Annotated in this window: 49 protein-coding genes and 1 tRNA gene (2 of these 50 only partly in view); 22 read left to right on the top strand and 28 right to left on the bottom strand. The window is 69.3% G+C overall.

Translation table 11 applies throughout. The features are described 5' to 3' along the window. The 9 genes from NUG20_RS09005 to NUG20_RS08965 all read right to left on the bottom strand — a co-directional run. Window positions 1–2299: the 5' portion of a discoidin domain-containing protein gene (locus NUG20_RS09005; protein ID WP_263398003.1), read on the bottom strand. 845 nt of this gene lie to the left of the window's left edge; 2299 of the gene's 3144 nt are visible here — the first part of the coding sequence; it begins with the start codon at window positions 2297–2299; its stop codon lies beyond the left edge, outside the window. 509 nt (window positions 2300–2808) lie between these two features. Next, a complete protein-coding gene (locus NUG20_RS09000; protein WP_184411024.1) occupies window positions 2809–3645 on the bottom strand; it encodes a carbohydrate ABC transporter permease in 837 nt (278 codons plus the stop codon). After that, window positions 3642–4523, bottom strand: coding sequence for a carbohydrate ABC transporter permease (locus NUG20_RS08995; RefSeq protein WP_263109714.1), 882 nt, complete (start codon window positions 4521–4523; stop codon window positions 3642–3644). Before NUG20_RS08995 ends, NUG20_RS09000 begins: the two co-directional genes overlap by 4 nt. Then, window positions 4520–5785, bottom strand: coding sequence for a sugar ABC transporter substrate-binding protein (locus tag NUG20_RS08990; RefSeq protein WP_263398431.1), 1266 nt, complete (start codon window positions 5783–5785; stop codon window positions 4520–4522). The genes NUG20_RS08995 and NUG20_RS08990 overlap by 4 nt, the downstream gene beginning before the upstream one ends. A gap of 44 nt (window positions 5786–5829) precedes the next feature. Beyond that, a complete protein-coding gene (locus NUG20_RS08985; protein ID WP_317852746.1) occupies window positions 5830–7410 on the bottom strand; it encodes a glucoamylase family protein in 1581 nt (526 codons plus the stop codon). A 145-nt stretch (window positions 7411–7555) separates the two neighbouring features. Continuing rightward, on the bottom strand, window positions 7556–10519 hold the full coding sequence (locus tag NUG20_RS08980) for a TonB-dependent receptor (protein WP_263398001.1): 2964 nt from the start codon (window positions 10517–10519) through the stop codon (window positions 7556–7558). Window positions 10520–10637: 118 nt separating this feature from the next. After that, entirely contained in the window at window positions 10638–11657 is a 1020-nt protein-coding gene (locus tag NUG20_RS08975) for a LacI family DNA-binding transcriptional regulator (RefSeq protein WP_263398000.1), read from the bottom strand. 248 nt (window positions 11658–11905) lie between these two features. Further along, on the bottom strand, window positions 11906–12205 hold the full coding sequence (locus tag NUG20_RS08970) for a BolA family protein (protein ID WP_263397999.1): 300 nt from the start codon (window positions 12203–12205) through the stop codon (window positions 11906–11908). Beyond that, a complete protein-coding gene (locus tag NUG20_RS08965; protein WP_263397998.1) occupies window positions 12202–12501 on the bottom strand; it encodes a YciI family protein in 300 nt (99 codons plus the stop codon). Before NUG20_RS08965 ends, NUG20_RS08970 begins: the two co-directional genes overlap by 4 nt. Window positions 12502–12864: 363 nt before the next feature. Here NUG20_RS08965 and NUG20_RS08960 point away from each other — a divergent pair, with 363 nt between their 5' ends. The 4 genes from NUG20_RS08960 to NUG20_RS08945 all read left to right on the top strand — a co-directional run bounded on the left by NUG20_RS08960 (window position 12865) and on the right by NUG20_RS08945 (window position 17710). Beyond that, complete coding sequence (locus NUG20_RS08960; RefSeq protein ID WP_263397997.1) at window positions 12865–13803, top strand: segregation and condensation protein A; 939 nt, start codon at window positions 12865–12867, stop codon at window positions 13801–13803. Window positions 13804–13825: 22 nt separating this feature from the next. Further along, window positions 13826–14845 carry an SMC-Scp complex subunit ScpB gene (scpB, locus tag NUG20_RS08955; RefSeq protein ID WP_263397996.1) on the top strand — a complete coding sequence of 340 codons (1020 nt, stop codon included), beginning with the start codon at window positions 13826–13828 and terminating at the stop codon, window positions 14843–14845. Then, a complete protein-coding gene (locus tag NUG20_RS08950; protein ID WP_263397995.1) occupies window positions 14838–16400 on the top strand; it encodes a pseudouridine synthase in 1563 nt (520 codons plus the stop codon). Before scpB ends, NUG20_RS08950 begins: the two co-directional genes overlap by 8 nt. A 617-nt stretch (window positions 16401–17017) precedes the next feature. After that, window positions 17018–17710, top strand: a complete 693-nt coding sequence (locus tag NUG20_RS08945; RefSeq protein WP_263397994.1) for a hypothetical protein — start codon at window positions 17018–17020, stop codon at window positions 17708–17710. 83 nt (window positions 17711–17793) lie between these two features. Here the strand turns inward: NUG20_RS08945 and NUG20_RS08940 are convergent, their stop codons facing one another. The 4 genes from NUG20_RS08940 to NUG20_RS08925 all read right to left on the bottom strand — a co-directional run bounded on the left by NUG20_RS08940 (window position 17794) and on the right by NUG20_RS08925 (window position 20733). Beyond that, window positions 17794–18228, bottom strand: a complete 435-nt coding sequence (locus NUG20_RS08940) for a hypothetical protein (RefSeq protein WP_263397993.1) — start codon at window positions 18226–18228, stop codon at window positions 17794–17796. A 90-nt stretch (window positions 18229–18318) separates the two neighbouring features. Further along, complete coding sequence (locus NUG20_RS08935) at window positions 18319–19161, bottom strand: amidohydrolase (RefSeq protein WP_263397992.1); 843 nt, start codon at window positions 19159–19161, stop codon at window positions 18319–18321. Beyond that, the gene (locus NUG20_RS08930) at window positions 19158–19466 is read right to left on the bottom strand and encodes a hypothetical protein (RefSeq protein ID WP_263397991.1); all 309 of its coding nucleotides are present in this window, start codon (window positions 19464–19466) and stop codon (window positions 19158–19160) included. Before NUG20_RS08930 ends, NUG20_RS08935 begins: the two co-directional genes overlap by 4 nt. 118 nt (window positions 19467–19584) lie before the next feature. Next, window positions 19585–20733: a pyridoxal phosphate-dependent aminotransferase gene (locus tag NUG20_RS08925; protein ID WP_263397990.1), complete on the bottom strand. Its 1149-nt coding sequence runs from the start codon at window positions 20731–20733 to the stop codon at window positions 19585–19587. A gap of 230 nt (window positions 20734–20963) precedes the next feature. Between NUG20_RS08925 and ccmA the strand changes: the two genes are divergently transcribed. The 10 genes from ccmA (at window position 20964) to NUG20_RS08875 (ending at window position 29529) form a co-directional block, all read left to right on the top strand. Further along, a complete protein-coding gene (ccmA, locus tag NUG20_RS08920) occupies window positions 20964–21611 on the top strand; it encodes a heme ABC exporter ATP-binding protein CcmA (protein ID WP_263397989.1) in 648 nt (215 codons plus the stop codon). Further along, window positions 21608–22303, top strand: coding sequence for a heme exporter protein CcmB (gene ccmB, locus NUG20_RS08915; RefSeq protein ID WP_179563973.1), 696 nt, complete (start codon window positions 21608–21610; stop codon window positions 22301–22303). Before ccmA ends, ccmB begins: the two co-directional genes overlap by 4 nt. A gap of 115 nt (window positions 22304–22418) precedes the next feature. Then, the gene (gene ccmC / locus NUG20_RS08910) at window positions 22419–23168 is read left to right on the top strand and encodes a heme ABC transporter permease CcmC (protein ID WP_263397988.1); all 750 of its coding nucleotides are present in this window, start codon (window positions 22419–22421) and stop codon (window positions 23166–23168) included. After that, window positions 23165–23338, top strand: coding sequence for a heme exporter protein CcmD (locus NUG20_RS08905; protein ID WP_263397987.1), 174 nt, complete (start codon window positions 23165–23167; stop codon window positions 23336–23338). Before ccmC ends, NUG20_RS08905 begins: the two co-directional genes overlap by 4 nt. Continuing rightward, complete coding sequence (gene ccmE, locus NUG20_RS08900) at window positions 23335–23787, top strand: cytochrome c maturation protein CcmE (protein WP_263397986.1); 453 nt, start codon at window positions 23335–23337, stop codon at window positions 23785–23787. The genes NUG20_RS08905 and ccmE overlap by 4 nt, the downstream gene beginning before the upstream one ends. Before the next feature lie 120 nt (window positions 23788–23907). Next, window positions 23908–25842, top strand: a complete 1935-nt coding sequence (locus NUG20_RS08895) for a heme lyase CcmF/NrfE family subunit (protein ID WP_263397985.1) — start codon at window positions 23908–23910, stop codon at window positions 25840–25842. Further along, on the top strand, window positions 25839–26447 hold the full coding sequence (locus tag NUG20_RS08890) for a DsbE family thiol:disulfide interchange protein (protein ID WP_263398430.1): 609 nt from the start codon (window positions 25839–25841) through the stop codon (window positions 26445–26447). The genes NUG20_RS08895 and NUG20_RS08890 overlap by 4 nt, the downstream gene beginning before the upstream one ends. Beyond that, complete coding sequence (locus NUG20_RS08885) at window positions 26444–26887, top strand: cytochrome c-type biogenesis protein (protein ID WP_263397984.1); 444 nt, start codon at window positions 26444–26446, stop codon at window positions 26885–26887. Before NUG20_RS08890 ends, NUG20_RS08885 begins: the two co-directional genes overlap by 4 nt. A gap of 4 nt (window positions 26888–26891) precedes the next feature. Then, window positions 26892–27968: a tetratricopeptide repeat protein gene (locus tag NUG20_RS08880; protein WP_263397983.1), complete on the top strand. Its 1077-nt coding sequence runs from the start codon at window positions 26892–26894 to the stop codon at window positions 27966–27968. Window positions 27969–28416: 448 nt separating this feature from the next. Further along, window positions 28417–29529, top strand: coding sequence for a homoserine O-acetyltransferase MetX (locus NUG20_RS08875; RefSeq protein WP_263397982.1), 1113 nt, complete (start codon window positions 28417–28419; stop codon window positions 29527–29529). 727 nt (window positions 29530–30256) lie between these two features. On the opposite strand, the gene cydC is transcribed toward NUG20_RS08875, so the two are convergent. Both cydC and NUG20_RS08865 read right to left on the bottom strand, forming a co-directional pair. After that, window positions 30257–31933 (bottom strand): thiol reductant ABC exporter subunit CydC, encoded by a 1677-nt coding sequence (cydC, locus tag NUG20_RS08870; protein ID WP_263397981.1) that lies wholly within the window; start codon window positions 31931–31933, stop codon window positions 30257–30259. Further along, entirely contained in the window at window positions 31930–33897 is a 1968-nt protein-coding gene (locus tag NUG20_RS08865) for an ABC transporter ATP-binding protein/permease (RefSeq protein WP_263397980.1), read from the bottom strand. The genes cydC and NUG20_RS08865 overlap by 4 nt, the downstream gene beginning before the upstream one ends. A gap of 201 nt (window positions 33898–34098) precedes the next feature. On the opposite strand from NUG20_RS08865, the gene NUG20_RS08860 reads away from it, so the two are divergent. From NUG20_RS08860 to NUG20_RS08845, 4 genes are all read left to right on the top strand, one after another. Beyond that, window positions 34099–35688 carry a cytochrome ubiquinol oxidase subunit I gene (locus NUG20_RS08860; RefSeq protein WP_263397979.1) on the top strand — a complete coding sequence of 530 codons (1590 nt, stop codon included), beginning with the start codon at window positions 34099–34101 and terminating at the stop codon, window positions 35686–35688. Between the two features lie 19 nt (window positions 35689–35707). After that, window positions 35708–36859 carry a cytochrome d ubiquinol oxidase subunit II gene (gene cydB / locus NUG20_RS08855; RefSeq protein WP_263397978.1) on the top strand — a complete coding sequence of 384 codons (1152 nt, stop codon included), beginning with the start codon at window positions 35708–35710 and terminating at the stop codon, window positions 36857–36859. A 34-nt stretch (window positions 36860–36893) separates the two neighbouring features. Further along, the gene (cydX, locus tag NUG20_RS08850) at window positions 36894–37004 is read left to right on the top strand and encodes a cytochrome bd-I oxidase subunit CydX (protein WP_263397977.1); all 111 of its coding nucleotides are present in this window, start codon (window positions 36894–36896) and stop codon (window positions 37002–37004) included. Window positions 37005–37064: 60 nt separating this feature from the next. Further along, window positions 37065–37141, top strand: a tRNA-Pro gene (locus tag NUG20_RS08845). 368 nt (window positions 37142–37509) lie between these two features. Here the strand turns inward: NUG20_RS08845 and NUG20_RS08840 are convergent. Continuing rightward, complete coding sequence (locus tag NUG20_RS08840) at window positions 37510–39426, bottom strand: CocE/NonD family hydrolase (RefSeq protein WP_263397976.1); 1917 nt, start codon at window positions 39424–39426, stop codon at window positions 37510–37512. 170 nt (window positions 39427–39596) lie between these two features. On the opposite strand from NUG20_RS08840, the gene NUG20_RS08835 reads away from it, so the two are divergent. Further along, window positions 39597–40817, top strand: a complete 1221-nt coding sequence (locus tag NUG20_RS08835; protein ID WP_263397975.1) for a GGDEF domain-containing protein — start codon at window positions 39597–39599, stop codon at window positions 40815–40817. 51 nt (window positions 40818–40868) lie between these two features. On the opposite strand, the gene NUG20_RS08830 is transcribed toward NUG20_RS08835, so the two are convergent. The 12 genes from NUG20_RS08830 to NUG20_RS08775 form a co-directional block, all read right to left on the bottom strand. Then, window positions 40869–42116 (bottom strand): glutamate-5-semialdehyde dehydrogenase, encoded by a 1248-nt coding sequence (locus tag NUG20_RS08830; protein WP_263397974.1) that lies wholly within the window; start codon window positions 42114–42116, stop codon window positions 40869–40871. Between the two features lie 165 nt (window positions 42117–42281). Next, complete coding sequence (proB, locus tag NUG20_RS08825) at window positions 42282–43466, bottom strand: glutamate 5-kinase (RefSeq protein ID WP_263397973.1); 1185 nt, start codon at window positions 43464–43466, stop codon at window positions 42282–42284. Window positions 43467–43470: 4 nt separating this feature from the next. Then, window positions 43471–43728 carry a YciI family protein gene (locus NUG20_RS08820; protein ID WP_263397972.1) on the bottom strand — a complete coding sequence of 86 codons (258 nt, stop codon included), beginning with the start codon at window positions 43726–43728 and terminating at the stop codon, window positions 43471–43473. Window positions 43729–43868: 140 nt separating this feature from the next. Continuing rightward, window positions 43869–45167 carry an argininosuccinate lyase gene (gene argH, locus NUG20_RS08815; protein ID WP_263397971.1) on the bottom strand — a complete coding sequence of 433 codons (1299 nt, stop codon included), beginning with the start codon at window positions 45165–45167 and terminating at the stop codon, window positions 43869–43871. Between the two features lie 107 nt (window positions 45168–45274). Beyond that, window positions 45275–46246, bottom strand: a complete 972-nt coding sequence (gene argC, locus NUG20_RS08810) for an N-acetyl-gamma-glutamyl-phosphate reductase (protein WP_263397970.1) — start codon at window positions 46244–46246, stop codon at window positions 45275–45277. Next, entirely contained in the window at window positions 46243–46854 is a 612-nt protein-coding gene (locus tag NUG20_RS08805; protein WP_263397969.1) for a GNAT family N-acetyltransferase, read from the bottom strand. The genes argC and NUG20_RS08805 overlap by 4 nt, the downstream gene beginning before the upstream one ends. A gap of 5 nt (window positions 46855–46859) precedes the next feature. Beyond that, window positions 46860–48176: an acetylglutamate kinase gene (locus NUG20_RS08800; RefSeq protein ID WP_263397968.1), complete on the bottom strand. Its 1317-nt coding sequence runs from the start codon at window positions 48174–48176 to the stop codon at window positions 46860–46862. 85 nt (window positions 48177–48261) lie between these two features. Next, on the bottom strand, window positions 48262–49359 hold the full coding sequence (locus tag NUG20_RS08795) for an acetylornithine deacetylase (RefSeq protein WP_263397967.1): 1098 nt from the start codon (window positions 49357–49359) through the stop codon (window positions 48262–48264). Window positions 49360–49364: 5 nt separating this feature from the next. Then, window positions 49365–49808, bottom strand: a complete 444-nt coding sequence (locus tag NUG20_RS08790; RefSeq protein WP_263397966.1) for a GNAT family N-acetyltransferase — start codon at window positions 49806–49808, stop codon at window positions 49365–49367. 250 nt (window positions 49809–50058) lie between these two features. Further along, complete coding sequence (locus NUG20_RS08785; RefSeq protein ID WP_263397965.1) at window positions 50059–51300, bottom strand: argininosuccinate synthase; 1242 nt, start codon at window positions 51298–51300, stop codon at window positions 50059–50061. A 73-nt stretch (window positions 51301–51373) separates the two neighbouring features. After that, on the bottom strand, window positions 51374–52399 hold the full coding sequence (locus NUG20_RS08780) for an N-acetylornithine carbamoyltransferase (RefSeq protein ID WP_263397964.1): 1026 nt from the start codon (window positions 52397–52399) through the stop codon (window positions 51374–51376). A 296-nt stretch (window positions 52400–52695) separates the two neighbouring features. Next, on the bottom strand, window positions 52696–53232 hold the full coding sequence (locus tag NUG20_RS08775) for a hypothetical protein (RefSeq protein ID WP_263398429.1): 537 nt from the start codon (window positions 53230–53232) through the stop codon (window positions 52696–52698). Between the two features lie 389 nt (window positions 53233–53621). Here NUG20_RS08775 and cysS point away from each other — a divergent pair, with 389 nt between their 5' ends. The 3 genes from cysS to NUG20_RS08760 all read left to right on the top strand — a co-directional run. Further along, window positions 53622–55031 carry a cysteine--tRNA ligase gene (cysS, locus tag NUG20_RS08770; protein WP_263397963.1) on the top strand — a complete coding sequence of 470 codons (1410 nt, stop codon included), beginning with the start codon at window positions 53622–53624 and terminating at the stop codon, window positions 55029–55031. Window positions 55032–55452: 421 nt separating this feature from the next. Continuing rightward, complete coding sequence (locus NUG20_RS08765) at window positions 55453–55890, top strand: SufE family protein (RefSeq protein WP_263397962.1); 438 nt, start codon at window positions 55453–55455, stop codon at window positions 55888–55890. Further along, window positions 55887–56326, top strand: the 5' portion of a protein-coding gene (locus NUG20_RS08760; protein WP_263397961.1) for an MFS transporter. It continues 808 nt past the right edge of the window; 440 of the gene's 1248 nt are visible here — the first part of the coding sequence; the start codon lies at window positions 55887–55889; its stop codon lies off the right edge, out of view. The genes NUG20_RS08765 and NUG20_RS08760 overlap by 4 nt, the downstream gene beginning before the upstream one ends.

Below are 56326 nucleotides of genomic sequence, written 5' to 3'. Positions count from 1 at the left end.
AGCCGCGCAATGCCCAGAAGTTGTCCCAGTACGAATGCATCGGCTTGGCCGAATAGCCTTCGTGGCTGATCGACACCGGCATCATTCCGTAGAACGCCGGGTTGCGCGAGCGGTTCTCCTCGGTGCGCTCGCTCAGCCGCAACTGCTCCATGTACTCGTACGCGGCCAGCACGTGCGGCCACATCTTCTCCAGGAATGCGCGGTCGCCGCTGTAGCGGTAGTAGTCGGCGACGCCGAAGATCAGTTCGCCGTGGCTGTCGTTCTCCGGCACCGGGTCGCTGCCGCGGTCGTCCACGCAGCACGGCACCATGCCGTTGGCGAACTGGTACGGCGCGTACCACTCCAGGTATTCGCGCGCCACGTCGGCGCGGCCCAGGCGCAGCAGGCCTTCGGAAATCATCGCGCCGTCGCGGATCCAGCTGCGCGAATACGAGCGCGTGCCCGGCTGCAGGCGCGGCCCGATCCGCGAGATCAGCATGTGCGCCAGCGCGGTGCGCAGCGTGTCGGCCAGCGCCTTGCCCTCGGCCGGCACGTGCAGTTGCACCCGGTCCAGCTTCTCGCGCCATTGCGCGGCGACCTGCTGCTGCGCCTTGGCCGGGTCGAAACCGGCCGGCAACGCCTGCGCGCCGGTCTGTGGGATCAGCAACGCCACCTCGCGCACTTCACCCGGGGCCAGGCGCCCGCGGTACAGCAGCGCGCCCGAGGCCAGGCCGTCGGCGTCGGACGCCTGCTGCGGCAGCGCGGCGCCATCGGCAGACAAGCGCTCCACGTCGATGCCGGCGTCGAACGCCGTGGCATAGGCCGCATCGGGCTTCTGTACCGCGAACACCCGCGGCTCGCCGTTGACCTGCACCTGGCCGCCGTCGAACGCCAGCAGATGGATCGGGCTGACCCCGCCGACGGTGTTGAGGAACTGGCTGGGCGGGTTCACCTGGAACGGCCGCACCGCCAGCGCCAGGGTGTAGTCGTGCGGCTGCTTGCTCGGGTTGCTGAGCCGGTAGCGCGCCACCAGCTGCGCCTGCTCCGGGGTGCCCTGGACGAAGGCGGTGATGCGCAGGCCGGCGTTGTCGTGGCTCCAGTCCACGCTCGGGATCGGCAGGTAGTCGTCCTGCAGGCTCTGTGCGGTCTTCACGTCGGCCCAGCTCAGGCGCTTGCCGTCCAGCAGCAGGAACGGCTCGATGCTGAAGCCGCCCTTGCCCACTTCGATCGCGCCGTCCTCGCCGACCAGGCCCTGCTCGCGGCCGCCGTCCAGGCCGACGATGGTCCAGTATGGCTGCTCGCCGCTGAAGCCGCGCGGGAACCAGCCGCGGGTGGAATCGGCCGCCACCGACTTGACGAAGTCGTTCGGGGTGGCGGCGAAGGCCAGCGGCTGCAGCGCGATGTCGGCGATGCCGTAGCGGAAGCTGGGGCCGTCCTCCAGGTCGATGCGCACGTAGCGCGCCTCGGTCTCGGGCATCGGCAGCCAGTCGGTGCCGCCGTTGCCGGCAGTGACGTTGCGCAGTTCGCGCCAGCTGCGGCCGTCGGCCGAGCCCTGCAGCCGGTAGCGCGAGGCGTACACGCCCGGCGCCCACTGCAGCTTGGCGCCGCCGAACTCGCGCACCTTGCCCAGGTCCAGCATCACCGTCTGGGTCTTGGCGTTGCCGCTGTACCACACCGTGTCCGCCTTGCCGTCGGCGATGCGCTGCTCCAGCGCCGGCGCGGTGTCGGCGCTGACCTTCACCGCCAGCGGCGAGGTGTCCTGCGGCGGCAGCGGGGTCAGCGCCAGCTGGTCGAAGCACACCGTGCCCTTGCCGCCGACCTGGTTGTAGATGGTGAACTCGATCTGCGCGCTGCGCTTGAGTTCCTTGTCCGGGCTCGGCCCCCAGGCCTTGTCGATCTGCCGCTTCTTGAAGGCGAGCGTGGTCCATTGCTTGGGAAAGTCGTAGCGCGGCCGGTTGACCCACCACACGTTGTCGCCGCTGGCGTCGACCAGCTTGAACTGCAGGTCGTTGCTCGGCGAATCGCCGCGCAGCTGGAACGAGAGCTGGTAGTTGTCCGGGTACTCGACCGGCAGCGCGCGGCGGATGCCGGCGTAGCCGGAGACGCCGTTGAAGTCGTAGTCCAGGCAGATCGCCTTGGCGCGGCCGCCGCTGGCGGCCTGCACCAGCCGGGTCGAGGCGGTGACCTGGTTGGAGACGACGATCTGCCAGTTGTCCAGGTTGTTGAAGCCGTCCAGCGCCAGCGGCGCGGTCGGCGCCGCGGCGAAGGCCTGCGCCGCCGCCAGTCCCAGCACCGCCACCAGCCACCGTCCACTCGTCATCGCCGCACCGTCCGTCATAGACCTCGTCCTGCTCGTCGTTGGTTTTTGCAGGAGGGGCGTCGGCCCTGGCTCTACCAGCAAGGCGTCGGGGCCGACGCCCCTCCTGCACGTACGTCCATCATGGCCTGCAGTTCAGCGCGAAGCGATGCAGGCGCGTTCCCACACTCGCCCGGTTCCGATGCCGTCCATGGCGCAACCGATCGGCTCCGGACAAACCGGCCCGGCCATCCGTGGCCGGGCGTTCGGCGCAACGCGCGCCAGTGGCGCTCCATGATCGGCAAAACTGCTGCCATCCATGGCGCAACACTCGTGCACCAGAACGTCCGGCCTGGCCATCCCTGGCCAGGCGTTCGCGGACGCGCGAGCCAGTGGCTCGCAAGCGCGTCGCCGCACTCGCATCTTTCCCATGCCATCCCTGGCGCAACCGATCGGCTCCGGACAAACCGGCCCGGCCATCCGTGGCCGGGCGTTCGGCGCAACGCGCGCCAGTGGCGCGCAAGCGTTGCGCCTCACCCCTTCACGCTACCCAGCAGCAAGCCCTGGATGTAGTAGCGCTGCAGCGCCAGGAACAGCGCCAGCACCGGGATCACCGTCACCACCGCGCCGGCCATCATCATTTCCACGTCCATGATGTGCTCGCGCGACAGCGCCGCCAGCGCCACCGGCAAGGTGTAGTGCTCCTGGTCGGTCAGCACGATCAACGGCCACATGAAGTCGTTCCACGCGGCCATGAAGGTGAAGATGGTCAGCGTCACCAGCACCGGCTTGAGCATCGGCAACACGATCTGGAAGAAGATGCGCAGTTCGCCGGCGCCGTCGATGCGCGCCGCCTCCAGCAGTTCGTCCGGGATCGAGCGCGCGTACTGCCGCACCAGGAAGATGCCGAACACCGTCGCCAGCGCCGGCACCACCACCCCGCCGAAGTTGTTGACCAGGTGCAGCTGCTTCATCAGCAGGAACAGCGGCAGCATCGCCACCTGCGCCGGGATCACCAGCGCCGCCAGCAGGATCTGGAAGATCCGCTCCTTGCCGACGAAGCGAAGCTTGGCGAAGGCGTAGCCGGCCATGGTGTTGATCAGCAGCGAGCCGAAGGTGATCGCGCACGACACCAGCAGGCTGTTGGCGAAGTTGCGGGCCATGCCGGTGCGCGAGAACAGCTCGCCGTAGTTGGCCAGGGTCGGGCCGGTCGGCAGCATCGGCGGCGGGAAGCGGCTGGCCTGCCCGGCCGGCATGAACGACACCGACACCATCCACAGCAGCGGCGCCAGGCTGACCAGCGCCAACACCAGCAGCCCGCCGTTGACCAGCAGCGTGTTCCAGCGCGAAGCGCCGATCTCGCGGCTCATACCAGGTCCTTCTTGCGGCCGAAGCGCAGCATCACGGAGGTCACTCCCAGGATGATCAGGAACAGCAGGAACGCCACCGCCGACGCGCGGCCGAGGTTCCACCACTTGAAGCCTTCCTCGAACATGAAGTACAGCACGCTGACCGTGCTCTGCAGCGGGTCGCCGCGGGTCATCACGTAGGGTTCGGCGAACAGCTGGAAGTAGCCGGACACGGTGATCACCCCGACCACCAGCAGCACCGGCCCCAGCATCGGCAGGGTGATGTGCAGGAACTGCCGCCATTTCGATGCGCCGTCGATGCGCGCGGCTTCGTACAGGTCCTGCGGGATGCCCTGCAGGCCGGCCAGGAAGATCACCATGTTGTAGCCGAAGTTCTTCCACACCGCGAACAGCATGATCGTCGGCATCGCCCAATGCGGGTCGCCGAGCCAGTCGACCGGGCCGATGCCCAGGTGGCTCAGGCCGTAGTTGACCAGGCCGTAGCTGGTATGGAACAGGTAGCGCCAGATCACCGCCACCGCCACCAGCGTGGTCACCACCGGCGCGAACAGTGCGGTGCGGAACAGCGGCTTGAACCGCGCCACCGGCGCGTTGAGCAGCAGCGCCGCGCCCAGCGAGGCGCCGATCGACAGCGGCACGCCGACGATGACGAAGTAGGTGGTGTTCCACAGCGACTTCCAGAACATCTGCGTCTGCAGCAGTTCGATGTAGTTGCCGAAGCCGACGAAGCGCAGGTGGTTGCTGTCGGCCAGCGCGTACAGGTCGAAGTCGGTGACGCTCAGCGCCAGCGCCGACAGCACCGGCAGTCCGAAGAACACGCCGATCACGATCAGCGCCGGGCCGGCGAACAGCCAGCCGGCCAGGGACCCGCGCTTCATGGCGTCGCTCCTGCGGCCGGCGCCGCCGCTGCCTGCGGATGCTGCTGCTGATAGATCCAGCGCCGCTTCTCCAGGATCTCGTCCACGCGCTTGTCCAGGTCCTGCACCGCTTTCTCCTGGCTTTCGCCGCCGCGCACCACGCGCTCGGTGACCAGCCGCATTTCCTGCACGATGCGCTCCCATTCCAGCACCTTCGGCGCCGGCTTGACCCGCTCCAGCTGGTCGCGGAACGCATGCGCCAGCGGATCGTTGGCCAGCGACGGGTACTCCCAGGTGCTGCGCCGCGGCGGCATGTCGCCGATCAGCGCGTGGAAGCGCGCCTGGGTCTGCGGCCGCGACAGGAACTCGATCAGCTTCCACGCCGCGTCCTTCTGCTGCGACTTGCGGAAGATCACCAGGCTGGTGCCGCCGGCGATGCCGGCTCCCGGACCGTCCGGACCCGGCAGCGGCATCGTGCCCCACTGCCCTTTCAGCGCCGCCGGTTCCAGCTTGCGGAACTCGCGGATATTCCATGGCCCGGAGATGTAGAAGGCGTAGAAGCCGTTGAAGAACTCGTCCCACACGTTGGAGATCTGGGTCTCGGACATCTTCGGCGCCCAGTCCTGCTCGAACATGTTGGCGTAGAAGCCCAGCGCCTTGCGGAAGCCGGGGCTGCGGAAGTTGCCGTAGTTGTTGTGATCGCGCAGCAGCGGATCGTCCAGCTGCAGGCCCAGCGACAACTGCTGCTCGAATTCGTTGATCGGCATCAGGATCGCGTAGCGCTTGGGCCCCACGTGCTTCTTCACCGCGGCCATGGCCTGTTCCCACTCGGCCCAGGTCTGCGGCAGCGTCTCCACGCCGGCGTCGCGGAGCATGTCCTTGCGGTAGAACAGCAGGCGCGTGTCCACGTACCACGGCACCCCGTACAGCTGGCCGTCGATGACGCTGGTGTCCCAGATGCCGGCGAAGTAGTCCTTCGGGTCGACCACCTTGGAGCTGTCCACGTAGGGCTGCAGCGGCTGCAGCGTGTCCAGCGCGGCGAACTCGGGGATCCAGGTGTTGCCGAGCTGGCACACGTCCGGCAGCCCGTCGGCGGCGAACGCGGTCAGCAGCTTCTCGTGCGCGGCGGTCCACGGGATGTTCTGGATGTCCACGCGGATGCCGGGATTCTCCTTCTCGAATTCCGGGATCAGCTCGGCCACCACCTCGGCCTCGCGGCCCATCGCCCAGAACCGCACCACCTCGCCCTGCGGCGCGCGCGCGCAGCCGCAGATGGCCACCATCAGCGCGCCCAGCGCCAGCCAGCGACGGGTTGTCCGCAGTGCGCTCATTCGGGCTTCTGCGGTTGGCGCTGCGCGGGATTCTGCTGCGCCTCGGCGGACGCGGCGCGCGACTCGGCAATGCCGATCGCGCGCGCGGCGGCGGCCTGCTCGTCCTTCTTCGGCACCGGCTGCGCCTCGCCTTCCGGGGTCAGCCAGCCGCCGCTGAAGCCGGCGCGTTCCAGGCCGGTGCGCACGTACTTGTTCTTCTTCATCACGTTCCAGACGAACTCGTTGCGGTAGTTGGCGATCATGGTCAGGATCGGGCCCTGGTCGATGCCGATGTAGTCGCTGGACACCCAGCCGCGGTCCGGCACCACGCGCCCGGTCTTCAGCGGAATATCGTAGTTGAAGCTGGGGTTGAACGAATCCAGGAAGCCGTAGCTGGAATAGATGTAGTCGCCGTAGCGCTTGTGCATCTCCACCGTGGCCGGGATCACCACTTCCGGGGCGAACACGATCGAGGCCACCGCCGCGGTCGGCGCCAGCGTGCCGTCGTCGAAGTTCTCGCGCAGGCCGGCGCCGCGCGAGGAATAGTGGCGGAACTGGCGCTGCTCGCCGCGGTAGTCCTGCGCGGTGTTCTGCGGGCCGTCGCTGGCGGTCAGGCCCCACACGTCCTCGCTGTAGTCCTTCCACTTCATCGGGTTGGCGATCGCGTACTCGCGCTGCGCCAGCACCGCGCGGCGGCTGTTGAGGAAGTAGTCGATGCCGCGCTCGCGCATGTACTGGTCCTGCAGGTCGCGGAAGTCGATCCACACATGGCTGTACTGGTGCGCGAACATCGGCCCGAACGACAGGTATTCCTGGCCGTAGTACACGCCCCAGTCGTTGTTGTAGGTACGCGTCCACACCGTCCACGCGTCCGGGCTGACCGCATGGGTCGGCGACCCCAGAGCGAGGATGTACAGCATCATCGCCTCGTTGTAGCCCATCCAGTCGTGGCTGATGAAGCCGCTCTCGGGGAACCAGCCCATCGAGATCAGCGGCTCGCGCTGCTGCAGCCAGGTCCAGTCCACGCGCTTGTACAGGGTGTCGGCGATCTCGCGGATCTGCTTTTCGCGCGGGTCGTCGCCGTCGTAGTAGGACTGCGCGAACAGCACGCCCATCATCAGCAGCGCGGTGTCCACGCTGGACAGTTCCACCCAGCTGTCGTAGCGGTGGCCGTTCTGCATGTCCAGGAAATGGTAGTAGAAGCCCTTGTAGCCGGCCTTGCCGGTGCGCTGCGGGCCGACCGGCGCGTCCTCGAAGAATTTCAGCGTGGTCAGGGTGCGGTCGATCGCCTGGTTGCGGCTGATCCAACCGTTCTCGATGCCGATCGGATACGCGGTGAGCGCGAACCCCACCGAGGCGATGCTGGCGAACGGCCGCGACGGGAAGCGGTCGGGGGTCAGCCCGTTGGTCTCGTTGGTGGTGTCCCAGAAGAACTGAAAGGTGCGCCGTTCGATGTCGCCGAACAGCGGCGGCAGTTCCGGCTTCAGCGGCTTGGGCGGCAGCTCGGCCTCGATCAGGATCACCTGCACCGGCTTCTTTTCGCTCACCGCGGGTTCCTCGGTTTTCTTGCACGACGTCAACAACACGCCGGCCGCGATCGTCAGGACCAGCGAAAAGCGTACGAAAGCGCGCTGCTTCATCATCGTGCCACCCCTGTGAAATCGTTTACATCCACACCCGAAAATATACCCCACTCTGCGACCGCCGCGGCTCCCGATCGTTCGGGAGCCGCGGCAGCAGGACTTACCAGTTCAAGCCGAAGGACAGCTTGAACGTGCGCATCGGCGAGGCCAGCACCCCATTCGGCGTGCCGTACGACGTGTTCAGATCGTCGAAGGTGCCGGTGGCGGTGTTGTAGTCCGCATAGTTGGTCCAGTTGAACAGGTTGATGACGTCGGCACGCACGTTGAACTTGATGCCGGCGCCGGTATCCCATTCCTTGTTCGCCGCCAGGCTGAATTCCTTGTAGCCCAACGTGGAATCCGGCTTGTACTGAATGATATAGCACTGCTCGTTGCCTGCCAGGCAATTGGTGCCGTAACGCGGCGTCTGGCTGGCCAGCGACAGCTTGCCGGACAGGGTGATGGCGTACGGCAGGTCGTAGATGCCGGTCACCACCAGGCGGTTCTTGGGGATGCCGCCGGCCTCGCGCCAGCCGTAGCCGGCCATCGACTCCTGGTCCAGCGCGTAGTGCTCGCCGTACTGGCGGTTCTCCTTGGCGTCGGAGAAGGTGTAGGCCACGGTCAGGCCCCAGCCCGATTCCTTGTCGTAAGGCTTGTCCAGCTTCAGCGCCAGCTGGTTGTTGCGCGTCTCCAGGCCGTTGGTGCCCAGCACGATCGCGCTGTACCCATCCGGCGACTCGGTCGGCACGCCGGAGGTGGTGCCCGGCAGGAAGAACGAACCGTCGGCACGGCGGTTGCCGCGCAGGAACACGAAGCCGTCCTTGCTCACGATCCGGCTCAGGGTCACGTCGGTGTACCAGTCGTTGCCCCAGAAGTGCAGCATGTTGCGCATGCCGATGCTGAACTGGTCGGAGTACGGCACCTTGATGTTGTTGTCGATCAGGTAGATCTCGCGACCGCCGCCGCCGGTGTTGCTGGTGGCCAGCCCGTCCAGGCCGGCCTGGGTGGCGTAGCTCTCGTTCCAGGCCACGCAGGGGTCGCCCAGGCAGGGATTGTTGGCGCTGTTGAAGTAGTAGCTGTACGACTTGAAGCTGTTGTTGAGCTGCTCCAGCGCCAGGTAGTCGAAGATGTTGCGGTCGTAGGCACGGCCGGCGCCGCCGTAGATCACGTGCGCCTGATCGCCGGCCAGGTCGTAGGAGAAGCCCAGGCGCGGCTGCCAGGCGTCCTTGAACGCCTTGCGGTTGTTGCCGGTGCTGATGTAGTTGGAGATGTCGTAGTTGGCGTTGTTGAGATTGCTCCAGTTCTGCAGCGCGCCGGCCACGTCGGCCGGGGTCACGAAATCGAGGAACGACGGGGTCTTCTCGTAGTCGTAGCGCACGCCCAGGTTCAACGTCAGGTGCTCGTTGACCTCCCAGTCGTCCTGCAGGTAGATGCCGTACTGCTTGTTCTTGGACACCACCGAGCCGCCGCTGTTGGTGTCGCCCCAGCGCACCCGGTACGGCGTGTCGGTATCGGTCAGGATGTTGTAGTAGTACTGCGGATTGGCCGGATTGATCTGGGTCGAATCCAGCTCGATGTCCTTGTACTTGAAGCCCATCTTGACCGTATGGCTGCCGTGCCAGTCCATGCTGTTCAAGGTCAGGTCGTCCTGCAGGGTCCAGCCTTCCTGGCCCTTGTTCTGGAAGCTGCTGCCGGCGCCGGCGGTGAGGATGGTGGTCTCGTTGCCGGCCTGCGGCACGTACGAGAGCACGTAGCCGCTGCCGTTGGTCAGCGGATCCTGGGTCCAGTAAGCGCTTTCGTAGCTCAGGTTCAGATCGTTGAGGAACGCCGCGCCGGTGTACTGCCAGCGCAGGTTGGCGCGCTTCTCTTCCTGGCCGTTGGTGCTGCCGTGCTGGTAGGTGGTGGTGTCGCCGATGTCCGACAGCTCGTCTTCCTTGCGGTACTTGCCGGACAGTTCGAACAGGTGGTTGTCGCCGATCGTCCAGTCGATCTTGCCGAAATACAGGTCTTCCTTGAACGGGGTGCTGTAGGTGGCGACCAGCGGCTGCAGTTCGCCCGGCAGCTGATCGACGCGATCGGCATAGATGCCGCCCGGGATCACCGTGTTGGGCGTGGTGTATTCCTTGGCCTCGTAGGCGACGAAGAAGTGCGCGCGGTCCTGCAGGATCGGGCCGCTGAACGTGGCGCCGTACTGGGTTTCGGAGAAATCGTCGCGCTTGCCGGCCTCGCGCTCCAGCGGGCTCTCGGCGCGCCAGTCGTCGTTGGTGGTGTCCCAGAAGAAGCTGCCGTGGAAATCGTTGCCGCCGGACTTGGTCGAGGCGACGATCGCCGCGCTGCTGACCTGGTCGAACTCGGCCTTGTAGTTGGAAGTGATGACCTTGTACTCGCCGATCGCCGACTGCGGGAACGGGTTGCCGCGGCTGGAATCCTGGCCGCTGACGCCGCCGGTCAGCACGTAGTTCTTCTGGCTGATGCCGTCGATGTAGACGTTGGTGCCGTTGGCCGAGGTCGCGCCGGAGCGCACCGAGGTGTTGCCCTTGGCGTCGCGCTGGAACTGCACGCTGGGCACGCTGTCGGCCAGCTCGAGGAAGTTGCGCGTGGCCTGCGGCAGCTTCTCGATCTGCACGTTGGAGATGTAGGTGGCGTTCTCGGAGGTGCGGGTCTCCACCAGCACCGGCGGCGCGGTGACCTGCACCGCGTCGAGCGTGGTGGCGCCTTCGCCGTTGGCGGTGGCGGCCGGCGCGGCGGCGCCGAGGTTCAGCGTGGCGGTCTGGCCGACCTGCACGGTGACGTTCTGGGTGGTGGTCTGGCCATTGGCGGTCAGGTCGATGCGATACGAGCCCGGCGGCAGGCCGCCGACCGAATAGCTGCCGTTGTTGACCTGCACGGTGCGCGACAGGCCGGTCGCCAGGTTGGTGGCGGTGACCTGGGCCTGTGCCGCCGCGTCGCTCGCGACCTGGCCACGGATCGTGGCGGCGGTGCTCTGCGCGAACGCCGGCGCGGCGCTCAGCAGCAGGCAGCTGGCCAACGCTGCGCTGAGCAGCTTGCGGACCGGCTTGGCTGCCGTGTGAGTACGATGATTCATGAAACCCTCCAGGGTGGTTCTTGGTTGTTGTAGTGACTGCGTCAACAAGGGAGAAAAGTGCAACAAGTGAAGCGTTATGAACGACAGCGACGAACAGGCGGCGACGACGTTGCGCCGCCTATTGTTTCCTTGCGTTGATGCTCGAATCGCGCACGACCAGCAGCGGCGTCAGCGTTTGCCGATGCCCCGCGTCGCTTCCCGGCTGGTCGATCAGGTGCAGCAAACGCCGCATCGCCTGTTCGCCAAGGCCGGCGATACTCACCTGCATCGTGGTGAGAGAGGGGTGAACGAAACGCGCCAGCGGGATGTCGTCGAAACCGGCCAGGGCGACGTCGTCGGGCACGCGCACGCCGGCCTGGGCGAAGGCGTACAGACAGCCGAGCGCGGTCATGTCGTTGGCGGCGAACACCGCGTCCGGCAGCGCGCCGGCCTGCAGCATCGCCTGCCCCGCGCGATGGCCCGAGGCTTCGTCGAAGTCGCCCGGAAACTCCTGGCCTTCGGCCACGCCCGGATGGGCGGCGATGACGTCGCGGAACCCGCGCAGGCGTTCGCGCGCATCGAAGTTCAGTTCCGGGCCGGCGACGAAGGCGATGCGGCGATGGCCCATCGCCAGCAGGTGCTCGGTCATCGCCACCGCGCCGGCATGGTCGTCGATGCTCAGCACCGGGTAGTCGGCATCGGGCAGATGGGTGTTGATCAACACCGTCGGCAACGCCTGCGGCAGGTTGTCGGTGAGGAAGCCGGGGCGTTCGGCGTACGGCGACAGCACCAGCAGGCCGTCCACGCGCCCGCGCATCGCGCGCAGCGCGCGGCCCTGCTCTTCCGGATCGCCGTGGTAGCTGGACACCAGCAGGTGCTGGCGGCGCGCGCGGGCGGCGCCGTCGATGCCGCGGATCAGCTCGGAGAAGAACTCGCCGTACAGGTCCGGCAGCACCACGCCGATGGTCTGGGTCGAGCGGCTGCTGAGGCTGCGCGCGGCCGCGTGCGGGCTGTAGCGCAACCGCTCGGCCACCTCGAGCACCAGCTTGCGCACCGGCTCGGCGACGTTCTCGTGGCCGTTGAGCGCACGCGACACCGTGGCCACGGATACCCGCGCCTCGCGTGCGACATCTTTGATGGTGACCGCGCTCTTCGCCATCGTGCCGCCCTCCGCGGCAGTGACTAGTGAGAAACTGGCGCGGACTGTAATCGTTTTCAGCGCGAGGCAGAAGCCTTTTGTTATTTTTCCAATAAAATCTTTTGGATTCAGTCAGTTGGGCAAACGGGAAATCGGCCGAATCATGATGCGACGCAGCATAATCGACGCATGTATCCCGGATTTTTTGCCCATGTTCCGGCGCATCGGCAGGCCTGGCCGCGCCGTTTGCGCCGGAATGCGGCGGCCTGTCAGGCGGCGTCGCGCGGCACTTCGGCTTGGATCGACAGCGCGTGGATGTCGGTCTGCATCATCTCGCCGAGCGCGGCATAGACCGCGCGGTGCCGGGCCAGCGGCGCCATCCCCGCGAAGGCCGGGCTGACGATGCGGACATTGAAATGCCCGCGCCCGTCGCGCGCACCGGCGTGGCCGGCATGGCGATGGCTGTCGTCCTCGACCTCCAGCGCCTGCGGCGCGAACGCCGCCTGCAGCGCCGTGCGGATGCGCTCGACCCGGCCTGCGGCGGCCTCGCTCGGGGCTGGCGCGCTCATGGCAAGGTCTTCCGGAACGGCCGCACTTCGACCCGCGCATACACGCCGGCGGCCACGTACGGGTCGGCCTCCGCCCACGCCCGGGCCTGCGCCAGCGAGTCGAATTCGGCCACCACCAGGCTGCCGCTGAAGCCGGCCGGACCCGGATCCTCGGCGTCGATCGCCGGGCATGGACCGGCCAGCAGCAGGCGTCCGGCCTCCTGCAGCGCCACCAGCCGGGCCAAGTGCGGCGGCCGCGCCGCCGCCCGCCGCGGCAGCGCATCGGCGCCGTCGTATCCCTCGATCACGTACCACATCGCGCCACCTGACCTTCGCTTCGCATATGAACCCCGCACAATTCTAGCGCCACAGCGCTGGACACCGACCCGGCATGCGCATTACCCTTGGTTCCATTGCACGCGGCCGGATGCAGCGGCCCGTCGGTGATTGGCGCCCCAGCCCCTTCCGACGACCGATTCGCTGCCCGATACCCGCCCGCGCAGACGTCATCCTCGAGCTGTTCCGTCGCCGCGACTCGTGCGGCGTACGCCTTGTGTCCTGTTGAAGTGTGGATCGCGTTGCGGGGATGACGCGACGTGAACCGCAGTACTGCAGGCAAGGCGCCGAGCCGGATCGCCCCTGCCCGGCCCTTCGCTACCGCAACACCTGATGTCCAATCGATGACCTCCGAACTCGCGCTCGCCGCGAACCCGCCAATCCAGCCGACCGCGCCACAGCAGCAGGAAATGCCGCTGGCGGTGGTGCATGGGCAGCCGGTGCTGCAGATCCCGCAGGACCTGTACATCCCGCCGGATGCACTGGAAGTGATCCTGGATGCGTTCGAAGGCCCGCTGGACCTGCTGCTGTACCTGATCCGCCGGCAGAACCTGGACATCCTGGACATCCCCGTCGCCGAGATCACCCGGCAGTACGTGGACTACATCAACGTGATGCAGGAGCTGCGCTTCGAACTGGCGGCCGAATACCTGGTGATGGCCGCGATCCTGGCCGAGATCAAGTCGCGCATGCTGCTGCCGCGGCCGCCGGCGCAGGAAGGCGAGGAAGCCGATCCGCGCGCCGAGCTGGTGCGTCGCCTGCAGGAGTACGAACGCTTCAAGCAGGCTGCCGAGGACATCGACGCGCTGCCGCGGCAGGACCGCGACACTACGCCGGTGCAGGCGCACGTGCCGGACCGCGCCGCGGTGAAGCTGCCGCCGCCGGTGGAGCTGAAAGAGATGTTGCTGGCGCTGTACGACGTGCTCAAGCGCGCCGAGCTGTTCAGCGGCCACGCGATCAAGCGCGAGGCGCTGAGCGTGCGGCAGCGGATGGGCGATGTGCTGAGCCGGCTGGACGACGGCCGGTTCTACCGCTTCGAATCGCTGTTCAACGCCGAGGAAGGCAAGCTCGGCGTGCTGGTCACCTTCCTGGCCTTGCTGGAACTGGCCAAGGAACAGCTGCTGGACATCGTCCAGGAGCCGATGGAGCACGTCGTGCGCAACGGCGAACGGCTGCCGCTGGCGCCGATCTACGTCAAGTCGCTGGCGCTGGGCAACACCAACGAACCGCTGCAGTTCAACAGCGAGTTCGACGACACCGACGCCGCCAACGACCCTACCTGAGTCCACGAAGACCCACTTACGCATGGATCAAGCGCTGATCAACCGCATCGTCGAGGCCGCCCTGCTCGCCGCCAACCAGCCGCTGCCGCTGGCCCAGCTGCACGGCCTGTTCCCCGAGGACGAGCCGGCGCCGCCGGGCAGCATCGAGCGCGCGCTGGAGCAGCTGCGCGAGGCCTGCGCCGGGCGCGGCGTGGAACTGGTGGAAGTGGCCTCCGGCTTCCGCTACCAGGTCAACAGCGAGGTGCACCCGTGGGTGGCGCGGCTGTGGACCGAACGCAAGACCCGCTACACCCGCGCCACCCTGGAGACGCTGGCGCTGATCGCCTATCGCCAGCCGATCACCCGCGGCGAGATCGAGCAGGTGCGCGGCGTGGCGGTCAGCAGCAACATCATCCAGGCGCTGGAAGAGCGCGAGTGGATCCGCGTGGTCGGGCACCGCGACGTGCCCGGCAAGCCGGCGCTGTTCGGCACCACCAAGGGCTTCCTGGACTACTTCGGGCTCAAGCGCCTGGACGAACTGCCGCCGCTGTCGGAACTGAAGGACATCGGCGAACTGGAACCGCAGCTGCAGCTGGACCGCGACACCCTGCCGGTCGGCGACATGGCCCAGGCCGGAGCGGCCGATGGCCATGCCGACGCGGCCAAGTCGGCAACGGATGCCGGCGCAGTTGACGCGCCGCCCGCCGCGGCGAACGTCGACAACGACACCACATCCGATCCGGATACTGCACCCGATCCAGATGCTCAGGCCGAAGCCGACAGCGCAGCCGATCCCCGCGCGGCGGACGACACGGCCGCCGCGCATGGCGATAGCGATACCGACACCGAAAGCGACACCGATGCAGACGCCGCCGCGGCGGATGCCTCGTTTCCCGATACCGCCCCGACGGGCGAACCCGAAGCCGCGCCGGGCGAGCGCGCGGCGGATGCGAACGAAGCCGAAGACAACGCCGTCGCGACGACGACCGTGGCTGTTGACGATGCCGATTCCGAACCACAGGCCGACGCACCGCGCGCCGGCCGGAGCCAAGTAAATGAGTGACACCTCCCGCAAGCCGTCGTTGAACAAGCTCTCGCTCAAGCGCGATGCCGCCGAGCAGCCGAAACTGGAAGAACGCCTGCACAAGGTCCTGGCGCAGGCCGGCCTGGGTTCGCGCCGCGCGCTGGAGCAGCGCATCGCCGACGGCCTGGTCAAGGTCAACGGCGAGGTCGCGCAGACCGGCATGTCGGTCAAGAGCGGCGACAAGATCGAGCTGGACGGCCGCAGCTTCGTCGCCAGCGCGCTGACCGAGCCGGCGCGCGTGCTGATCTACAACAAGCCCGAAGGCGAAGTGACCACCCGCGAGGATCCCGAAGGCCGCCCGACCATCTTCGAGGCGCTGCCGGCACTGAAGGGCGCGCGCTGGATCGCGATCGGCCGTCTGGACATCAACACCACCGGGCTGCTGCTGCTGACCACCGATGGCGAGATGGCCAACGCGATGATGCATCCGTCCTACGAGATCGAGCGCGAGTACGTGGTGCGCGTGCGCGCCCCGGAAGGCGAGGACAAGGTGCCCGACAGCATGGTCGAGCGCCTCTCGCGCGGCGTGCTGCTGGAGGACGGCGGCGCCAAGTTCGACGAGATCGAACGCATCGGCGGCACCGATTCGCACGACTGGTTCCGCGTCGTGGTCAAGGAAGGCCGCAACCGCGAAGTGCGCCGGCTGTGGGAATCGCAGGGCTGCCAGGTCAGCCGCCTCAAGCGCACCCGCTACGGCAAGGTGGCGCTGCCGCGCGAACTGCTGCGCGGGCAGTCGCTGGAGCTGGCGCAGGACAAGGTCGAGGCGCTGCGCGCCGAACTGAAGCTGGAGGAAGGCACGCCGTCGGCGCTGACCCTGCAGCCGGTGATCGGCCAGCGCAAGGCGGCCAAGGCCACCGTGCAGGTCGGCCGCGGCGGCAACGCCTACGTCAACGGCCACAACGTCGCCGACGAAGGCCGCGAGCTGCGCCGCTTCGACAACTTCCGCGAGGACCGCGGCCGCGGCCGCGGCGGCAAGAAGCCGCACGGCGGGCTCACCGTCAGCGGCGAGATGGCCGCCCAGCAGGCGCAGAAGCCGTTCAAGCAGCGCAACCCGAAGGGTCCCAAGCCGCTGCCGGACGGCAACCCCGCCGCGTTCCGCACCTGGTACGTGCCCGACGGCGTCAGCACCGGCCCGACCGGCCACCGCAATGCCGGTCCCGGCCCGGGCCGTGGCGGCCAGGGTCAGGGACAGGGCCGGCCCTATGGCAAGCCGCGCCCCGCCGGCGCCGGTGCCGGCCAGGGCGCAGGCCCGGGCCGCGGCGGCCAGGGTCAGGGACAAGGCCAGCGCAAGGCGCACCCGTACGGGCATCCGGGCAATGCACCGAGCTTCCCGTCCGACCACGCCAACCCCGGTTTCAGCCCCTACGGCGCCGCCCCGCGCTCGGCGCGACCGGCCGGCCCGCGCGCCGACGGACAGAAGCGCGGCCCGGGCGGCCCCGGCGGTCGTCCGGGCGGCAACCGCCCCGGCGGCGGGCGTCCGGGTGGCGGCGGCCGCCCCGGCGGCGGCAACCGCGGTCCGCGCGGCGGCGGCTGAGCGACAGCACCGGCGTCCGCGCCGGCACGTCGGCCAAGATCAAGGGCGCCTGCGCAAGCGGCGCCTTTTTGCTGGGCGCGGATACGGTTAATCGCAACGGATGGCCTGATCCAGAGCAATACGACCGGCCGGACACGGACCAAGCCCACGCCGATCACGGTGCCCACCGCGGTTCGGGCTAGCGACCGCGTGCAGGCCGCCGCACGCGAGCAGCACGCGTGCCGCGCCCGGCTGCGAACCACGTGGCAAGGACACGTGCGCCTCGCGGGATACGCGCGGCGAACCCCCATCGAGTTCGCGATACCCATTGCGGCTCGGGCAAGTGCTCGTGTACAGGCCGTTGCCCGCGAACAGGTTGCGCGCCGCTCCCGGCCGCGAACCGCATGGTCCAGGCATTGAGGAACTCGTGAGCCACGCGCGGCGAAACCGCCCCCCAGCCTGCGGCATAGGCGCGTCGGCAGCCCGGTGGCGGCATCCGTCGATGAGGACGGTCTCTGGCCCGGTCGCCCCTTGGCGGATCGGCAGGTGCGCGCCCATGCGCGCGCGGCGCGAAGCCGATATCCTAGCCGGCCTCGCTGCCGCTCCTCGGCGGCGCACTCACCTATCGGGATATCTCCATGTCACGGAAGATACTGCTGCCGTTGTTGATCGCCGCCGTGCTGAGCCTGGGCGCCTGCAAGAAAGTACAGGAAGAAGTCGCCGCGGCGCAGAACCCCTACCCCAAGAGCTCGCCGCTGCACGAGCCGTTCGACCGCATGCTGCGCAAGCTGGTCAACGACCCGCGCTACGTGGCGCTGCTCAAGCAGGGCGACAAGGCGCAGGCGCAGCGCGCCGGCTTCGAACTGGCGCAGAAGGGCATCGCGCGGCTGGACCACGCCACCCTCGAACAGCGCCTGGAGATCCTGGCCGCGGTCAGCGAGAAGGTGGACGTGCCCAAGTGCGCGCTGCTGGCGCGCGGCGGCAATCCCAACGATGCGCAGGCGATGAGCGCGGCGATGCTGCAGGGCCTGGAGACGCTGCCGCCGGCGCAGATCGATCGCTGGTTCGAGGTGTCGCTCAAGGCCACCGATGCGCAGCTGAGCAATACGCCGCCGCAGACGGTGGCCCCGGCCGACGTGGAAGCGGCGATGAGCAGCCTGATCGGCGGCCTGCCCTCCGATGAGCAGCAGCGCCTGGTGAAGGTGTTGCCGCAGATGGCGCAGGCCAGCGACGAAGACGCCTGCTGGGCAGCGCGCACGCTGTACAGGCAGGCGCTGGCCGCCAAGGAACCGGTCCGCGGCCAGCTGGCCTGGGTGTTCGCCCAGCAGTAAGCGCAACTGCCGGCGCAGCGGGGCTTTTTCAAGCTACCCGCTGCGCCCTGGCGCCGCTGCGATCGCAGGCGGCGCCGCGCGGCTCAGCGCCGCTCGATGGTGAAGCCGCCGACCGCCACGCCCAGGTCCCAGCCCTTGCCGGTGCCGGCCAGGGCCAGCGAGATATCGCCCTTGGTCATGACCTGCGCGTCGGAGGACTTGGCCGCGCCGGCGTGCGCCTCAGCCGTTGCGTAGGTGCCGAACAGGTCGTTGAGGGTGTAGGCGCCGGTGAAACGCCCGCGGCCGTCGACGATCTTCGACTTGCCCACGCTCAGCCCGCCGCCCTTGGCGCTGATCTTGACCGGGATCTTGGAGCCGTTGTCGCAGGTGATGGTGCCGGTGCCGGACGCGGTCTTGTAGAACACCGACCAGCCGGACAGGTTGAAGCGCAGCTGGCAATCGATGTTGCCGGCGGCATGCGCCTGCGGCATGAAGGCGATGCCGGCGAGCAGCGCGGCGGTGGTCAACAGCTTGTTCATGGCACGCTCCGTGGATGTGAAAACGACGCCGAGCCTAGCAGCGCGCCGCCCAAGGCGGCGTGGTGGAAACCGGGTCCGGCACGGCGCCGTTCAGCGATCGGCGTTGGCCGCGCCGAGGCTGAAGGCGTCGGCATCGAGCATCGCCGGGAAGCGCTCGCGGTGCGCGGCCAGCGCCGCCGCCGAGATCGTGGTGGTGGCCACCTGCTCGCGCTCGCGGATCTCCAGCTGCGGCTGGCCGAGGAAATCGATCACCGCGCTGTCGCCGGCATAGTGCAGGCCGTTGCCGTCCTCGCCCACCCGGTTGACCGCGGCCACGAAGCACAGGTTCTCGATCGCGCGCGCGCGCAGCAGCGTGCGCCACGGGTAGGCGCGCGCCGACGGCCAGTTGGCGACGAAGAGTTGCAGGTCGAAGTCCAGCTGGCCCGGGCGCTCGACGTCGTAGCGGTTGCGGCAGAACACCGGGAAGCGCAGGTCGTAGCAGACCTGCGGATTGATCCGCCAGCCCTTCCAGTCCACGCACAGCCGCTCGCGCCCGGCGGCATAGCGCTGGTGCTCGTTGGCGTAGCGGAACAGATGGCGCTTGTCGTAGTGCTGCAGCGCGCCGTCGGGCGTGGCCCACAGCAGGCGATTGAAGACCTGGGTCGCCCCATCCTCGCCGGCCACGCGCAACTGCACGCTGCCGGTCACCGCCGCGCCCAGCCGCGCCGCCTGCTCGCGGATCCAGGCCACGGTCGGCCCGTCCATGCCCTCGGCCTGGTCCAGCGCCTCGTTGGAGAAGCCGCTGGTGAAGGTCTCCGGCAGGATCACCAGGTCGGTGGCACCGACCAGCGGCGCCAGCAGTTCGGCGTAGTGCGCGCGATTGCCGGCCGGATCGTGCCAGCGGGTGTCGCCTTGGACCAGGGAGATCCTCAGATCTTGTGCCGCTTGCGTCATCCCCAACGTACTCCGATGCAAAAGGTGCCGACCAGGCACAACAAACCCAGTGTAGGGGTTACCCACGGCAGGTGGCGCACCATCAGATTAGCGAGGGTGCGGCGCTCCTGCGGCGTGAGCAGTGCCAGATAACGCTCGACGTAGCGCTGCCTTCGGAACGGCACCACGCTGAAATCCAGATCGAGCCGCTGACCGCGGTCGGCCAGTCCGGTTAGGACATGGCCATAGAAGAGCGCACTGCTTGCCAGACCGCTGGCGACGGCCAGGCCGAAGGTGACTCCGAAATAGATTCCCACAATCGACATGACACTCCCCGCCAGCCATCGAACTACGTTAGCCAAGGCCTACCTGCGCGGAAAGCCGCTATGGCTTAGCTTTCTTCCCCAGTCCCGGGTCCCGAGTCCCGAGTCCCGGCGCGGCTCATCAGAGCCGCACCAATCGTTCGATCGCCGCATCCAGCGTCGCTTCGTTCTTGGCGAAGCACAGCCGCGCCAGGCGCTGGCCGGGCGGCGGGGTCTGGTAGAACGGCGACAGCGGGATCGCGGCCACGCCCTTCTCGATGGTCAGCCACTTCACGAACTCGGTGTCGGGCAGGTCGCTGACCGCTGAATAGTCGACCAGCTGGAAATAGCCGCCCGGCACCGGCAACGGCTTGAGCCGGGTGGTCAGCAGCTGTTCGCGGAAGCGGTCGCGCTTGGCCTGGTAGAACGCGCCCAGCTGCTCGTCGTGCTCGGGTTCGTCGCGGATCATCGCGGCGAAGGCGTACTGGGCCGGGCCGAAGCTGGTGAAGGTGTTGTACTGGTGGACCTTGCGGAACTCGGCGCTGAGCGCCGGCGGCGCGATCGCGTAGCCGATCTTCCAGCCGGTGCAGTGGTAGGTCTTGCCGAAGCTGGAGATGACGAAGGCGCGTTCGCGCAGTTCCGGCCAGCGCAGCACCGATTCGTGGCGGCGGCCGTCGAACACGATGTGTTCGTAGACCTCGTCGGAGATCAGGAAGATGTCGCTGCCGCGCAGCAGCTCGGCGACCGCCTGCAGGTCGTCGGCGCCGAGCATCGCGCCGGACGGGTTGTGCGGGCTGTTGAGGATCAGCAGCCGCGTGCGCGGGGTGATCGCCGCGCGGACCCGCTCCCAGTCCACCGCGAAGGTCTGCGGGTCCAGCGGCACGTGCACCGCGCGCGCGCCGGCCAGGTCGATCGCCGGCTCGTAGCTGTCGTAGGCCGGATCCAGCACGATCACTTCCTCGCCCGGCCGCACCACCGCATGGATCGCGTTGAACAGCGCCTCGGTGGCGCCGCTGGTCACGGTGACCTCGGTGTCCGGGTCGACCTGCGCGCCGTAGCAGCGCAGCGCCTTGCCGGCGATCGCCTGGCGCAGCACCGGCACCCCGGTCATCGGCGGGTACTGGTTGTGGCCGTCGCGCATCGCCTGGGCGAGCGTGTCGATCAGCCGCGCCGGCGCGGCGAAGTCGGGAAAGCCCTGGCCCAGGTTGACCGCGCCGTGCTCGGCGGCCAGTTGCGACATCACGGTGAAGATGGTGGTGCCCACCTTGGGCAGCTTGGTCTGCGGGTGCATGCGTCCGGGTACGGGAGCGGGAAAGCGCCGAGTGTACGCAAAGCCGCTTGCCGGCGATGCGCCGCCGCCACGCAAAACAGCGTTCCCTGCACGGCGTGCGTCGCCGCCCCATGCCACCAGGCGCCGCACGCGGTGCAGCGGCGCCCGCGGCGGGCGGCCGCATGCCGATACAATGCGCGCCTCCCGCACCCACCGCCTGCCGCCGCGCCGTCCGCTGCGGCCCTTCGCCAATGACCGATCCGCTGCACTCCCCGCCGCCGCTGCTGGCCGCGCACGGGCTCACCTTCGCCCGCGACGACGCCGCCGTGTTCGGTCCGCTGGACTTCCACCTGGACGCTGGCGAAGCGCTGCTGGTGCAGGGCGACAACGGCGCCGGCAAGACCACGCTGCTGCGCGTGCTGGTCGGGCTGCTGCGCGCCGAGGCCGGACGCATCGAGATCGACGGCCATCCCGTGCGCCGCGGCGACCGCGCGCGCTACATGGCCTACCTGGGCCACCTGGGCGCGCTGAAGGCGGACCTGAGCACGCTGGAGAACCTGCACTACCTGTGCGGCCTGCAGGGCCGCCGCGCCAAGCAGATGCCGGGCAGCGCGCTGGCCATCGTCGGCCTGGCCGGCTACGAGGACACGCTGGTGCGGCAGCTGTCGGCCGGGCAGAAGAAGCGTCTGGCGCTGGCCCGGGTGTGGCTGTCGCCGGCGCCGCTGTGGCTGCTCGACGAGCCCTACGCCAACCTCGACCTGGACGGCATCACCCTGGTCAACCGGATGATCGCCGCGCACCTGCGCAGCGGCGGCGCGGCGCTGGTCACCACCCATGGCGCCTACGCCGCGCCGCCGGTGCGTACGCGCATGCTGAGCCTGAGCGGGGTGGCGGCATGAGCCTGGCCGCGCCGGTGCCCTCGTTGTGGCAGGCCACCCGCGCGCTGCTGCTGCGCGACCTGCGCCTGCTGTGGCGGCGCCGTGGCGACGCACTGCAGCCGGCGCTGTTCGCGCTGCTGATCGTGGCCCTGTTCGCGCTGGCGCTGGGCAACCAGCCGCGCCTGCTCGGCGAGGTCGCCGGCGCCGCGCTGTGGCTGGCGGCGCTGCTGGCCGGGCTGCTGGCGCTGGACAGCCTGTTCCGCGGCGACGCCGAGGACGGCTCGCTGGAACAGTGGCTGCTGGCGCCGGTGCCGCTGGCCTGGCTGGTGCTGGTACGGGTGCTGCTGCACTGGCTGACCACCGCGCTGCCGCTGATCGTGGCGACCCCGCTGCTCGGCGAATTGCTGCACCTGCCGCATGACCGCATGCCGGTGCTGCTGGCATCGTTGGCGCTGGGCACGCCGCTGCTGAGCCTGATCGGCGCAGTGGTGGCGGCGTTGACGGTGAGCATGAAGCGCGCCGGGATCCTGGTCGCGCTGCTGGCGCTGCCGCTGTACGTGCCGGTGCTGGTGTTCGGCGCCGGCAGCGTAGCGGCCGCCGCGCAGGGCCTGGACCCCAGCGGCGGCCTGCTGCTGCTGGCGGCCGGATTGGTGCTGGGACTGGTGCTGGCGCCGCTGGCGGCGGCGGCGGCGATCCGCATCTCGTTGAGCTGAGCGCACGTGGCGCAGCGCCAACGCGTCGCGGGCCGCACCATCGCCTTGTCCTGCGCTATCGTCGCACCGTTGTCGCCGCACCGTAGCAAGCCCTCCGCCCGCTAGAATCGACCGCATGTCCTCCGTCGTCCGCTGGTTCCACCAACTCGGCTCGCCCCCCGCCTTCGACCGCTTCGCCGCGCGCTGGACGCCGTGGTGCTACCTGGCCGCGCTGCTGCTGGGCGGGCTGGGCATCTGGCAGGCGCTGTTCGTGGTGCCGGCCGACCGCCTGCAGAGCGACGCCTTCCGCATCCTCTACATCCACGTGCCCAGCGCGTGGATGAGCCTGTTCGTGTTCGGGCTGATGGCGCTGTACGCGGCGATCGCGGCGGTGTGGCGGATCAAGCTGTGCGAGGTGCTGGCGATGGCCTGCGCGCCGATCGGCGCCGCCTTCACCCTGATCACCCTGCTGACCGGCAGCATCTGGGGCAAGCCGATGTGGGGCGCCTGGTGGGACTGGGACCCGCGCCTGACCACCGAACTGATCCTGCTGTTCCTGTACATCGGGGTGATGGGCCTGTACCTGGCGATCGAGGACCGCCGCAACGCCGCCCGCGCCGCCGGGCTGCTGGCCATCGTCGGCGTGGTGCTGCTGCCGGTGATCCGCTATTCGGTGGTGTGGTGGAATTCGCTGCACCAGGGCCAGACCATCCGCCTGTTCGGCGAGTCGAGCATGGATGCGAGCATGCTGCCGCCGCTGTGGCTGATGGTGGCGGCGACCAAGTTCTGGTTCGCCGGCTCGCTGCTGGCGCGCGCGCGCGCCGACAACCTGCGCCGCGAGGCCGGCAAGGACTGGGTGGCGAAACTGGCGGAGGCGCGCGCATGAACTACCTGCCCTACGTGATCGGCGCCTATGCGGTGTTCGTCGGCGTGCTGCTGGCCGACTTCGTGCTGGCGCGGCTGCAGCTGCGCAGCGCCCTGCGCGCGGTGCGGCTGCGCGCGCAGCGCAAGCAGCAACCCAAGACCGACCCGGCCACGCTGGACCTGAGCCGATGAACCCGCAGCGCAAGCGCCGCCTGTTGCTGCTGATGGTGCTGGTGCTGGCCGCCGGCCTGACCACCACGCTGGTGGCGATGGCCCTGCAGCGCAATACCGCCTACCTGTACACCCCGGCCGAAGTGCTGGCCGGCAAGACCGGCGAGCACGCGCGCTTCCGTCTCGGCGGCATGGTCGAGAAAGGCTCGTTCCAGCGCGCGCCCGGTTCGCTGCTGGCACGGTTCCGGGTCACCGACGGCGACGCGCAGCTGACCGTCAGCTACGACCGGATCCTGCCCGACCTGTTCCGCGAGGGCCAGGCGGTGGTGGCCACCGGGCGCATGCGCGACGGCGTGTTCGTGGCCGAGGACGTGCTGGCCAAGCACGACGAGACCTACATGCCCAAGGAACTGGAAGACAAGATGGGCAGTGCGCATCGCAAGCACGCTGTGCCGGAGACGGCGCAGTGACGGGAGTGTTTTGCGGGACTCGGGACTCGGGACTCGGGACTCGTAACAGCAAGACCGCGCGCGGCCTGAGCGTTGGCTTTTCCGGGTCCCGAGTCCCGAGTCCCGAGTCCCGGCTTCACCATGCTCCCTGAACTCGGCCAAGTCCTGCTGATCCTGGCCCTGCTGGCGGCGCTGCTGCAGGCGGTGGTGCCGTTAGCCGGTGCGCAGCGCGGCGACGCGCGCTGGATGGCGGTGGCGCGGCCGGCCGCGTTCGCGCAGCTGGCGCTGGTCGCCGGCGCCTTCGCGGTGCTGACCCATGCATTCCTGGTGCAGGACTTTTCGGTGCGCTACGTGGCCGAGAACTCCAATTCGCTGCTGCCGCTGATGTACCGCTATTCGGCGGTATGGGGCGCGCACGAAGGCTCGCTGCTGCTGTGGACGCTGATCCTGGCGCTGTGGACCGGCGCGGTGGCGCTGTTCTCGCGCAGCCTGCCGACGCCGGTGATGGCGCGGGTGATCGGCACGCTGGCGCTGGTCAGCCTGGGCTTCCTGGCGTTCCTGCTGTTCACCTCCAACCCGTTCGCGCGGCTGCTGCCGGCGCCGCTGGAAGGCCGCGACCTCAATCCGCTGCTGCAGGACCCGGGCCTGGTGATCCACCCGCCGCTGCTGTACGCCGGCTACGTCGGCTTCGCGGTGCCGTTCGCGTTCGCGATCGCCGCGCTGCTCGACGGCCATGTCGATGCGCGCTGGCTGCGCTGGACGCGGCCGTGGACCAACGTGGCCTGGGGCTTCCTGACCATCGGCATCGCGCTGGGCAGCTGGTGGGCGTACTACGAGCTGGGCTGGGGTGGCTGGTGGTTCTGGGACCCGGTGGAGAACGCCAGCTTCATGCCGTGGCTGGCCGGCGCGGCGCTGCTGCATTCGCAGGCGGTGACCGAAAAGCGCGGCAGCTTCACCGCCTGGACGCTGCTGCTGGCGATCGCCGCGTTCTCGCTGTCGCTGCTGGGCACGTTCCTGGTGCGCTCGGGGGTGCTGACCAGCGTGCACTCGTTCGCCGCCGATCCCAGCCGCGGGCTGTTCATCCTGGTGTTCCTGAGCCTGGTCTGCGGCGGCGCGCTGCTGTTGTACGCGCTGCGCGGCGGGCGCATCGGCGCCACGGCCGGCGACGAGCGCCAGCGCTTCGCCGCATCCTCGCGCGAGACCCTGCTGCTGGCCAACAACCTGCTACTGACCTGCGCCTGCGCGATGGTGCTGCTGGGCACGCTGTATCCGCTGCTGGCCGACGCGCTGGGCCTGGGCAAGCTGTCGGTCGGTCCGCCCTACTTCGGCACCCTGTTCGTGGTGCTGATGGCGCCGCTGGTGGCGCTGCTGCCGTTCGGGCCGCTGACCCGCTGGCAGCGCGAACAGCCGTCGCGGCCGCTGGCGCTGCTGGCGCCATGGGCCGGGCTTGCCATGCTGGCCGGCGTGCTCGGCTTCTTCCTGGCGCCGCAGAGCCCGTGGAAGACCGCCGCCGGCGTCGCCGGTGCGGCCTGGGTGCTGCTCGGCACCGCGCGCTTCGTGTGGAGCCGCTTCCAGCTCAAGGGCAGCCGCTTCACCGCCGAGATGCTGGGCATGACCCTGGCCCACGCCGGCATCGCGGTGTTCCTGACCGGCGCGCTGCTGGTCGAAGCGCTGGACCAGCAACGCGAAGTGGCGCTGGCGCCGGGGCAGAGCCTGCAGATGGGCCGCTACCGCTTCGAGTTCCAGAGCCTGGACGAGATCCGCGGCCCCAACTACGTGTCCGAACGCGCACACGTGCAGGTGCTGCGCGACGACCATCCGCTGGCGCTGCTGCATCCGGAGAAGCGCGTGTACGCCAGCGGTGGCCAGAGCCTGAGCGAGGCCGGCATCCACCCCGGCCTGTTCGGCGACGTCTACATCGCCCTGGGCGAACCGCTGGGCGGCAACGCCTGGGCGATGCGCCTGCATGTCAAACCGTTCGTTCGCTGGATCTGGCTCGGCGCGGCGCTGATGGCGCTGGGTGGCTTTGTCACCGCCGGCGACCGGCGCTTCCGTCGTTCCCCGGAGAAATCCTGATGTCCGCCCCTGCTCCCCGCCGCCGCCTGCCGCTTGCCGCCATCGTGCTCGGCGCCCTGTTCTTCCTCGGCCTGCTGGCGCTGATGTTCTATGCGGTACAGCGTTCGGGCATGGCCGATCGCGACGCGCTGCCGTCGGCGCTGATCGGCAAGCCGGCGCCGGCGTTCGAGCTGCCAGTACTGCACGATGCGTCGATCCGCGTGAGCAGCACCGAGCTGCGCGGCGCGCCGTACGTGCTCAACGTGTGGGGCAGCTGGTGCCCGGCGTGCCGCGAGGAACATCCGGTGCTGACCCGCTTCGCGCTGACCAAGCGCGTGCGGGTGATCGGCTACGACTGGAAGGACACGCGCGAAGACGCGCTGCACTGGCTGGAGCAGTTGGGCAACCCGTTCTTCGTGGTGCTGTTCGATCCGGACGGGCGCACCGCGATCGACTGGGGCGTGGCCGCCGCGCCGGAGACGTTCCTGGTCGACGCGCACGGCGTGGTGCGCTGGAAGCATTCCGGCGCGCTGACCGACCAGATCGTCCAGAACGAACTGCTGCCGGCGCTGCTCAAGGCCGAACGCGATGCGCCGACCTCCAAACAGGGCCGGGCTGCGCCGTGAACTGCCGCTGGCTCGTGCTGCTGGTACTGCTGACCTGCGCCGCGCACGCAGGCGCGCAGCCGGCGTCCGACCCGACGCCGCTGGCCTATCGCTCGGCGGCCGAGGAAGCGCGCTTCCATGCGCTGACCGCCGAACTGCGTTGCGTGCAATGCCAGAACCAGTCGCTGGCCGACTCGCATGCGCAGATCGCGCTGGACCTGCGTCGCGAAGTGCTGCAATTGATGCAGCAGGGAAAATCGGACGCGCAGATCAAGCGCTTCCTGGTCGATCGCTACGGCGAATTCGTGCTGTATCGGCCGCAGGTGGAATCGCGCACCTGGCTGCTGTGGTTCGGACCGCTGGCGTTGCTCGGTGCGGGCGCGCTGCTGCTGGTGTGGGTGGTGCGCCGCCGCGCGCCGGCCGACGCGGCGCCGCCGGCGCAGGACGAACAGGAATGGTGAGCCGATGCTGAGCTGGGGCATGCATGCCGCCGCGGCGGTCCTGGCCGCGCTGGTCTTCGCCGCGGTGCTGTGGCCGTTGCGGCGCGGCCGTGGCGGAATGGCGCTGCTGGTCGTGGCGGTGCTGGCGCTGGGCGTGGCGTCGGCCGCGCTGTACGCGCTGGTCGGCACGCCGCGCGCGCTGCAGGCGCAGAACCGCGAGGCGCCGCGCACCCTGGAAGACGGCGTGGCGCAACTAAAGGCGGCGCTGGCCAAGGACCCCAATCGCGCCGACGGCTGGGCGCTGTTGGCGCGCTCGCAGATGTCGCTGGGCCGCCCCGCCGAGGCCGCCGCCGCGTTCGCGCGCGCGGTGCAGTTGGCGCCGGACGAAGCGCAATGGCTGGTGCCGGCGGCAGAAGCGCGTGCGCTGGCCGATCCGCAGCGCCAGTTCGACGACCAGGGCATCGCGTGGCTGCGGCACGCCTTGCAGGTGGCGCCGGACAGCGAGCGCGCCGCGTGGTTCCTGGGCATCGCGCAGCGCCAGCGCGGCCAGAACGCCGAGGCCGCCGCCACCTGGGAAGCGCTGCTGCCGCGCGTGGATGCGGCCACCGCCGCCGCGCTGCGCCCACAGATCGACGCGGCGCGCGCCGATGCCGGGTTGCCGGCGCTGCCGGCTACTGCGTCAGGCGCGGCGGCAACGGCCACCGCAAGCGCAACGTCCGCGCCGAACGCCACAGCTTCGCCTGCCCCTGCCGCTACCGGCACGCTCAGCGTTGCGGTATCGCTGGACCCGGAATTCGCCGCACGCGCGCGCCTGCGCAGCGACGCCAGCGTGTTCGTGATCGCGCGCGTGCCCGGCGGCCCGCCGATGCCGGTCGCGGTGCAGAAGCATCCGCTGCAAGCGCTGCCGCTGCGCGTGACCCTGAGCGACGCCGACAGCCCGATGCCGACGCAGAAGCTGTCGCAACTGAAGCAGGTGCAGGTCCTGGCGCGGCTCTCGGCCAGCGGCAACGCGATGCGCCAGGAAGGCGACCTGGAATCGGCACCGGTCACGGTGACGCTGCCGACGGCGACGCCGGTGGAACTGGTGATCGGAAAGCGCTGACGGATGCTGCTGTAGGAGCGGCTTCAGCCGCGACAGCAATTTCCGCAGCCGACATCTTTCCGGCACCAATGTCGCGGCTGAAGCCGCTCCTACAGGGAGCAGTGACCTTGCGCGTCGCCGCCGCATCGTCCTTCGCCACACCGTACGCAGGTCCTGCCGCGGCTCTCGAACAGCGGCAACGCGATGCGCCAGGAAGGCGCCCTAAAAACTGTGCCGGTCACGGTAACGCTCCCCGCGGCGGCGCCAGTGGAGTTAGTGATCGGAGAGCCTGACGGATGCTCCTGTAGGAGCGGCTTCAGCCGCGACAGAGATTTTCCGTAGCCGACATCCTTCCGGCGCCGATGTCGCGGCTGAAGCCGCTCCTACAGGGGTGCATCGGCCGTGTTCCCGTCGTTCCGCATCTTCCTTCGCAACGCCGCGCCCGCCGCCGCACGGCTAGAATCGGCGCATGACCGAATTCATCCCCCCCGGCAGCCGCTTCCTCGCCCTGCCCTCGCCGTTCCCGATGAAGCGCGGCGGCCAGCTGCGCGATGCGCGCGTCGCCTACGAAACCTGGGGCACGCTGGCGCCGGACCGCAGCAACGCGATCCTGATCGTCACCGGGCTGTCGCCGGATGCGCACGCCGCCGCGCATGCCGACGATCCCAGCCCCGGCTGGTGGGAAGCGATGCTCGGCGCCGGCAAGCCGATCGACACCCAGCGCTGGTTCGTGATTTGCGTGAATTCGCTGGGCAGTTGCAAGGGCTCGACTGGCCCGTCCTCGCCGCATCCGGACGACGCGCAGCCGTATCGCCTGCGCTTCCCGGAGCTGTCGATCGAGGACGTCGCCGATGCCGCCGCGCACGTGGTGCGTGCGTTGGGCATCGAACGGCTGGCCTGCCTGATCGGCAACTCGATGGGCGGCATGACTGCGCTGGCGTTGTTGCGCCGGCATCCGGGGCTGGCGCGCAGCCACATCAACATCTCCGGCAGCGCGCAGGCGTTGCCGTTCTCGATCGCGATCCGCTCCCTGCAGCGCGAGGCGATCCGCCTGGATCCGAACTGGAACGGCGGCGACTACGACGAGGCCACGTATCCGGAGTCGGGCATGCGCATGGCGCGCAAGCTGGGCGTCATCACCTACCGCTCGGCACTGGAATGGGACGGCCGCTTCGGCCGCGTGCGGCTGGACTCGGAGCAGGCGCACGACGATCCGTTCGGCCTGGAATTTCAGGTCGAAAGCTATCTGGAAGGCCATGCGCGGCGCTTCGTGCGCCGCTTCGATCCGAACTGCTACTTGTACCTGAGCCGTTCGATGGACTGGTTCGACTTGGCCGAATACGCCGATGGCGACGTGCTCGCCGGATTGGCGACGATCCGCGTTGAGCGCGCGCTGGCGATCGGCGCCAACACCGACATCCTGTTTCCGGTGCAGCAACAGCAGCAGATCGCCGACGGCCTGCGCGCCGGCGGCGCCGACGCCCAGTTCCTGGGCCTGGACTCGCCACAGGGGCATGATGCGTTCCTGGTGGATTTCGCGCGCTTCGGGCCGGCGGTGAAGGGGTTTCTGGACGCGCTGTAGCGGGCGGATGTGTGCTCCGGCCGCAATGGCAGGCGGATGATTCAGCGCTCTGCTCGTCGCGACTGAAGTCGCTCCCACAAGGATTTCCGGCAACGTAGAGGCCCAAGGCCTCTTGTGGGAGGGACTTCAGTCCCGACTGCATCCTGTCTCGGAGAGTTCGCTGCTGCCTGTTGCGTTGGTCGCGGCTGAAGCCGCTCCTACAGGGAGCTTCTTGCGACCGCAGGAATCTGCTGCTTTCTGTAGGAGGGGCTTCAGCCCCGACATGTAGTTCGGCCCCGAGATGTGCTCGCTGACGGATGGCTCGCGGCTTCTCGTCATGGTTGATGGCGCAAGGCTAGGCGGCACCGCTCGCGCGACGAGGCAACGGCACGCTGCTGCCCTTGTGGGAGGGACTTCAGTCCCGACTGCATCCTGTCTCGGAAAGTTCGCTGCTGCCTGTTGCGTTGGTCGCGGCTGAAGCCGCTCCTACATGGAGCTTCTTGCGATCGCAGGAATCTGCTGCTTTCTGTAGGAGGGGCTTCAGCCCCGACATGTAGTTCGGCCCCGAGATGTGCTCGCTGACGGATGGCTCGCGGTTTCTCGTCATGGTTGATGGCGCCAGGCTACGCGGCACCGCTCGCGCGACGAGGCAACGGCATGCTGCTGCTCTTGTGGGAGGGACTTCAGTCCCGACTGCATCCACCCTCAGCCCATGCGCTGATCTGATCATCGCGGCCGATTCCGGGCGCTACGGCTCGGCCTGCAGTCGCCCCTGCTGCATGCGGTAACGCGTATGCACCACGCCTTCGGGCAGCGCGTCGTGGCTGATCAGCAGCAGGCTGCGTTGGCCCAGCGCCTGGGTCAGGTCGCGCAACAAGGCCTGCGCAGTGTCCACATCGAGGCCTTCGGTGGGCTCGTCCAGCACCAGCAGCGGCGCGTTGCGCAGCAGCGCGCGGGCCAGGGCCAGGCGCCGGGCCTGGCCGGCGGACATGGTCGCGCCGTTCTCGCCCAGCCAGGCGTCCAGGCCGCCGACTTCGAGCAGCCATGCGTCCAGGCGTACGTCGGCGAGCGCGCGTTGCAGTGTGGCGTCGTCGGCGTCGGCCGCGCCCAGGCGCAGGTTGTCGCGCACGCTGCCGGCGAACACCGGGGCGCCCTGCGGCAGCCAAGCGATGCGCTGGTGCCATTGCGCCTGCGCCAGGTCGCGCAGGTCGACGCCGGCGAAACGGATGCTGCCCTGCTGCGGATCCCATAGCCGCAGCAGCAGCGCCGACAAGGTGGTCTTGCCGCTGCCGCTGTCGCCGCTGATGGCGATGCGCTCGCCCGGCGCGATGCGCAGGTCGATGCCATCGAGCACGCACCGGGTCTCGCCGGGCCAGGCGAAGCCGACCGCGTCGAACCGCACCTCGCCTGCCGCGGGCACCGGCTGCAGCTGCGCACTGTCGGCCACCGGCGGGCGCTGCCCGGCGATCGCCTGCAGCCGTTGCGCGGCCACGCGCCCAGATTGCAGCGCCTGCCAGGCCAAGCCGGCACCGGCCCAGACCTCGAGCAGGGCCACGGTCAGGAACAGCAGGCCGGCCGCCTGTTCGGCGCCGATCCGGTCGGCGCGCGCCGCGCCCAGCGCCAGCCACAGCATCGCCAGCAAGCCGAGCGCAGCGCACAGCGCATGCAGCGCATTGCCGCCGATCAGGCGCTGCCGCTGCTGTCGATCCTGCGCGCGCAGGTCGTGCGCGCTGGCGTCCACGCGCGCGATCCAGCCGGCCTGGGCGTCCAGCGCGGCCAGGTCGGCGGCGCCTTCCAGGCCTTCGTAGGCCAGCGTGCGCAAGGTCTCGCGCCGCTGCGCGCGGCGCTGCTCGCGCATGCGCCCGCCGCGCGCGACCACCCACGGCACGCCGGCGCCGATCGCCAACGCCAACAGCGCCAACACCAGCGCCGCCGGCCAATAGATCGCGGCCGCCGCGGCCACGCCGACCGCGCCGACGCCGAGCAGCGCCGCCAGCGGTCCCAGTGCGCGCACCACCATGCCATCGACCTCGCCGATGTCGGACATCAAGCGCGCCAGCAGTTCGCCGGTGCGGCTGGCGCCGAGCCTGGCCGGGGCCAGCGGCAGCGCGCGGCGGAAGAACCACACGCGCAGGTCGCGGGCGATGCGCAAGGTGGCGTCGTGGCCGACCAGCTTCTCGCCGTAGCGCGAGGCGATGCGCGCGAAGGTCAGCGCGCGGATGCCGGCCGAGGGCGAGAAGAAGTTGAAGCCGCTGCCCATGCCGGCCACGCCGGCCAGCGCCGCGGCGGTCAGGAAGCCGCCGGACAGGCCGAGCAGGCCGACCCCGGCCAGCATCGTGCACAGCAACAACAGCGCGGTCAGCAGCAGGCGGCCGTAGTGGCGGCCGAACACGCCGCGCAGGTCGTCGCGCGCGGGACCGCTCATGGCGCCGCTCCGATCGCGGCGTCGGCCGCGGCGCGCGCCGGCAGCCGCAGCACGCTGTCGGCCCAGCGCATCGCCGCCTCGCTGTGGGTAGCGACGATCACGCTGCGGCCGTGGCTGAAGGCGGCCAGCGTGCGTAGCAGTTCGGCCTCGGTCTGCGGATCGAGGAAGGCGGTGGGTTCGTCCAGCAGCAGCAGGTCCGGATCGCGCAGCAGCAACCGCGCCAGACCGATGCGCCGCGCCTCGCCACCGGACAGGCCGAAGCCGCGTTCGCCGATCACGGTGTCCAGGCCCAGCGGCAGGCGCGCGGCGAAGCGCATGACCTGCGCCGCCTCGGCCGCGGCCTGCAATTGCGCGGCACTGGCCTGCGGATCGGCCAGGCGCAGGTTGTCGGCGATGCTGCCGTGGAACAGGTAAGGGCGCTGCCCGGCATAGCCGACGCGCAGCCCGGGACGCAGCTGCAGGCGGCCGGCGCGCGGCGGCAGCCAGCCGGCCAGCGCTTCGAGCAGCGTGCTCTTGCCGCTGCCGCTGGGCCCGACCAGGGCCAGACGCTGGCCAGGCTGCAGGCTGAAGGACAGATCGCGCAACGCATCGCAGCGCGCGCCCTGCGGCCGCAGCGTCACGTCCTCGGCGCGCAGCAGCGGCTGGGTGGGCGCTGCCGGCGTCGCCACCGCTGTGGGCATGGCGGGCAATGAGGATCCTTCAGGCACTGCGCGCGTTGCAGGCACCGTGGGTGCCCCAGCAGATGCTAAAGGTGCTGCAGGTGCCCCGGATGCCGCAGGCACTACGGGCGCTGCAGGCGACGCGGGCGCTACGACTCCATCAGGTGCCGCCGGCGTCGCAGGAGCAGCCAGCGCAGACAACGGCGGCGTCAGCGACGCAGGCGGCGCGGCAACGGACGGCGACGACACGAACGGCGCCAACGATGCCGCCGCATCCGGCAGCTCGCCGAGCAGGCGCTCCACCTCGGCCGCGGCCGCCAGCGCGTTGGCGCGGTCGTGGTAGTGCGCGGCCAGGCGCCGCAGCGGCGCGTAGAACTCCGGCGCCAGCAGCAGGCAGAACACGCCCACGCCCAGCGTCGGCACCGCCGCGTGCAGCGCGATCATGCCCAGGTAGCTCAGGCCCAGGTACATCGCCACCATCGCCACGCTGACCGAGGCGAAGAACTCGAGCACGGTCGAGGACAGGAACGCGATGCGCAGCACCTTCAACGTGCGTTCGCGCACGCCCTCGGCGGCGGCGGCGATGCCGCGCAGCTCGTCCTCGCCGCGGCCGTACAGGCGCAGCAGGCCCAGGCCCTTGAGCCGGTCGGCGAAATGCCCGCCCATCCGTGCCAGCTCGCGCAGCTGGCGGCGCCCGGCGGCCTCGGCGCCCCAGCCGACCAGCATCATGAAGATCGGCACCAGCGGCGCGGTGAACAGCAACAGCAGGCCCACCACCCAGTCGCTCCAGCCGACCGCGAGCAGGATCAGCAGCGGCACCACGCTCACTTCCAGCCGCGCTGGCTGATAGCCGGCGTAGTAGCCGTCCAGCGCGTCGCCGTGCGCCAGCAGCAGTTCGCCCAGCTCGCCGTTGCGCTGGCCGCGCAGCCACAGCGGGCCGCGCTGCAGCAGGCGCCGGTACACGCGCCGGCGCAGCTCGAACTTGGCCGCATCGGCGACGTCGCCGGCGGCGCGCTGCGCGCAGGCGCCGAGCAACGCGCGTACAACCAATACCAGCGCCAGCACGGCGAAAGCGGGCAGCGCCTGCTGCAGCTCGCCACGCTCCACCAGCAAGGCCTGCAGCAGCCAGGCGATGGCGCCGGCCTGCACGATCAACAGCGTCCCGGATAGGCTGATCGCCGCGGCGGCCACCCGTTGCGGCCCACGCGCCGCCGCGGCCAGCGACGCCAGCCAGCGCACGCGCTGCTGCCGCAGGTGCGGCGACTCGGCAGGCGATGCGGCGGACGACTCGGCGGGATCGGTCAAAACGGGCTCGGCGCGGCGAACGGGCCGCCATTGTAAGGCGGCATCCCGGTCGGGGCCGCCGCGTGCCGCCACGATGCCGATCCCGGCCGGCACCGGCATTGATCTGGATCAAGGCCGGATCCGCGACGGAAGCGGAACATCGCCCCCAACCTACCGCCACCCGGCCACCCAGATGCACATTCTCCACGAGGTAGCACAGCCATGATCGACACCACTGTCGTAGAGCTGTCGCGGCTGCAGTTCGCCATGACCGCGATGTACCACTTCCTGTTCGTCCCGCTCACTCTCGGCCTGTCCTTCATGATCGCGATCATGGAGAGCGTGTACGTCATGACCCGCAAGGAGGTGTGGCGGCGCATGACCCTGTTCTGGGGCGTGCTGTTCGGCATCAACTTCGCGATGGGCGTGGCCACCGGCATCGTGATGGAGTTCCAGTTCGGCATGAACTGGTCCTACTACAGCCACTACGTCGGCGACATCTTCGGCGCGCCGCTGGCGATCGAGGGGCTGATGGCGTTCTTCCTGGAGGCCAGCTTCATCGGCCTGTTCTTCTTCGGCTGGAACAAGCTCTCGCCGGTCAAGCACCTGATGGTGACCTGGCTGGTGGCGCTGGGCACCAACCTGTCGGCGGTGTGGATCCTGATCGCCAACGGCTGGATGCAGAACCCGACCGGCGCGGTGTTCAACCCGGACACGATGCGCATGGAGGTGGTCGACTTCATGGCGGTGCTGTTCAACCCCGTGGCGCAGGCCAAGTTCGTGCACACGGTCAGCGCCGGCTACGTGACCGGCGCGGTGTTCGTGATGTCGATCAGCGCGCTGTACCTGCTGCGCGGCAAGCACCGCGACATGGCGCGGCGCTCGTTCGCGGTCGCCGCCGCGTTCGGCCTGGCGTCCTCGCTGTCGGTGGTGGTGCTCGGCGACGAGAGCGGCTACGCCGCCAACGAACACCAGAAGATGAAGCTGGCCGCGATCGAGGCGATGTGGGAGACCGAGCAGGCCCCGGCCGACTTCACCGCCTTCGGCATCCCCAACCAGACCACCGGCAAGAACGACTACGCGATCAAGGTGCCGTACCTGATGGGCCTGGTCGCCACGCGCTCGTTGAACACGCCGATTCCCGGCATCCTGGAACTGGTCGGCCGCGCCGAACACCGCATCCGCGGCGGCCAGATCGCCTACGGCGCGCTGGAGCGACTCAAGGCCGACCGCAACGACGCGCAGGCGCGCGAGGTATTCGACCGCCACTGGCAGGACCTGGGCCACGGCCTGCTGCTCAAGCGCTACCGCGACGACATCCTCAACGCCACTCCCGAGGAGATCTCCAAGGCGGCACTGGACACCGTGCCGCGCGTGCTGCCGCTGTTCTGGACGTTCCGGGTCATGGCCGGCCTGGGCTTCTACCTGATCGCGTTCTTCATCGCCGCGATGTGGTTCTCGTGCAAGCACAACTTCGAGCAAAAGCGCTGGTTCCTGAAGCTGGCGGTGTGGACCCTGCCGGCGCCGTGGATCGCGATCGAATGCGGCTGGTTCGTCGCCGAATACGGCCGTCAGCCGTGGGCGGTGGAAGGCGTACTGCCGACCTTCTACGCCGCCTCCGGCCTGGCCCTGCACGACATCCTGATCACCCTGGCCGGGTTCGTGGCGATCTACACCGTGCTGCTGGTCATCGAGATCAAGCTGATGCTCAAGGCGATCCGCAAGGGTCCCGACGACCTGCCGGCGCTGCTGCAGCCGACCCCGCGCCCCGCCGCGCCCCTTGCCGCCACCGCGGCCGCCGGTCAACTCTGATCCCGGCAGGAGAATGACGATGGACTTCATTGCATTGGACTACACCACGCTGCGCCTGATCTGGTGGCTGCTGCTCGGCATCCTGCTGATCGGTTTCGCGGTGATGGACGGTTTCGACCTGGGCGTCGGCGCGCTGCTGCCGTTCGTGGCCAAAAACGACGCCGAACGCCGGCTGGTGGTCAACACCATCGGCCCGGTCTGGGAAGGCAACCAGGTCTGGCTGGTGCTCGGCGGCGGCGCGATCTTCGCCGCCTGGCCACCGCTGTACGCGGTCAGCTTCTCCGGCTTCTACCTGGCCATGTTCGTGATCCTGTTCGCGCTGATCCTGCGTCCGGTCGGGTTCAAGTTCCGCGGCAAGCTGCCCAGCCAGCGCTGGCGCAACGGCTGGGACTGGGCGCTGTTCATCGGCGGCTTCATCCCGGCGCTGATCATGGGCGTGGCGGTGGGCAACGTGCTGCTCGGCGTGCCGTTCCACTTCGACGACACGCTGCGGGTGTTCTACACCGGCGGCTTCTTCGGCCTGCTGATGCCGTTCGCCCTGCTCGCCGGCCTGCTCAGCGTGAGCATGCTGGTGGCGCACGGCGCGGCGATGCTGGTGCTGAAGACCGACGGCCCGGTGGCCGAGCGCGCGGCGCGCTACGGCAGCGTGGCCGCGCTGGTGGCCTGCGCGCTGTTCGCCGCCGCTGGCGTGTGGGTGGCGATGGGTCTGCCCGGCTATGCGGTGACCTCGCAAGTGGTCACCGACGGCGCCACCAACCCGCTGCTGAAGACCGCGGTGCTGGGCGAGGTCGGCGGCTGGATGCACAACTACCAGACGATGCCGCTGACCGCGCTGGCGCCGGTCGCCGGCCTGCTCGGCCTGCTGCTCAGCGCACTGCTGCTGCACAAGCGCCGTGGCGGGCTGGCGTTCATCGCCTCGGGCACGGCCATCGCCGGCATCATCCTGACCGTGGGCTTTGCGATCTTCCCGTTCCTGCTGCCCTCCTCCAGCCAGCCCGGCTCCAGCCTGACCGTGTGGGACGCCTCCAGCAGCCGCCTGACCCTGTGGATCATGCTGCTGGCCACCGTCGTGTTCCTGCCGATCATCATCGGCTACACCACCTGGGTGTACCGGGTGCTGAAGGGCAAGGTCAGCGCCGCGTCGATGGACGAAAACCCCAACGCGTACTGAGCGCGCTCAACCCGATCGCATAGGAGATTGCACCATGTGGTATTTCGCCTGGATTCTCGGTGTCGGCCTGGCCTCCACCGCCGCCATCCTCAACGGCATGTGGTTCGAGGCCCGCGAGGCGGCCACCACGGACGCCGCGGACTGAAATTTTTTCGCAAAGGATCTTGCCGAATGCGGGTGACCCCCGTATCATGTGCGGCTCCTTCGGGGTGTAGCTCAGTCTGGTAGAGCGCTACGTTCGGGACGTAGAGGTCGCAGGTTCGAATCCTGTCTCCCCGACCAGTTTCAAGGTCACAAGAAGCCTGGAAAACCAACGTTTTCCGGGTTTTTTTGTGCCTGCGGAACGGCGCCGGCGAGGTTGCGCCCCGCGCGCGCCTGCGGCGGCCGGTCACGGGGCAGATGTCATGCCCTGCCCCGCTGCTGAGCCGACACCGCGTGTCCGCACCGTCGGGCGAACACCTCCCAACTCCTGCCCAGCCGATCGTGCAGCCCGTGGACCGGTCCACCGCAGGATCGCGCTCCTCACGATGGCCGTAGCGCGCGCACGTCGGCGTGCCGTGGCAAGGCGCATCCATCTGCTGCGGTCGCGCCGGCGAAGGCGCCACACGCATACGTCCCCGGGCACGCATGATGCGCGCCGGGGACCGCGCTCAACGCACCGGCAGGCTGATGTAGCTGGCCTGCTGCGGCGTGTGCCAGATGCGCTGCGTCGCCTTCTGGTAGTCGCCCGGCTTGGCGAAGTAGATGTTGGGCACGTAGGTCTGCGGGTTGCGGTCGTACAGCGGGAACAGGCTGGACTGCACCTGCACCATCACCCGGTGGCCGCGCTGGAAGGTGTGGTTGGCGGTGGGCAGGCCGAAGTTGTAGGCCAGCGGCTGGTTCGGCGCGATCGGCTTGGGCGTTTCGAAACTTTCGCGGTAGCGGCCGCGGAAGATCGCCATCGACACCGCCAGTTCGTAGCCGCCCATCTTCGGATCGGACGCCATCTCGTCCGGATACACGTCGATCAGCTTCACCACCCAGTCGCTGTCGCTGCCGCTGGTGGAGGCCTGCAGGTTCACTTCGGGCACGCCGGCGATGCTCAGCGGCGCGTCCAGCGGTTCGCTGACGAAGCTCAGCACGTCCGGGCGGCCGTCGACGAAGCGCTGGTCGTGCACCAGCCAGGTGGTCCACACGTCGCGGTCGCCGAAGTCGACCGGGCGCGGCACGAACGGCACCGGCTTGGCCGGGTCAGACACGTACTCTTCGTAGTCGCCCTGCCCGGCCGCCGGCGCGTCGAACGACAGCGTGCCGCCGGCGGCCAGGTACAGCGGCTTGCTGCGCGCCGCGCAGCCCTGCGCGCAGCTGCGCGGCCAGGCCTGCAGGCGATCCCAGTGGTTTTCGCCGGTGTTGTAGATGAACACCGGCGGCGTATCGGCCTTCGGCGCGCCGTCGACCAGGTACTGGTCGAAGAATGGCTTGAGCACGTCGCGGCGGAACTGCAGCGCGGTGTCGCCATCGAACTTCAGCGCGCCCAGCGACGCGCCGTCGTAGTTGACCTGGCTGTGCCGCCACGGCCCCATCACCAGGTAGTTCTTGTCGTTGCCGGCGTCGCGCGGCTCCATCGCCTGGTAGCTGTGGATCGCGCCCCACATGTCCTCCTGGTCCCACAGGCCCTGCAGCCACAGCGTCGGCACCTTGAGCGGCGTGCGCGCCATCACCTTGTCCAGCGCCTGGCCCTGCCAGAACGCATCGTAGGCCGGATGTTCGGTGAGCTTGCGCCACCACGGCAGCTGTTCCAGGCCGGCGGCCTTGGCGTAATCGCCGGCCGAGCCGGCGCGCAGGAAGTTGCTGTAGTCGTCGTGGCCCTGGCGCGGAATGCCGCTGCCCTTGCCGCGCTGGGTGAGCTGGCCGGTGAAGTAGTCGAAGTTGACCTGGCGGAAGGCGCCGTAGTTGAGCCAGTCGTCGCCCATCCAGCCGTCGATCATCGGGCTTTCCGGGGCGGCCACCTTCAGCGCCGGATGCGGATCGGTCAGCGCCATCACCACGGTGAAGCCTTCGTAGGACGAGCCGATCATGCCGACCTTGCCGTTGGATTCGCGCACGTTCTTGACCAGCCAGTCGATGGTGTCCCAGGCGTCGGTGGCGTGGTCAACCTTGCTGCCGTTGAGCGGGCCGCGCAGCGGCCGGGTCATCACGTAGTCACCCTGCGAACCGTACTTGCCGCGGATGTCCTGGAACACGCGGATGTAGCCGCCGTCGACGAACACTTCGTCGCCCTGCGGCAACAGGTCGCGCATGTGCGGCGAGGCCATCCGGCTGGCGCGGCCGCTGGCGTCGTAGGGCGTGCGCGTCAACAGCATCGGCGCATGCTGCGCGCCCTTGGGCAGCACGATCACCGTGTGCAGCTTGACCCCGTCGCGCATCGGGATCATCACCTCGCGCTTGACGTAGTCGTTGCCCTCGGTCGGTGCGACGAAGGTCTTGCCGGTGATGTCGGGGGTCATCGGCGCGGTCTGCGCCTGGGCGGCGGCGGCCAGTGCGGCGGCGATGACGGTGACGAGCAAGCGGGCGGCGATGGGTCGCATGGGACCTCCGGACAGTGAGAAGGCGACTGTAGGCGCAACTGCCGCCCGCGCGGAAGTGTCGCAGCCGCCTCGGTGCGTATGGCGGCTGCGTCGTGAACCTGAAGCGCCAGGCCGCGGCGCGGAAAGGCGTCGGCAACGCGCCCCGCCCGCGTCGGAACAATGGGGGGATAATGGCGTTTTCCGATAAGGCCTGTCTGGCAGCCCGCCAGCACAAGGCCTTCGTTGCCGCCATGGTCGATGTCCCCACGCTGCTCGGCTACACCACCGTGGTGCTGCTGTGCCTGTCGTTGCTGGTGCTGATCGCGCGCCCGCAGGCGGGCAAGCGCCTGTGGCTGGCGATGCCGTTCTTCGCCGGCGCCTGCGGCTGCGCCTTCCTGATCCAGCCGCAGGCGTTTCCCGGCAGGCTCGGCCTGCAACTGGGCGCGTTCTGCATCACCCTCGCCTACGCGTTCGGCTGGCAGGCGATCCGCGCGTTCTACGACCGTCCGCCGAAATGGGGCTGGCTGCTGCTGCCGGCGCTGCTGTGGCTGGGCCTGGCGATCGTCGTGTTCGACCGCTACGGCTGGGCCATGGCCAACGCGGGCTTGCGCGTCGGCTTGGTCTGCCTCTACAGCGCGCTGCCGGCGAGGGAACTGTGGCGCCGGCGCAACGGCGGCCTTCCATCGGCCAAGCTGCTCGCCATCGTGTTCGGGGTGGCCGCAGGGTTGGCGGCGCTGGCGGTGGCCTTCGCGCACTGGCTGCCGCAGCCGTTGGGCGCGGCGCCCGCGCAGACCTGGGCGGTGGTCTTCTACAACGTGAGAATCCTGCTGCACGTGCTGCTGGCGAGCGCGCTGCTGGTGGCCATGCACAAGGAGCGCGAGGCGCTGCGCTACTACGACGACTCGGTACGCGATCCGATGACCGGCCTGTACAACCGCCGCTTCTTCGAGCAGCGCGCGGAGCAATGGCGCGATCGCGGCGCGCGCCGCCGCTCGGTGCTGTTCTTCGACATCGACCACTTCAAGCGCATCAACGATCGCCATGGCCACCGGCTCGGCGACGCGGTCATCGTGCTGGCCGCGCAGATCGCGCGGCGCAGCCTGCGCAAGGGCGACTGGATCTTCCGCTTCGGCGGCGAAGAGTTCGTCTGCGTGCTGCCGGACACCGACCTGGCGCAGGCCAATGCGATGGCCGAACGGCTGCGCCTTGCGTTCATGGCCGATGCCCGGGAAGTGGAAGGACGCCGCATCGACGCGACCATCAGCATCGGCGTGGCGACCTCCGTCGGCGGCGTGCCGCGGATCGATGCGCTGGTGGCGGAAGCCGACCGCATGCTGTATCGGGCCAAGGCCGCCGGACGCAACCGCGTGGTCTCCAGCATCAACCACGATCCGCTGCCGACCGGATCCTAGGCGCGCCGCCTGCCGCGCCATTGCCGCAGCGCAGGCAGGAGGCTGCAGCGATCAGTGCCGCACCTGCCCCGCGCCGCGCACCACGAAGCGCTCCACGGTCAGCGCTTCCAGCCCCATCGGGCCGTAGGCGTGTAGGCGCGTGGTGGAGATGCCGATCTCCGCGCCCAGGCCCAGCTCGCCGCCGTCGGAGAAGCGCGAAGACGCGTTGACCATCACCACCGCCGCGCGCAGCGCCTGCACGAATGCCTCGGCATTGGCCGCATCGGCGGTGGCGATGACCTCGGTGTGGTCCGAGCCGTAGTGGCGGATGTGCGCGATCGCCGCGTCCAGGCCCGGCACCACGCGGATCGCCAGGATCAGGTCGAGGAATTCGGCGGCGTAGTCGGCATCGCTGGCCGCGTCGATGTCCGGCAGCAATTCGCGGCTGGCGTCGTCGCCGCGCAAGACCACCCCGCGCTGCTGCAGCGCCTGCGCCGCCAGCGGCAGGAAGCGCGCGGCGACATCGGCGTGCACCAGCAGCGTCTCCAGCGAATTGCAGGCGGCCGGACGCGTGGTCTTGCCGTCCACCAGCAGCTTCACCGCCAAGTCCAGGTCCGCCGAGGCGTCCACGAACAGATGGCACACGCCCTTGTAGTGCTTGATCACCGGCACCCGCGCATGCTCGGCGACGAAACGGATCAGACCCTCGCCGCCGCGCGGGATCGCCAGGTCGACGATGTCGTTGAGCTGCAGCAGTTCCAGCATGGTCTCGCGGCGCAGATCCTGCACCAGGGTCAGGGCGTCCTCGCCGATTCCGGCCTCGCGCAGCGCGCGCCGCAGCGCCGCGGCGATGGCGGTGTTGGAACGGATTGCTTCGGAGCCGCCGCGCAGGATCACCCCGTTGCCGGCCTTGATGCACAGCGCCGCGGCGTCGGCGGTGACGTTCGGGCGCGCCTCGTAGATCATCGCGATCACGCCCAGCGGCACCCGCACCTTCTGCACGCGGATGCCGTTCGGGCGCACGTCGTCGCGGGTGACTTGGCCGACCGGATCGGGCAGCGCCGCGACCTCGCGCAGCGCCGCGGCGACACCGGCCAGGCGCGTGCCGTCCAGCGCCAGCCGATCCAGCATCGCGCTGCCGACGTCCCTGGCCCGCGCCGCCTCCAGGTCGCGCGCATTGGCGGCGAGGATCGTTTCCGCGTCCGCGTCCAGCGCCGCCGCCATCGCCTCCAGCAAGGCCTGCTTGGCCGCCGAGGACAACTGCGCCAACGCCTGCGCGGCGTCGCGGCATTGCAGGGCTTGGGATCGGATCGTGCTCATGGATGGTTCCAGTTTGCTCGGGACTCGGGACTCGGGACTCGGGAAGGCTGTGCGGGCGATCGGGATTGTCAAGCCGTCGGAGCGGAACGCATCGCCATTTTCGCGATCGCTGCGAGCACGCCACGCGATTCCTTTTCCGCGCGACGTCGCACCGGTCTCGCGCGCTTACGTCGAGTCCCGAGTCCCGAGTCCCGAGTCCCGAATAACAACCAGATCGTCGCGGTGAATCACATTCTCCCCATAGTTGTACCCCAGGATCGATTCGATGTCGCGCGAGTGGCGGCGGGCGATGCGGCGCACGTCGGCGGCCGAGTACTGGCTGACGCCGCGCGCCAGGCAGCGTTCGCCGGCGGCGTCGCGCAGGCGCACTTCGACCATGTCGCCGCGGCGGAAATCGCCTTCGGCACCGACCACGCCGCCAGGCAGCAGCGAGGCGCCCCTGTCGGCCAGCGCGGCGGCGGCGCCGGCGTCGACCAGGATCGCGCCGGGCTCGACCGGCACCTGCCGCAGCCAGTACTTGCGCGCGGCGATGCGGGTGCGCGCGGGATGGATGCGGGTGCCGCGCAGGCGGTCCTGGGCCAGGCCGCGCACCACCTCGGCGCTGCGGCCGTTGAACAGGTAGGTCTCGATGCCGGCGGCGCCGGCCCTGGCCGCGGCCTCCAGCTTGGTGCGCATGCCGCCGGTGCCGACGCTGCTGCCGCTGCCGCCGGCCATCGCCAGCACCGCCGCGGTCAGTTCGGTCACCTCGTCCAGCGGCTGCGCGTGCGGATCGCTGCGCGGGTCGGCGGTGTACAGGCCGTCGATGTCGGTGGCGATGAACAGCGCGTCGGCATCGACCAGCGCGGCGACGATCGCGGCCAGGTTGTCGTTGTCGCCGAGCTTGAGTTCGTCCACCGACACGGTGTCGTTCTCGTTGACCACCGGCAGCGCGCCCAGCCGCAGCAGTTCGCCCAGGGTGGCGCGCGCGTTGAGGTAGCGGCGGCGGTTGCGCAGGTCGTCGTGGGTCAGCAGCACCTGCGCCACCGGGCGCTCGAAGAAACGCTGCCACAGCGCGATCAGCTGCGCCTGGCCGAGCGCGGCCAGCGCCTGCCGCGCGGCGATCGCCGCGCCGGCTTCGGCGGCGCGCGGCAGAATCGCGCGGCCGGCGGCGACCGCGCCGGAGGACACGATCACCAGTTCGCGCCCGGCCGCCAGGTTGGCGGAGACGAACTGCGCCAGCCCCAGCGCGAAGCGCGGCGACAGCCCGCCACCGCCGTCGGCGGCGAGCAGGCTGCTGCCGACCTTGAGCACCGCGCGCCGCCACGGCGGCAGGCGTTGCTCGGCGAAGGGCGATGGCGTCTGCGGGGTCATGGGCTCAGCGCGTGTTCCATTCGTGGACGGTGAGTTCGGAGCAGTCGTGGATCGCCAGCGGATCGGCCGCCACGATCGCCTGCGCCTGTGCCAGGTCGTCCACGCCCTGCAGCAGGTAGGCGCCGCCGCTGCGGTCGCTGAAACCGCCGGTCAGCGCCAGCAGGCCGCGCTCGCGCAGTGCGTCGAGGAAGGCCAGGTGCGGGGCGACCACGGCCTCGTCGAAACTCGGTTTGCGCATCGCCAGAACCAGGTAGTGCTTCATCCTACGGTGTTCCTTGTGCATCGGTTCGAATGTTCGGCATTTTCGCCGCGCACCGCGGCGAACGCTCTTTGCAGGAGGGGCTTCAGCCGCGACGCCTTACCGGTAACCGCGTTGGGGCTGAAGCCCTCCTACAGGATGGATCAAGCGTCCAGCGCCTGCCAGCGCGCCTGCAGTTCGACCAGGCGCAGGTCGGCGGCGGCGCCGGGCGAAACCCGCGCGGCCAGGCTGCCTTCCGGCGTGCGGCCCTGCCCTGCGCTGTCCGACGCGGCGGCGGCGGCCTGGTAGGCCTCGCGGAACGGCACGCCGGCCAGCGCCGCTTCGACCGCGACGTCGGTGGCGTACATGCCCGAGTCGATCGCCGCGCGCAGCCTGTCTTCGCGCCACTCCAGGTTGGCCAGCAATGCCGGCAGCAGCTCCAGCGCGGCCAGGCCGCGGCCGAAGCCGTGGAAGATCGCGCCCTTGCTGCTCTGCAGGTCGCGGTGGTAGCCGGACGGCAGCGACAGCAACTGCTCTATCTCGGTGCGCGCGGCGGCCACGCTGGCGTGGGTGGCGCGCATCAGTTCGATCACGTCCGGGTTGCGCTTGTTGGGCATGATCGAGCTGCCGGTGGTGTACTGCGCCGGCAACGCGACGAAGCCGAACTCGCCGCTGGTGAACAGCGACAGGTCCCAGGCCAGCCGGCGCAGGTCCAGGGTCGCGCTGCCCAGCGCTTCCAGCGCGGCCATCTCGAACTTGCCGCGCGACAGCTGCGCGTAGATCGGGCTCACCTGCATGCGCGCGAAGCCGAGCGCGGCGGTGGTGTGTTCGCGGTCGAGCTTGAGGTTGACGCCGTAGCCGGCGGCGGTGCCGAGCGGATTGGCGTCGATCAGGCGCAACGTGTCGCTGGCGCGGATCGCATCGTCGATGAAGGCTTCGGCCCAGCCCGCCCACCACATCCCGGCCGAGGACACCACGGCACGCTGGATATGGGTGTAGCCCGGCAGCGGCAGCGCCTGCTCGGCCTGCGCGCGGTCCAGCGCGACCTTGGCGATCTCGCGGCTCAGCTGCGCCAGTTGCGCCAGCCGTTCCTTCAGCCACAGCCGGGTGGCGACCAGGATCTGGTCGTTGCGGCTGCGCCCGGTGTGGATCTTGCGGCCGGCATCGCCCAGGCGCTCGGTCAGCCGCGCCTCGATGGCCGAATGGCCGTCCTCGAAACGCTCGTCGAGCACGAACGCGCCGCTGCGGAAATCCTCGGCCAGGATCGCCAGCTCGCGCTGCAGCCCGGCCAGTTCGTCGGCCGACAGGATGCCGATGCGCTGCAGGCCTTCGGCATGCGCGCCGCTGGCGGCGATGTCGTGCAGGAAGAACTCGCGGTCCAGGATCACGTCGTCGCCGGCCAGGAAGGCCTGGATCTTGGCGTCGACGGCGACGCCGGGTTTTTGCCAGAGCAGGTTGGTCATTGGGGGTCCTTATGGGGACCGGGGACCCGGGACCGGGGACCCGGAAAAGCAGGAGCGCGTGCTCTTGCTCTTCCGGGTCCCCGGTCCCCGGTCCCCGGTCCCGTTGATCACAGCGGGATCGCGGTCAGCTCGTCCAAGCCGAGCGCCAGGTTCAGATTCTGCATCGCCTGCGTCGCCGCGCCCTTGAGCAGGTTGTCCAGGGTCGCCACCAGCACCAGGCGCTTGTTGCCCGGGGCCAGGGTGAAGCCGCCGATCTGCACGCCGTGCCTGCCGGCGATGCGGCTGACCCATGGCGCTTCGTCGAGTACCTCGATCAGCGGTTCGCCGGCGTAGCGCTCGCGGTAGCGGCGCTGGATCGCGTCCAGCGCCAGCGGTTGCTGCAGCCACAGGTTCACGGTCATGGTGATGCCGCGGAAATGCGCCGCCACGTGCGGCATGAACTCCACCGGCACGCCCAGTTGCGCGGACACTTCGCGCTCGTGCATGTGGTCGGTCAGTGCGTACGGCATCAGGTTGTCGCGCAGCAGCTCCGGGTTGTTCTTGTCCGACGGCGTGGTGCCGGCGCCGGAATAGCCGGACACGCCGAAGCACTGCGGCGGGCCGGCCAGCTGGTCGAGCAGCGGCGCGATCGCCAGCTGCATCGCGGTGGCGTAGCAGCCGGGATTGCTGATCCGCTTCTGCCCGGCGTAGCGGTCGCGGGTCAGTTCCGGCAGGCCGTAGTACCAGGCCGGATCGAAGCGGTAGTCGGCCGACAGGTCGACCACGACCGGATCGACCGCGGCCGGATCGGCGGCCAGCGCCGCATCCAGTGCGGCGACGTAGGGCGCGGCCTTGCCGTTGGGCAGCGCCAGCACCACCGCGTCGGCCTGCTTGGCCGCGACCGCGTCGGCGTCCAGGTTCTCGTAGCGCAGCTCGCCCTGGTAGGCGCTGCTGTGCTCGGCCACGCGCTGACCGGCCAGCTCGCGCGATGAGACGAACGCCAGCTGCAGCTGCGGATGCGCGGCGACCAGCTTGATCAGTTCGGCGCCGGTATGGCCGCGCGCGCCGACGATGCCGACGCCATAGGTCTTGGTAGTCATGTATGCGAGTCCAGGCGGAACTGCAGGTGGCGTTTCACCCCGGCCCATTCCGTGTCGATGATGGAGAACACCACGGTGTCGCGCGGGGTGCCGTCGGCGTGGCGCTTGTGGTTGCGCAGCACGCCGTCCTGCTTGGCGCCGAGCCGGGCGATGGCGGTGCGCGAGGTGTGGTTGAACCAACTGGTCTCGAAGCCGACGCTGATGCACTGCAGGGTCTCGAACGCGTACTGCAACAGCATGCGCTTGACCTCGGTGTTGACTCCGCTGCGCTGCACCCGCGGCGCGTACCAGGTGTAGCCGATCAGCAGCGTCGGCACCTCGGCGTCGAGCCCGTAGAAACGCGTGCTGCCGACCACCGTGCCGGCCGTATCGCGCACCACGAACGGCAGCACGCGGCCCTGCGCCTGCGCGTCCAGCGCGGCGGCCACGTAGCCCTCGACCTTGTCCGGCGCCGGCACGCTGGTGTACCAAAGCCGCTCCAGGCCGCTGCCGTGCAGCGCCGTGCGCAAGGCGTCGGCATGCGCGGCCTGCAACGGCTCCAGCGACGCATGCAGGCCCTGCAGAGTCGGCACCTCGCGCCACAGCGCAGGCAGCAATTCCAGGCTCATCGCGCTCAGCCCAGCAGGGTCGGCGTGCGGGTGGCGCAATGCGCCACGCAGTGCTGGATCTGCTCGAAGTCCTCCAGCCCGTACCAGAACACCTTCCACTTCTCCTGCTTGAAGCAGCCGTCGGACTCGGCGTAGTAGAAGATGTTGACCTGGTTGTTGTGGCGCGAACGCCAGAACAGCTGCGGGGTCTCCTCGCGCATCACGTTCCACACCGCGCGGCCCAGGCCCTCGCCCTGCGCGTCGTCGAGCACCGCGAACTTGTCCAGGTAGGTGTAGCCACCCTCGTCGGTGAGGATCACTGCGGCGCGGTAGTTCTCGCTGACATAGGCGCGCAGCAGCCGGGTCTTGTCGAAATAGTCCGGCACCAGGGTGCGGCCGAAGCTGGATTCGATCAGCGACTGCAGCCGCGGCGTATCCAGCTCGCTCCACGCCGTGGCGCGCAGCACCTTCTCGCCGCGCCGCACCAGCGTGCCCGAGCCCTTGTGGGTGAACAGCTCCTTGGCCAGGTCGGCCGGGCGCGTGATCGACACCGACGACTCCAGCGGCAGCCGGTCCAGCAGGTCCTTGATCTGCTCGATCTTGACTCGCATGCCGCCGTTGATCCACGGCTGCTGCATCAGGGTGTCGTATTCGGTGGACAGGTTGATCGAGTCGATCACCCTGCCCTGCTCGTCGAGCAGTCCGCCGGTGCCGGTGAGGAAGATGATCTTGTACGGCTGCAGTTCCTGCACCAGTTCGTTGGCGGCGAAATCGGCGTTGATGTTGAGGATCTGCCCGCTCGGGGTTTCGCCCAGGCTGGTGATCACCGGGATCGAGCCGGCCTGCAGGCTGGCCTCGATCGGCGCCAGGTTGACCGCCTTGACCTCGCCGACCAGGCCGTAGGTGTCGCGGTCCAGGTACTGCGCCTCGAACACCCCGCCGGTGATCGAGGTGGCGCGCGCGCCGTTCTGCTGCAGCGCCTCGACCAGCTTGAGGTTGGAGGCCTGGAACACCTTGCGCACGATCGCCAGCGCTTCGGGCGAGGTCACGCGCAGGCCGTTGACGGTCTGCTTCTCGATCCCGGCCGCCGCCAGTTCCGCGTCCAGCTGCGGACCGGCGCCGTGCAGCACGATCGGTGTCAGCCCGACTTCCTGCAGGAACGACAGCGACGAGGTCAGCGCCTCCAGGTCGTCGCGCAGCACCGCGCCGCCGACCTTGACCACGGCGAAGCGCTTGGCGTCCAGCTGCGAGAAGCGCTTGAGGTACTGGCTGATCTCCTTGGCGCTGGCCATGCTCGAGAGCAGGCGGACGATGGTCTGGCGGGTTTGCTTGTTGGCGTGCATGGCGGCGATGGCAGTTCCGAAAGAATCCAGATGAACGGGTGTGGGCAGCCCAACGGCGCGGGCCAGGAACGGGACGAAGCGCGGCTCAGCGCGCGCCGTTGATGATGCGGTCCACCGACGTCGCGTAACGCTGCAGTTGCTCCAGCGTCACGAACTCGTCGGCCGTATGCGCCTGAGCGATGTCGCCCGGGCCGTAGACCAGGGCGATGTAGCCGCCGGCCGAGAACAGCGAGGCTTCGGTCCAGAAATCCACCGCATTGCCGATCGGCAGGTGCAGCGCATCGGCGACGTCGCGCGCGGCCAGGCGCTTGTCCTCGGCGTGCGCGATGTCCCCGCTCGGCAGGCTCGGCCCGCGGAAGGTCTCCTCGAACTGCGCGGCGGCCGGATCGGCGAAACCGGCGAAGGTCGCCAGCAGCGCATCCACGTCCATCGACGGCAGCGGCCGGAAGCCGAAACGCAGCTCGGCCGCCGGCGCGATCATGTTGGCCTTGATGCCGCCTTCGACCCGGCCGATGTTGAAGCGCAACCCGGTCAGGCCGCCGAAGCGCGCATGCGCCAGCGTCTCGACATGGTCCAGCGCCCGCGCGCCCCAGCGCATCGCCTGGTGCAGCGCGCTGGCCGACGGATCCTGCTTGCCCGACGCATGCCCGGCGCGGCCGGCGAAGCGCATCAGCACCGAACTGATGCCGCGGTGCGCCAACACCGCCTCGCCCATGGTCGGTTCGGCCACCAGCACCGCTTCGTAGGGAATGGCGCGCGCCAGGAACGCGGCGATGCAGCGCGGATCGTTGGCCTCCTCGTCGCTGGAGAACAGGAACGCGGCATCGCCGTCGCCGGCATTGGCCGCGGCCAGCAGCGCCGCGGCCGCGCCCTTGATGTCGCACACGCCCAGGCCGACCACGCGGTCGTCGCTGCGGCGCATGACGTGCGGGTCGGCGCTCCAGTGCGGCGAATCCGGCACCGTGTCCAGGTGCACGTTGAACAGATACTTCGGCGTGCCGCGCACCGCGTACAGGCTGACCGCACCGGCGCCGTGATCGATGACCTCGACCTGGAACCCGGGCAGCTGCGCGCGCAGATAGTCGAAGATGCCATCGGTGCCGATCGCGCGCGGCGGATTGCGGGTGTCGAAGGACACCAGCTGCTGCAGGTGCGCGAGGGTGGGTTCGAGCAGATCGGTCATGGCGGTCAGGCAGCCGGGGTGCTGGTGCGGTAGAGGTCGGGATGGGCGATTTCCATCAGCGACTGCGGACGCGCCGGCGCGGCGAAGCCATGCTGGGCGTACAGCGCATGCGCGTCGGAAGTGGCGAGCATGAAACGGCGCAGCCCCTGCAGCTGCGGATGCGCCATCACCGCGGCGACCAGCTGCTTGCCGTAGCCGCGGCCGCGGTAGGCGTCGAGCACGAACACATCGGCCAGGTAGGCGAAGGTCGCGCCGTCGGTGATCGCCCGTGCGAACGCCACCTGTCCCGCGCCGGCGACATGGCCGCCGAAGCACAGCGAACCGGCGATCGCCCGCTGCACCGTGTCCAGTGGGATGCCCAGGCACCAATAGGCCTGCTCGCTGAGGAAGCGATGGATCAACGGCAGATCCAGGTCCTGCTTGTCGGTGCTGATGCGCAGTTGGCTCATGGATTAATCGCAACAGATCCTTCTCCCACCGGGAGAAGGTGCCCCGAAGGGGCGGACGAGGGGCGCCTCAAGAAATTTCGAGAAGCAACCGGGACGAACGCGTCGCCACGCGCCCGTATGGAGAACAATGGAAGTAGGCGTTGCAGTGGTTCCCCATGGCTGGCGCGTGGCGACGCGTTCATCATGAGGGTCCCGAAGCTTTCCTGCGGCGCCCCCAACCCCTCTCCCGACGGGAGAGGGGCTTTGAGCTTCAGCGATTGACCTGGGCGTACAACGTCGAGCTCATCCCGAACAGCTTGATGAAGCCTTCCGCCTCGGCCACGCCCCAGTCCGCCGACTGCGCATAGGTCGCGCCCTTGGCGTTGAGCAGGTGCGGCGACTTCACCGCCACCGCATCGACGCGGCCGCCGCGGGTCTCCAGCGTCACCTCGCCGTTGACCTTGGCCTGCGAGGAATCCAGGAACGCCTCCAGGTCGGTCTTCAACGGATCGTGATAGAAGCCTTCGTAGACCAGCTCCACCCACTTGCGCGCCACGTCCGGCTTGAAGCGGTTCTGCTGCTTGGTCAGCACCGCGTCTTCCAGCGCGCGGTGCGCGGCCAGCAGCGCGATCAGGCCCGGCGCCTCGAACACGATGCGGCCCTTCAGCCCGATCACGGTGTCGCCGGTGTACATGCCGCGGCCCACGCCGTACGGGGCGAACAGCTTGTTGAGCTTGGCCAGCAGCTTGGCGCCTTCCAGCGGCTTGCCGTCCACCGCCACCGCTTCGCCGTGCTCGAACTTCACCGTCACCGTCAGCGGCTCGATCGGCCATGCGCTGCGCGGCGCGCACCAGCCGCGGGTGCCCTCGCCCGGCGCTTCCCAGCGGTCGATCTCGCCGCCGGACATGGTCACGCCTAGCAGGTTCTCGTTGATCGTGTAGGCCTTCTGCTTGGCGCGCACGCCGAAGCCGCGCTCTTCCAGGTACTTCTGCTCGTAGGCGCGGGTCTGGGTGTGCTCCTTCTGGATCTCGCGGATCGGCGCCACGATCTCGTAATCGCCCAGCGCCTTGACCGCCAGGTCGAAGCGCACCTGGTCGTTGCCCATGCCGGTGCAGCCGTGCGCGATGACCTTGGTGCCCAGCTCGTCGGCGCGCTTGAGCGCGGCATCGACGATCAGGTAGCGGTCGGACACCAGCAACGGGTACTGGCCCTGGTAGCCCTCGCCGGCCCACACGAACGGCTTGACGAAACCGCTCCAGATCGCCGGGCCGCCATCGACGGTGACGTGGCTGGCCGCGCCCAGCTCGGCGGCGCGCTTCTCGATGAAGTCGCGCTCCTCGTCGTCCACCCCGCCGGTGTCGGCGAACACCGTGTGCACGGCGTAGCCCTTGTCCTGCAGATAGGGAATGCAGAAGCTGGTGTCCAGGCCGCCGGAGAAGGCCAGCACGATGTCCTTGGTGCCGGGAGTGGAGATTGGGGATTCGGGATTCGTAGAAGCGGTTTGCTGCGACATGGGGGAGTCTCTCTGCGGTTGACTAAATTAAGAGCGGGAAGGGAGGTCGCCGTTGCGAATCCCCAATCCCGAATCACGAATCCCGGCGGCCCTGGCCCACCAGGGCCGCCATGATCGCCTTCTGCACATGCAGCCGGTTCTCGGCCTCGTCGATGGCGATGCAGTTGGGCGAATCCATCACCGCGTCGGTGGCCTTGACGTTGCGGCGCAGCGGCAGGCAGTGCGAGAACACGCCGTTGTTGGTCAGCGCCATCTTGCGCTCGTCGACGATGAAGTGCTGGTACTGGTCGCGGATCGGCTTCTCCGGGGCCCAGTTGCCGAAGAACGGCAGCGCGCCCCAGCTCTTGGCATAGACCACGTCGGCGCCGGCGTAGGCGCTGTCGGTGTCGTGGCTGACGGTCAGCGAGCCGCCGCTCTCGGCCACGTTCTGCGCCGCCCAGCCCATGTAGCGTTCGTCCAGCACGTAGTCCGGGGTCGGGCACAGCAGGGTCACGTCCATGCCCAGCCGGGTGGCGATGGTCAGCGCCGAATTGGCCACCGCGGTGTTCAGCGGCTTGGGGTGGTAGGTCCAGGTCAGCACGTACTTCTTGCCACGCAGGTCCTGGGTGCCGAAATGCTCCTGCAGCGCCAGCGCGTGCGCCAGCTCCTGGCACGGATGGGTGATGGTCTCCATGTTGATCACCGGCACCGGCGAATACTTGGCGAAGCTCTTCAGCACCTGGTCCTCGCGGTCCTTGGACCAGTCCACGAACTTCGGGAACGCGCGCACCCCGATCAGGTCGACGTAACGGCCCAGCACCCGCGCCACCTCGGCGATGTGCTCCTCGGTGTCGCCGTCCATCACCGTGCCCAGCTCGAATTCGATCGGCCAGGCGTCCTTGCCCGGCTGCAGCACCACCGCATGCCCGCCCAGCTGGAACGCGCCCAGCTCGAAGCTGGTGCGGGTGCGCATCGACGGGTTGAAGAACACCAGCGCGATCGACTTGCCCTTCAGCTCGCTGCCCAGCCGGTTGCGCTTGAACAGCGCGGCCTGGGTCAACAGCGCATCTAGCTCGGCCCGGCTCCAGTCCTGGGTGTTCAAGAAGTGCTTCAGAGACATCGATCCATCCTTTGCTGCGTGGAGCCACCGGGCGGTGGCGTGCGCGGGACGCGCGGTTAGTTCTTTACGGGTGAAACCTTTCCGGGGCATGAAAACGAAAAAACCCAGCCTCGGGCTGGGTTTTCAGAACGAACGGCACAGCGCTCCGGTTACCCAGCCAGGATGTGGGATTCCGGTCGGCGCGCGCGCGACGTCATGCCCGAGGCCATGCGGGCGGCGCTGAGATCGTGCTGGGGCAGGTTCGCTTTCATCGGCGCGCATCCTCGCACGCGCACGCCGCAGGCGCAAGCGCGCGCTCAGCGCGGCGGCACCACGAGCGCATCGGGCACGTACGGCGCCACCGACACGCGGATGCGCAGCCGGTTGCCCGGATCCTCCGGCAGTCGCGAGCGGTACTTGGTGCCCTTGTACACATAGTCCACGTCGTAGGCGATCGGGCGGCGGAACTCGCGGCCGACCTCGACCATGCGGCAGTTGCGCCCGCTCGACGGCGGCGCCGGCGCCGCGGCGGCCACCGGCGCGGGCGCCTCTTCGTGGCGGCGGCTGAAGATGTCCTTCACCGAATCCATCAACCGGTTCAAGCGGCTGTCGTCCTGCGCCGGCTTGGCCGCGGCCGGGGCCGGGGGTGGCGCCTCCACCGCGTCGCACTGCTGCTCGGTGCGGGTCGCGCGCAAGGTCTGGTAGACCGGCTCCACGTTGAGGACCTGCGCGTAGTCGAGCCTGACGTTCTCGATCACCACCACGCGGTTGCGCGTCTCGCTGTCCTGCGCCCAGACCGGCGCCGCGCCGCATGCGAACAGGCCGACCAGCGGCAACAACAGGTACGGACGCATCGGCACCAGGCTTCGAAGGACAGAACGAGCAGTGTAGGCATGGCGCCTTGCGTCGGGCTGAACGCGAGCCTACGCCCAGGCTGCCTGCCCCGCCCCGGGGCACCCGTCCATTCGGGACAGGCGTCGCGTGCGCGGCGCGAGGAAGTGAGAGGCAGCGAATGCGCGCCCGCATGCGTTCGATGCGCCGGTCGGACGCACGACAGGCGACGGTCGAAGCTGCTGCCCGCAGGCTGTCAGGCGCCTGGCGCACTCTGGCCGCTGGCCGCCGGTCGTGACTGCCGCCCTTGCCGGCTGGGGCCTGCCGGACACGATTCGGCGGCCACGGCAACGGATGAGACGCCCCGGGCCGCTGCCGGTAGAATCGACCGGCTTCCCCACGCCCGATGCCGATGACCCTGCGCCTGCACAACAACCTGACCCGCCGGGTCGACGCCTTCGAACCGCTCGACCCGGTGGCCGGCCCCACGCTGTATGTCTGCGGCCCCACCGTCTACAACTACGCGCATATCGGCAACGCGCGCGGCCCGGTGGTGTTCGACGTGCTCGCCGCGCTGCTGCGGCGCCGCTACGGCGCGCTGCGCTACGCGCGCAACATCACCGACGTGGACGACAAGATCAACGCCGCCGCGCAGGCGCAGGGCGTGCCGATCGGCACCATCACCGACCGCTTCGCCGCCATCTACCGGCAGGACATGGCCGCGCTGGGCGTGACCCCGCCGGACCTGGAGCCGGAGGCCACCGCGCACATCCCGCAGATCGTGGCGATGATCGAACGGCTGGTCGGCAGCGGCCACGCCTATGCGGCGGAGGGCCACGTGCTGTTCGCGGTGGCCAGCTTCGCCGGCTACGGCAAGCTGTCGCGCCGCGACCCGGAGGAGATGCTGGCCGGCGCCCGCGTCGAGGTCGCCCCGTACAAGCGCGACCCGGGCGACTTCGTGCTGTGGAAGCCGTCCAGCGACGACCTGCCCGGCTGGGATTCGCCGTGGGGCCGCGGCCGTCCAGGCTGGCACATCGAGTGCTCGGCGATGGCCGCCGCGCACCTGGGGCCGACCATCGACCTCCACGCCGGCGGCGTGGACCTGCAGTTCCCGCACCACGAGAACGAGATCGCGCAGAGCGAGTGCGCCCACGGCGGCGCCACCTTCGCCCGGTTCTGGCTGCACAACGGCATGCTCAACTTCGGCGGCGCCAAGATGAGCAAGTCGCTGGGCAACATCGAGACCGTGCACGCACTGATCGACCGGCACCCGCCCGAAGCGCTGCGCTACGCGCTGCTCAGCGCGCACTACCGGCAGCCGCTGGACTGGTCCGATGCGCTGATCGAGCAATCGGTGCGCACCCTGGACCGGCTGTATGGGACGTTGCGCGATCTGGACGGCATCCAGGCGGCCGCTGCGATTCCGGCGGCCATCGAGGAGGCGCTGAACGACGACCTCAACACCCCCCAGGCGCTGGCGGAAGTGTCGCGGATTGCCGCTGCCGCGCGGCAACTGCTCGCGCCGGCCGGCGCTGCCGATGCAACGCGCGACGTGCAGTTGGAAGCGCAGTTGCGGCAGGCCAAATCCGACCTGCTCGGCGCAGGCTTGGCGCTGGGCCTGCTGCAGCAGACACCGACGGCCTGGTTCAACCGTGGCGCCGGCGACGGCGACGATGCGCGCATCCAGGCGTTGATCGACGAACGCAGCGCCGCCAAGCAGAGCCGCGACTTCGCCCGCGCCGACGCGATCCGCCAGCAGTTGGCCGCCGAAGGCGTGGTGCTGGAAGACACCGCGCAAGGCGTGCGTTGGAAGCGCGGCTGAGCGCTTCCTTCTCCCATCGGGACCACGGCCCCCTTTTCGGGGGAAGGTGGCGCGCAGCGCCGGATGAGGGTACGGGCGAAGCAACTGGCGTCGATTTTTCACGAGGCTGCGCCCGTACCCTCACCCCAACCCCTCTCCCGGGGGGAGAGGGGCTTTACCGATTGAACTTGGATTTGCGATGACCGATACCGATTTCCCGCTCGAACCCAGTCCTCGAAAAGGCGCGTGCTGGAATCGCAGCCGAGCTCTTTCCCTCCCACCGGGAGAAGGTGCCCCGAAGGGGCGGATGAGGGTACGGCAGCGCCGATGAGGCTACGAGCGAAGCGGTGTGCATCGATTTCTCGCAAGGCTGCGCCCGTACCCTCACCCCAACCCCTCTCCCGGGGGGAGAGGGGCTTTACCGATTGATCTTGGATTTGCGATGACCGATACCGACTTCCCGCTCGAACCCACGCCCGCCGACGCCCAGGCCGCCATCGCCGAAGAATTCGGCTTCTTCGGCGACTGGTCCGAGCGCTACCAGTACCTGATCGATCTGGGCCGCAAGCTGCCCGCGTTCCCCGAGGAATGGAAAATCGAGGAACACCGCCTGCACGGCTGCCAGTCGATGGTCTGGATCGTGCCCGAGGGCGATGCGCAGCGCCTGGTGTTCCATGCGATCAGCGATTCGGCGATCGTCTCCGGCCTGATCTACCTCGCGCTGCGGGTCTACTCCGGGCGCAGCGCCGCCGACATCCTCGCCACCGCGCCGGACTTCGTCGCCGCCATCGGCCTGGGCAAGCACCTGTCGCCGACCCGCAGCAACGGCCTGGCCGCGATTTTGGCGTTCATCCAGGACAGCGCGCGCGCGCAGGCATGAGCGCCCCGCTCCCTCCTGCACAAAGTCTGCGCACGCTGCTGGCGCATCCCGGCTTCGCGCTGGTGCTGGCCTACCGCATCTGCACGATGCTGTCCTACCAGATCGTCGCGGTCACGGTCGGCTGGCACATCTACGAGATCACCCGCAATCCGTTCTCGCTGGGGCTGATCGGGCTGGCCGAGATCCTGCCGTTCTTCTGCATCGCGCCGTTCGCCGGCTACCTGGTCGATCACCTGCCGCGGCGCCGGCTGGGCATGCTCGCCAGCCTGGGCCTGGTCGCGACCGCAGGAGTACTGACCGCGCTGACCCGTGGCTGGCTGCCGATGCACGGCGTATGGCCGATCTACGCCGCGATCGCGCTGACCGGCGCCGCGCGCGCGTTCCTGTCGCCGGTCTACAACGCGCTGTTCGCGCGCGCCTTGCCGCGCGAGGCGTA

This window comes from Xanthomonas sp. CFBP 8443 (assembly GCF_025666195.1).
In the GTDB taxonomy this organism is placed as follows: Bacteria; Pseudomonadota; Gammaproteobacteria; order Xanthomonadales; family Xanthomonadaceae; genus Xanthomonas_A.
This window is presented reverse-complemented; position numbering and strand designations above follow the sequence as displayed.

What these genes read in the sequence shown, in the direction of transcription:
- NUG20_RS09000 (WP_184411024.1), bottom strand. Translation starts at nt 3,645, where the DNA reads ATGAGCCGCGAGATCGGCGCTTCGCGCTGGAACACGCTGCTGGTCAAC.
- NUG20_RS08995 (WP_263109714.1), bottom strand. Translation starts at nt 4,523, where the DNA reads ATGAAGCGCGGGTCCCTGGCCGGCTGGCTGTTCGCCGGCCCGGCGCTG.
- NUG20_RS08990 (WP_263398431.1), bottom strand. Translation starts at nt 5,785, where the DNA reads ATGGTGGCCATCTGCGGCTGCGCGCGCGCGCCGCAGGGCGAGGTGGTG.
- NUG20_RS08980 (WP_263398001.1), bottom strand. Translation starts at nt 10,519, where the DNA reads ATGAATCATCGTACTCACACGGCAGCCAAGCCGGTCCGCAAGCTGCTC.
- NUG20_RS08975 (WP_263398000.1), bottom strand. Translation starts at nt 11,657, where the DNA reads ATGGCGAAGAGCGCGGTCACCATCAAAGATGTCGCACGCGAGGCGCGG.
- NUG20_RS08970 (WP_263397999.1), bottom strand. Translation starts at nt 12,205, where the DNA reads ATGAGCGCGCCAGCCCCGAGCGAGGCCGCCGCAGGCCGGGTCGAGCGC.
- NUG20_RS08965 (WP_263397998.1), bottom strand. Translation starts at nt 12,501, where the DNA reads ATGTGGTACGTGATCGAGGGATACGACGGCGCCGATGCGCTGCCGCGG.
- NUG20_RS08960 (WP_263397997.1), top strand. Translation starts at nt 12,865, where the DNA reads ATGACCTCCGAACTCGCGCTCGCCGCGAACCCGCCAATCCAGCCGACC.
- scpB (WP_263397996.1), top strand. Translation starts at nt 13,826, where the DNA reads ATGGATCAAGCGCTGATCAACCGCATCGTCGAGGCCGCCCTGCTCGCC.
- NUG20_RS08950 (WP_263397995.1), top strand. Translation starts at nt 14,838, where the DNA reads ATGAGTGACACCTCCCGCAAGCCGTCGTTGAACAAGCTCTCGCTCAAG.
- NUG20_RS08945 (WP_263397994.1), top strand. Translation starts at nt 17,018, where the DNA reads ATGTCACGGAAGATACTGCTGCCGTTGTTGATCGCCGCCGTGCTGAGC.
- NUG20_RS08940 (WP_263397993.1), bottom strand. Translation starts at nt 18,228, where the DNA reads ATGAACAAGCTGTTGACCACCGCCGCGCTGCTCGCCGGCATCGCCTTC.
- NUG20_RS08935 (WP_263397992.1), bottom strand. Translation starts at nt 19,161, where the DNA reads ATGACGCAAGCGGCACAAGATCTGAGGATCTCCCTGGTCCAAGGCGAC.
- NUG20_RS08930 (WP_263397991.1), bottom strand. Translation starts at nt 19,466, where the DNA reads ATGTCGATTGTGGGAATCTATTTCGGAGTCACCTTCGGCCTGGCCGTC.
- NUG20_RS08925 (WP_263397990.1), bottom strand. Translation starts at nt 20,733, where the DNA reads ATGCACCCGCAGACCAAGCTGCCCAAGGTGGGCACCACCATCTTCACC.
- ccmA (WP_263397989.1), top strand. Translation starts at nt 20,964, where the DNA reads ATGACCGATCCGCTGCACTCCCCGCCGCCGCTGCTGGCCGCGCACGGG.
- ccmB (WP_179563973.1), top strand. Translation starts at nt 21,608, where the DNA reads ATGAGCCTGGCCGCGCCGGTGCCCTCGTTGTGGCAGGCCACCCGCGCG.
- ccmC (WP_263397988.1), top strand. Translation starts at nt 22,419, where the DNA reads ATGTCCTCCGTCGTCCGCTGGTTCCACCAACTCGGCTCGCCCCCCGCC.
- NUG20_RS08905 (WP_263397987.1), top strand. Translation starts at nt 23,165, where the DNA reads ATGAACTACCTGCCCTACGTGATCGGCGCCTATGCGGTGTTCGTCGGC.
- ccmE (WP_263397986.1), top strand. Translation starts at nt 23,335, where the DNA reads ATGAACCCGCAGCGCAAGCGCCGCCTGTTGCTGCTGATGGTGCTGGTG.
- NUG20_RS08895 (WP_263397985.1), top strand. Translation starts at nt 23,908, where the DNA reads ATGCTCCCTGAACTCGGCCAAGTCCTGCTGATCCTGGCCCTGCTGGCG.
- NUG20_RS08880 (WP_263397983.1), top strand. Translation starts at nt 26,892, where the DNA reads ATGCTGAGCTGGGGCATGCATGCCGCCGCGGCGGTCCTGGCCGCGCTG.
- NUG20_RS08875 (WP_263397982.1), top strand. Translation starts at nt 28,417, where the DNA reads ATGACCGAATTCATCCCCCCCGGCAGCCGCTTCCTCGCCCTGCCCTCG.
- cydC (WP_263397981.1), bottom strand. Translation starts at nt 31,933, where the DNA reads ATGAGCGGTCCCGCGCGCGACGACCTGCGCGGCGTGTTCGGCCGCCAC.
- NUG20_RS08860 (WP_263397979.1), top strand. Translation starts at nt 34,099, where the DNA reads ATGATCGACACCACTGTCGTAGAGCTGTCGCGGCTGCAGTTCGCCATG.
- cydB (WP_263397978.1), top strand. Translation starts at nt 35,708, where the DNA reads ATGGACTTCATTGCATTGGACTACACCACGCTGCGCCTGATCTGGTGG.
- cydX (WP_263397977.1), top strand. Translation starts at nt 36,894, where the DNA reads ATGTGGTATTTCGCCTGGATTCTCGGTGTCGGCCTGGCCTCCACCGCC.
- NUG20_RS08840 (WP_263397976.1), bottom strand. Translation starts at nt 39,426, where the DNA reads ATGCGACCCATCGCCGCCCGCTTGCTCGTCACCGTCATCGCCGCCGCA.
- NUG20_RS08835 (WP_263397975.1), top strand. Translation starts at nt 39,597, where the DNA reads ATGGCGTTTTCCGATAAGGCCTGTCTGGCAGCCCGCCAGCACAAGGCC.
- NUG20_RS08830 (WP_263397974.1), bottom strand. Translation starts at nt 42,116, where the DNA reads ATGAGCACGATCCGATCCCAAGCCCTGCAATGCCGCGACGCCGCGCAG.
- proB (WP_263397973.1), bottom strand. Translation starts at nt 43,466, where the DNA reads ATGACCCCGCAGACGCCATCGCCCTTCGCCGAGCAACGCCTGCCGCCG.
- NUG20_RS08820 (WP_263397972.1), bottom strand. Translation starts at nt 43,728, where the DNA reads ATGAAGCACTACCTGGTTCTGGCGATGCGCAAACCGAGTTTCGACGAG.
- argH (WP_263397971.1), bottom strand. Translation starts at nt 45,167, where the DNA reads ATGACCAACCTGCTCTGGCAAAAACCCGGCGTCGCCGTCGACGCCAAG.
- argC (WP_263397970.1), bottom strand. Translation starts at nt 46,246, where the DNA reads ATGACTACCAAGACCTATGGCGTCGGCATCGTCGGCGCGCGCGGCCAT.
- NUG20_RS08805 (WP_263397969.1), bottom strand. Translation starts at nt 46,854, where the DNA reads ATGAGCCTGGAATTGCTGCCTGCGCTGTGGCGCGAGGTGCCGACTCTG.
- NUG20_RS08800 (WP_263397968.1), bottom strand. Translation starts at nt 48,176, where the DNA reads ATGCACGCCAACAAGCAAACCCGCCAGACCATCGTCCGCCTGCTCTCG.
- NUG20_RS08795 (WP_263397967.1), bottom strand. Translation starts at nt 49,359, where the DNA reads ATGACCGATCTGCTCGAACCCACCCTCGCGCACCTGCAGCAGCTGGTG.
- NUG20_RS08790 (WP_263397966.1), bottom strand. Translation starts at nt 49,808, where the DNA reads ATGAGCCAACTGCGCATCAGCACCGACAAGCAGGACCTGGATCTGCCG.
- NUG20_RS08785 (WP_263397965.1), bottom strand. Translation starts at nt 51,300, where the DNA reads ATGTCGCAGCAAACCGCTTCTACGAATCCCGAATCCCCAATCTCCACT.
- NUG20_RS08780 (WP_263397964.1), bottom strand. Translation starts at nt 52,399, where the DNA reads ATGTCTCTGAAGCACTTCTTGAACACCCAGGACTGGAGCCGGGCCGAG.
- NUG20_RS08775 (WP_263398429.1), bottom strand. Translation starts at nt 53,232, where the DNA reads ATGCGTCCGTACCTGTTGTTGCCGCTGGTCGGCCTGTTCGCATGCGGC.
- cysS (WP_263397963.1), top strand. Translation starts at nt 53,622, where the DNA reads ATGACCCTGCGCCTGCACAACAACCTGACCCGCCGGGTCGACGCCTTC.
- NUG20_RS08765 (WP_263397962.1), top strand. Translation starts at nt 55,453, where the DNA reads ATGACCGATACCGACTTCCCGCTCGAACCCACGCCCGCCGACGCCCAG.